The following is a 55407-nucleotide window of genomic DNA, read 5'->3' as shown; positions in this document are numbered from 1 at the left end:
TGCCCGAGGTGGCCCCCGAGTTCGTGCCCGACGGCACCGCGGAGCAGAACCTGCCGTACTTCACCGAGGTGCTGCGGGAGTTCTCCGAGAGCGCTCACCCGGTGCAGGGCGTGCCCGTGGTCGACGCGGTCGCAGATGCGGGTTTCGATCGCGCCGCGATGCAGGTCAGCTTCGACGAGAGCATGACCGGCCTCGAGGCCGACAACATCTTCGTCTCCGTGCGTATCGGCGCCGACTGCCTCATCGGGCAGATCGTGACCGCCGACCGGACTTTCGTGGCTCAGAACGAGCCCGCGGTCGGTCCGGATGGCGACGTCTGCCTGATCGGGACCACGCGGCCGATCGACTGGTAGCCGCGCCGGACGGAGCCCGAGCCGGATTCGGGGTCTGAACCGGCACTGCGGACTCGGACGAAGCGGCGATCGGAGCCGTCGGAGGCGGGCGGTAGAGTAGTGGGGATCCGTTTCCATCCTTTCGAAGCAAGGAGTTCGGGGCGCCCCTGCGCCCGAGAGTGCATATGGCTGAGTACATTTACCAGATGGTCCGCGCGCGCAAGGCGCACGGCGACAAGGTGATCCTCGACGACGTGACCATGGCATTCCTGCCCGGTGCGAAGATCGGCGTGGTCGGCCCGAACGGCGCCGGCAAGTCGACGATCCTCAAGATCATGGCCGGCCTCGACACCCCCTCGAACGGCGAGGCGATCCTCACGCCGGGATACTCGGTCGGCATCCTCATGCAGGAGCCCGAGCTCGACGAGGAGAAGACGGTCCTCGAGAACGTGCAGCAGGGCGTGGCCGAGATCAAGGGCAAGCTCGACCGCTTCAACGAGATCTCCGCCGAGATGGCCGACCCCGACGCCGACTACGACACGCTGCTGCCCGAGATGGGCGAGCTGCAGGAGGCGATCGACCACGTCGACGGCTGGGACCTCGACAACCAGCTGGAGCAGGCGATGGACGCGCTGCGCTGCCCGCCCTCCGACGCGATCGTCAAGAACCTGTCCGGCGGCGAGAAGCGCCGCGTCGCGCTCTGCAAGCTGCTGCTCGAGAAGCCCGACCTGCTGCTGCTCGACGAGCCCACCAACCACCTCGACGCCGAGAGCGTGCTGTGGCTCGAGCAGCACCTCGCCAAGTACCCGGGCGCGGTCATGGCCGTCACCCACGACCGGTACTTCCTCGACCACGTCGCCACCTGGATCTGCGAGGTCGACCGCGGTCGCCTGTACCCCTACGAGGGCAACTACTCCACCTACCTGGAGCAGAAGGCCGCGCGCCTCGAGGTGCAGGGCAAGAAGGATCAGAAGCTGCAGAAGCGCCTCAAGGAGGAGCTCGAGTGGGTGCGGTCCAACGCGAAGGGCCGCCAGGCCAAGTCGAAGGCGCGTCTCGCCCGCTACGAGGAGATGGCGGCCGAGGCCGAGCGCACGCGCAAGCTCGACTTCGAGGAGATCCAGATCCCGGCCGGTCCGCGCCTGGGCAATCTGGTGCTCGAGGCCACGGATCTGCAGAAGGGCTTCGACGGCCGCACGCTGATCGACGGGCTCAGCTTCTCGCTGCCCCGCAACGGCATCGTCGGCATCATCGGCCCCAACGGCGTCGGCAAGACCACGCTGTTCAAGACGATCGTGGGCATCGAGCCGCTCGACGGCGGCGAGCTGAAGATCGGCGAGACCGTGCAGCTCAGCTACGTCGACCAGACCCGCGGCGGCATCGACCCCAAGAAGACGGTGTGGGAGGTCGTCTCCGACGGGCTCGACTACATCCAGGTCGGCAAGACGGAGATCCCGTCGCGCGCCTACGTCTCGACCTTCGGCTTCAAGGGACCGGATCAGCAGAAGCCCGCCGGCGTGCTCTCGGGCGGTGAGCGCAACCGCCTGAATCTGGCGCTCACGCTCAAGCAGGGCGGCAACCTGCTGCTGCTCGACGAGCCGACCAACGACCTCGACGTCGAGACCCTGACGAGCCTCGAGAACGCGCTGCTCGAGTTCCCCGGCTGCGCCGTGGTCATCACGCACGACCGGTGGTTCCTCGACCGCATCGCGACGCACATCCTCGCCTACGAGGGCACGGAGGAGAACCCGGCGAACTGGTACTGGTTCGAGGGCAACTTCGAGGCCTACGAGGCGAACAAGATCGAGCGCCTCGGCCCGGACGCGGCGAAGCCGTCGCGCGTCACCTACCGCAAGCTGACCCGCGGCTGACATCGAAGGCCCGGTCTCCTCTCGGGGAACCGGGCCTTCGCCGTCCCGTCCGACCGGAGAGAGGAGTCCGCGGCATGGCACGCGTGCACATCGACATGGAATTGCGCTGGGGTGACCAGGACGCTTACGGCCACATCAACAACGTGGCCTACGCACGGTATCTCGAGGAGGCGCGCGTGCGCGCCTTCGAGCTCGGCTCGGCGCGCGAGCGCACCGGCATGGAGCACCACTTCCGCGGCGACGGCCCCATATCGCTGAAGACCCTGGTGGCGAATCAGCAGATCGAGTTCCTGCGCGTGCTGGAGTACGGAGCGCAGCCGATCACCATCGAGCTGTGGATCGGCAGGCTCGGCGGCTCGAGCCTCGAGCTCCACTACGAGGTCGTCGACGGTTCGCAGCCCGAGCGCACGGTGTCCGCCCGCGCCATCACGACGGTCGTCGTGGTGGACGGGCGGACGCTGCGCCCGACGCGGCTGACCGGCGCGGGGCGCGCCTCGGTCGAGCCCTGGACCGACGAGCCCCTGCAGCTACGCCGCGGGTAGACCTCGTAACGATCTCGCACGGCCGGCGACGCGCGATCGTTCGCCGCCCGAATGCGGTCCTGTCCCGGCTATTCGCTCTCGGGCAGCCGGATCGTCGTCTCCTGGGACACGCTCGCCACGAGCGCGCCCTCCCGGTCGTAGAAGCGCCCGTGCGTCAGGCCGCGGCCGCCCTGCGCGGTGGGGGACTCGAGCTCGTAGAGCAGCCACTCGTCCACCCGGAAGGGACGGTGGAACCACATGGCGTGGTCGAGGCTCGCGCCGCGCATCCCGGGCGTCGCCCAGGGCACGCCGTGCCGGCGCAGCACCGGCTCGAGCAGCAGGTAGTCGCTCGCGAAGGCGAGTGCTGCGGCGTGCAGCAGCGGCGTCGCGTCGAAGGTGTCGCGGCTGCGCAGCCACACCTGCTGCCGGTTGCTGCGCTCGGCGACGTCGAGGATGATGTCGGACTCGACGTAGCGGAAGTCGAACGGCCGGTTCAGCACCCACGACGCCCGTCCGCCCCCGCCGGAGCTCGCCAGGTGGCCGTACCGCTCCCACACGCTGGGCAGGGACTCGGGGGCGGGCACCGAAGCGAGATCGGCGGGTTCCTGGTGCTCCAGCCCGGCGTCCTGCTCCTGGTACGACGAGATCATCGACATCAGCACCTGCCCGCTCTGGTAGGCCTGCACCCGTCGGGTGGAGAAGGAGCGCCCGTCGTGCAGGCGATCCACCTCGAAGGTCATGCGATCCTCGCTGTCGCCCGGCCGCAGGAAGTAGCCGTGCATCGAGTGGATGATGCGATCCTCGGGCACCGTCGTGCCTGCCGCGGCGATCGCCTGCCCGAGCACCTGGCCGCCGAACGAGCGCCCGTGCGGGGTGGGGAACGCGGGGCCGGTGAGGATGTCCTCGCGAGTGCGCGCGCCCGAGTCGAGCACCGAGAGCATGGCGAGGAGATCGGGCGAAGCGGTCATGGGTCCTCCTGGGTCGGCTCCATTGCGTGGACGATGATCCCAGTCTATGACCGGGGGCGTGCCGGATCGGTTCCCCGTCCGTTCGCTAGGCTGGGGCGATGGCTGCCACCTTGTCGCTCGCGGATCACGCGACCCGGGACGATCTGCGCATCTTCCTCGAGCGTCTGCAGCGCGCGGGCCAGGAGGAGGTGCGCCTCACCACGCGAGGAGCGGCGCTCGCGGTCTACGGCTGCACGCAGGCACCGCGCGGGATCACCGACGCGGTGCCCGTGGTGCTGGTGATGCGGGCGTTCGCGCTCGCCGCGGAGCCGCCCGAGACGGTGGACGAGACGGTGCAGGGGCGAGCACTGCTCGACCGCATCGCGCGTCTCGGGATCGTCGGGTTGGCGCTGGAGGTGCCCGAGGTGACGAGCATGGCGGCCTGGGCCGGCGTGCTGCCGCCGGTCGCCGGCTGGGAGGCCGCCGGGGTCGTCGACGCGTCATCGCTCACGGCGGTCGCGGCCGAGGGGATCGAGCGGGTCGCGTCGCTGCTGCCGGAGGATCCGGGCGACGCCGTGGTGCAGCGCGTGCGGGCCTCGGTCTGGGGCGCCGAGATCGCGCCGGGGCTGCCCGCCGCCGCCGCGTTCGCCGCCGAGGCGATGGGACTGCTGCACGACGAGGATCCCGTGCGCCTCTCCCGCTCCCTGACCTGGACCCGGCTCACCACCGCGCGCGGGCACGTGCTCGTGCGCTCGCTGCTGGGATAGGCGCGGCGGGTGCCGGCCGGGCGCGGCGGCACCCGGATAGTATCTGGGAAAGGCCTCCCGTGAACACCGAACACCGGAGCGCCCCCTGCAGAAAGGCATTCCGTGTCCTCCACCACTTCAGCGCCCGCGAAGGGCGCTCGGCTCGCTCTGCTCATCGGCGGCCTCGCAGCCGTCGGCTTCGGCATCGCCGTGCTCGTCTGGCCGACGAAGGCGGCCGTCGCGCTCGCCGGCGTGATCGCCGTGTACGCCGTCATCGCCGGAGTCGTCTATGCCGGCACGGGCATCTTCTCCAAGGAGCTGGGCGCGGGCGGCCGCGTCGGCCACGTCCTGCTCGGGGTGCTGTACATCGTCGCGGGCGCCTACGCGTTCGGGTCGCTGCAGCGGTCGGCGGCGTTCCTCGCGCTGTTCCTGACGATCATGGTCGGCGTGATGTGGATCATCGAGGGATTCACCTCGCTGTTCACCCTCGGCCAGTCGGGCTCGAAAGCGCTCACCATCGTGTTCGCGGTCGTCTCCGTCTTCGCGGGCTTCACGCTGCTGAGCAGTCCGTTCTGGGGAGCCGTGTTCCTGTGGTGGTTCCTCGGGGTCGCGCTGGTCGTGCTCGGCGCGCTGAACGTCGTGCGCGCGCTGACCGGGAAGCGGGCCTGAGCATGGCGACCGAGCAGTTCTCGGGCCCCGTCGACTACCTCGTCTTCGGATTCGACGAGGGGGCCGATCTCGGTCCCGGACTGCAGGCCGTCCTCGAGCGGGTGGGCCAGGGCGTGGTCGAGATCCTCGACATCGAGATCGTCGCACGAGACGTGTCGGGGGAGCCGGTGAAGCGGTCGTTCGACGAGCTCCGCGCCACCACCGGCGTGGACCTCTCGGTGTTCGACGGGGTCGAGTCCGGCATCCTCGATGCCGAGGATCTCTCCCGGATCGCGTCCGAGATCGAGCCCGGTCGTCTGGCGGTCGCGGTCGTCTACGAGGACCGTTCGCTGGCGGTCGCCGCGGAGGCCTGGGCAGCCGCCGGCGGGGTGGAGCTGTTCTCCGGCGGCGTCGACATCGCAGAACTCGAACGCGCTCTCGCAGAGGGGAGCCCCGCATGAGCCTCCTCCGCACCGCCGTGCGCGCCTCGGTCGCCACACGGGTCATCGGCAGCACGCACCGGCGACAGCAGCAGCGCTGGGCTGCTCAGGATGCCGCCGCGGCGGCGGCCGGATCTGCTCCTCCGGCTGCTCCTGCTGCTGCGCCCGTTCCTGCCGCCGCGGTCGCCGAGCCTCCTGCGGCGTCGGCGCCTGCCGCCGGTGCCGGTACGGCCTCCGTGATCGAGCAGCTGACCCAGCTCGGCCGGCTCCGCGACTCCGGTGTGCTCACCGAGGCCGAGTTCGAAACGCAGAAGCAACGAGTGCTGGCGGCGGGGTGACCCGGCCGGCGGGCGCGGAGGGAGGAATCGCGGGCATGACGGATCATCGTCGCGCCGATCGGCGCTCGCGCGGCGCCTTCGCGCCGGATCCCCGCGCAGACAGGAGCCGTCGCCCGAGCTTCTCGACGCTCATGAGCTCGACGGCCGGCGTCTACGGACTCGTCGTCGTCGCGGGCATGATCGTGGTCAGCCGCAACCTCGACGGCGACGGCGCCCAGGCGCTGCTCACGGTCGTGCTCACGCTGCTGGTGTTCTTCGCCGCCCACGTGTACTCCGACACGGTCGCGCAGCTCTCCGAGTCGGACAGCACCTTCGCGGCCGCTCTCGCCCACGGCGTGCGCGCGTCGCTGGGGCTGTTCGTGGTGGGCTCGGTGCCGGTCGCGTTCCTGCTGCTCGGCGTGGTCGGGGTGCTCGGGCAGGCCGATGCGGTCTGGCTCGCGCTCACGGTCGACATGATCCTGCTCGGCGTGATCGGCTGGTACATCGCGGCGGCGCGCAATCCTCGCTTCGCGGCCCGCCTCGGCGGGGCGGTGGTCACGGCTGCCCTGGGCGCCATCATGATCGCCCTCAAGGCGCTGATCCACCACTGACGGGATCGGCCGCTGTCGTTGTCGGGATCGGCCGACGCGATTGTCGGATACTCACCGAAGCCCGCCTCGGCTCTTTGGAGTGGTGAGCCGCTCAGGAGCCCAGGAATGTCGGCGGTTCGCGGTGGAACGGGGGCATGTCCGCATCCTTCGACGCCGAGAGCCCGCACCGGGCCGCACTACGGGTCGTGGTGTCGCGGCTGGAAGCGGTGGAGGTCGAGCTGCGCGCCGCGGAGGCCGAGCGGCTGCGACCGCTGGCGGAAGCGCTGGATCTGGCCGCCGCCGAGAACGAGCGTCGCATTTCGGCCACCCCGTCCGGTGCGCGCGGAGAGCCGGCGTATCGCGCCGTGCATGCCGAGATCGCGTCCGCGCTGCATCGGAGCGAGGGGCGACCGAGCGGTTGACGGATCATGCCCGTACACGCACCGCGTGCTATCCGCGCGCGTTCGAGGTCTACCGCGACGGCGGGATCTCGGAGCAGCACACCCCTGTGATCGCCGATGCCGGTCGAGTGGTGGGGAGCGGCGACGCGCCTGACTCGGTGCTGCGGTTCCCGCCCGCCGCCCAGCAGGATCGGCGATCCTCGGCTAGGATGGTGAGGTCAACTAGAGGAGTGTGTACATGGCCAACCCCAACGGCATCATCGACCCGCCCATCGACGATCTGCTCGAGAAGGTCGATTCGAAGTACGCCCTGGTGATCTTCGCTTCGCAGCGCGCCCGCCAGATCAACGATTACTACACGGATCTGCACGACGGCAATCTGTTCGACAACGTCGGCCCGCTGGTCGACTCGTCGGTCGACGACAAGCCGCTGTCGATCGCGCTGCACGAGATCGTCGAGGGCAAGCTGACCATGACCCGGCGCGCCGCGGTGTCGAGCGACGCCGAGGAAGCGGCCGCGGTCGGAGCGTAATCTTCCGCTGCACTCGCAGCTCCGTCGGTGGCGTCGGATACCCTGAATGGGGTCCGGCGCCACCGGCGTTTTCCGCCCGGCGTTCTTCGCCCGAGCCGCACCCATCTCGTCCGCCCGCTTCCCATCATCAAGGAGCCCACGTGCCGCTGCGCCAGTTCACCTCGGAGTCCGTGACCGAGGGCCACCCGGACAAGATCTGCGACCGCATCTCGGACTCGATCCTCGACGCCATGCTCGAGCAGGATCCCGGCGCCCGCGTGGCCGTCGAGACCCTCGTGACGACGGGCCTCGTGCACGTCGCCGGCGAGGTCTCCACGACGGGCTACGTCGAGATCCCGCAGATCGTGCGCGACGCCGTGCGCGACATCGGCTACACCAGCTCCGAGATGGGCTTCGACGCGGCCTCCTGCGGCGTCTCGGTGTCGATCGGGCAGCAGTCGCCCGACATCGCGGGCGGCGTCGACTCCTCGCTCGAGGTGCGCAGCGGCGAGATCGGCGAGGACGACGGCCTCAGCCGGCAGGGCGCCGGCGATCAGGGCATCATGTTCGGCTACGCGACCGACGAGACCCCCGAACTGCACCCGCTGCCCAGCTGGATCGCGCATCGCCTCGCCGAGCGCCTCACCGAGGTGCGCAAGACGGGCGTGCTGCCCGAGCTGCGCCCCGACGGCAAGACCCAGGTGACCATCGGCTACGCCGGGGACCGCGCGGCGAGCATCGAAGCGGTCGTCGTCTCCACGCAGCACCACGGCGACATCTCGCAGGGGGCGCTGCGCGCCGCGGTCGAGCGCGCGGCCATCCGGCCGGTGCTCGAACAGGTGGAGCTGCACAGCGCCGATGCCCGGCTCTTCATCAACCCGGCCGGCCCGTTCGTGATCGGCGGCCCCATGGGCGACGCGGGCCTCACCGGCCGCAAGATCATCATCGACACCTACGGCGGCGCCAGTCGACACGGCGGCGGCGCGTTCAGCGGGAAGGACCCCTCGAAGGTCGACCGCTCGGCCGCCTACGCGATGCGCTGGGTCGCCAAGCACGTCGTGCGCGCCGGCCTCGCTCGCCGCGCCGAGCTCCAGGTGGCCTACGCGATCGGCCGCGCGCACCCGGTCGGCCTCTACGTCGAGACCTTCGGCACCGAGACCGTGCCGCTCGAGCGCATCGAGCGCGCGGTGCGCGAGGTCTTCGACCTGCGCCCGCTCGCCATCATCCGCGACCTCGACCTGCTGCGCCCCGTCTACGCGCAGACCAGCGCCTACGGCCACTTCGGGCGCGAGCTGCCCGACTTCACGTGGGAGGCCACTCCGCGCACCGCCGAGCTGCGGGCCGCCGCCGGCCTCTAGGAGCGCCGTGTCCACGGGCGGTGCGCGCGGCAGCGCGTTCGAGCGGGCGGAGGCGGCGAACGGCCGCCCCGTCGCGCGCGTGCTGCTCGACTCCGCACTGCCCCAGCTCGACCACCTCTTCGACTACGCGATCCCGCCCGAACTGGCCGATGAGGTGCGGATCGGTCAGCGCGTGCGCGTGCCCTTCCGCTCGCAGGAGCGCCGGAGCTTCGGCTACATCATCGAGTTCGCCGAGCGCAGCGACTTCGGAGGCGAGCTCTCGGCCATCGCCGACATCGTCACCCGGGTTCCGCTGCTCGCCCCCGAGGTGTGGCGCCTGGCGCGGGCCGTCGCCGACCGCGCCGGCGGCTCGGCCGGAGACATCCTGCGCCTCGCGATCCCGACGCGGCAGGTGCGGGTCGAGAAGCAGCACCTCGCGGCACAGGCCGCGGAGGCCGGGCAGGCTGCGCCGGTGTCGCAGGGAGAGGCCGCCGGGACAGAGGGGGGCGGCGAGCCCGCCGCGGAGAGCTCCGCGGAGGAGCGCGCCGTCGCCGAGCGGCTCGTCGCGGGTGCGCGCCTCGCGCTCACGGCCTCGCACGGGCCGGAGCGGCTGCACACGGGGGAGTGGGTCGGCGGCTGGGCGGCGCGTCTCGCGCGGCTCGCGATCGCGGTGCACGCGCTCGGGCGCAGCGCGATCCTCATCGCCCCCGACTATCGCGACCTCGACCAGCTGCGCGACGCGCTGGCCGCGCTCGGGCACCCCGACATCGTGCGCGTCGACTCGCGGCAGTCCAACGCCGAGCGCTATGCCGGCTTCCTGCGCGCGCTCGACGCCGAGCCGCGCATCGTGCTCGGCAACCGCTCCGCCGTCTACGCGCCGGCGCACCGGCTCGGCGCGATCATCGTCTGGGATGACGGGGATCCCGTGCTGGCCGAGCCCCTCACGCCCTACGTGCACGCGCGCGACGCTGCGCTCGTGCGCGCGTCGTCGAGCTCCGAGACGTCGCCCGAGGAGCCGGCAGGCCTCTTCTTCGCCGGGCACGCGCGCAGCGCCGAGGTGCAGCGCCTCGTCGACATCGGCTACGTGCGCGCCCAGCAGAACCCGCCCAGGCGGTCCCGCATCGTGCACGCCGACGCCTCCATGACCCCCGACGCCTTCGCGGGACGGGTGCCCGAGTTCGCGGCCCGTACCATCCGCGAGGGGCTGCGGCGCGGACCGGTGCTGGTGCAGGTCGCCACGCCCGGATACGCGCCGGTCGCGGTGTGCGGCGAGTGCGGCGACCTGGCCCGGTGCCGGGTCTGCAGCGGACCGGTCGGCTTCCGCACCGTAGGGCGCGCCTCCTGCCGCTGGTGCGGGGAGTACGCGACGAACTGGCGCTGCGGCACGTGCGACGGCACGCGGCTCGAGGAGCGCGGAATGGGGTCGGCGCGCACGGTCGAGCAGTTCGAGCGGCAGTTCGAGGGCGCCCGCGTGATCCTGAGCGACGGCGAGCACCCCCGCGAGCGCGTGGACGCCCGGCCGGCGCTCGTCGTGGCCACCCGCGGCGCCGAGCCGCTCGCGGCCGGGGGCTACCGCGCCGTGGTGCTGCTCGACGCCGAGCGGCTGCTCAGCCTCGAGACCCTGCGCGCCGGGGAGGACTGCCTGCGGTGGTGGGAGAACGCGGCGGCCCTCGCCGCTCCCGACGGCATCTGCCTCATGGCCTCCGGGGGCGGCCCGGTGGTGCGCGCCTTCGTGACGGGCCGCGAGGAGGAGTGGCTGCGCGGAGAGCTGCGGGATCGCCACGCCCTGCGCTACCCGCCCGCCGTGCGCGTGGCGAGCGTGAGCGGCGGCCCCGACGAGGTGGAGCGGGCGCTGCAGCAGCTCTCGGGCCTCGCCGGGGTCGACCACCTCGGGCCGACCCCGATCCCGCCCGGCGGACCGGCCAAGACCCCCGCGGGGCTCGTGCGGGCGATCGTGCGCTTCGACTACGCCCAGGGCGACGAGGTCGCGAGCCGCCTGCGCGGGGCGCTCGTGGCCGACGCCGCGGGATCCTCGTCGCGCACCCGCGGCCGCGCACCGGGGCGAGCGAGGCCCGAGGCGCTGCGGCTGCGATTCGACGACCGCGGGGTTTTCGACGGGTAGGCGCGCGGCCGCGCAGATCGCCCGGATGGGGGTCAGTCGTTCCGCAGGCGCGCGGCGACGAAGTCGACGTCCTTGTCGCCGCGGCCGGAGAGGTTCGCGATCAGGATCGCGTCCTCGGGCAGCGTCGGGGCGAGCTTCGCGATGTGCGCGATCGCGTGCGACGACTCGAGCGCGGGGATGATCCCCTCGGCGCGGGTCAGGTGCTGGAACGCGGCGAGGGCCTCCTCATCGGTGATCGACACGTACTCGGCGCGGCCGATCTGCTCGAGGTGGGCGTGCTGGGGACCGACGCCCGGGTAGTCGATGCCCGAGCCGATCGAGTGCACGGGAGCCGGCTCGCCGTCTGGCGCCAGCAGCACCTTGGTGCGCATGCCGTGGATGTCGCCGATCACCCCGCGCGTCATGGTCGCGGCGTGGCGCTCCGTGTCGAGGCCCTCGCCGGCGGGCTCCACTCCGATGATGCGCACCGATTCGTCCTCGAGGAACGCGTCGAAGAGCCCCATCGCGTTCGACCCGCCGCCCACGCACGCCACGAGCGCGTCGGGCAGGCGGCCCTCGGCCTCGAGGATCTGCGCGCGGGCCTCCTGCCCGACGACCGACTGGAAGTCGCGCACCATGGTGGGGAAGGGGTGCGGGCCGACCACCGAGCCGATCGCGAAGAGGTACTCGTCGGGGGACGCGGCGTAGACCTCGAACGCGGAGTCCACGGCCTCCTTGAGCGAGCGGCCGCCGCGCTCCACCGGCACCACCTTCGCACCGAGCAGCTCCATGCGCACCACGTTGGGATGCTGCTTCTCCACGTCGATCGCACCCATGTGGATCTCGCACTCGAGCCCCACCAGAGCGGCGGCCGTCGCGAGTGCGACGCCGTGCTGGCCCGCGCCGGTCTCGGCGATGACCTTCTGCTTGCCCAAGCGCTTCGCGAGCAGCGCCTCGCCGAGCGTGTGATTGATCTTGTGCGCGCCGGTGTGATTGAGGTCCTCGCGCTTCAGATAGACCTTCGCGCCCCCGAGATCGCGGGTGAGATTCTCGGCGAAGTAGAGGAGCGAGGGGCGGCCGACGTACTTCGTGAGCAGGGCCTGCAGCTCCTCGGCGAAGGCGGGATCCCGTCGCGCCTCCTCATAGGCGGCGGCCACCTCGGCCATCGGCTCCACGAGGAACGGCGGCAGCACCGCGCCGCCGAACTCGCCGAAGTAGCCGCGCTCGTCGGCGCGATAGATGGAGCCCGACCGGGCCTGGGCGTCATTCATGATGTGGTTCCTTTGCTTCATCGCGCCACTCGAAGACGAAAAAAACACCGCCTCCGAGAGGCGGTGCCGGATATGCATACGCTGACGGGCCGCCCTCAGGCGGTCCACCACTGATTCAGGGAATGCATGCGGCGATCATAGCAGGAGCCGCCCGTGCGGGGCAGACCCGCCGGCCTGCGACAATGGACGGATGCGGATCGTCTTTGCCGGAACCCCCGAGTTCGCCGTCCCCAGCCTGCGCTCCCTGGTGCGCGCCGGGCACGAGGTGGTCGGGGTGCTCACCCGAGCCGACGCGCCGCTCGGGCGCAGGCGCGTGCTCACGCCGTCGCCCGTGGCGACCGCTGCGGAGGAGCTCGGGATCCCCGTGCACCGGGCCAACCGCCTCGACGACGCCGCGACCGAGTGGGTGCGCTCCCTCGCCCCCGAACTCGGTGTGATCGTCGCCTACGGCGGGCTCGTGCGGCAGCCCCTGCTCGGACTGCCGGAGCACGGCTGGATCAACCTGCACTTCTCCGATCTGCCGCGGTGGCGGGGCGCCGCGCCGGTGCAGCGGGCCCTCCAGGCCGGCGAGCAGCGACTCGGGGTCACGGTGTTCCGGCTCGTGGAGGCGCTCGACGCCGGCGACGTGCTGAGCCGCGACAGGCGGGACTTCGCGCCGGGAACGCCCGCCGGTGTCGCGCTGACGGAGCTCGCCGACTCCGGCACCGGCGCGCTGCTCGCCGCGGTCGAGGCGCTCGCCGCCGACCCGGACGCGGGGGAGCCGCAGCTGGGCGAGGCCACCTACGCGCACAAGCTCTCCCGCGAGGACGGGCGCCTCGATCTCGCGCGGCCCACCTCGGAGGTGCTCGCGCACTGGGCGGGCGTCACCCCCGAGCCCGGCGCCTTCGTACAGCACGAGGAGCAGCCGCTCAAGCTGCTCGAGGTGCGGCTCGCCGACGCGGAGGCCGGCGCTTCCGGAGCGGTGACCCTGCACGGCGGCTCCGCGATCCTGCACCTCGCCGACGGCGCCCTGGCACTCGTGCGCGTGCAGCCCGCTGGGAAGCCGGCGATGGACGGCGCCGCCTGGCTGCGCGGCCGCGGCGGGGAAGCGGTGGTGCGATGAGCGGCGGGGAACGGGACGGCCGCCGAGGGCGCTCCCAGGGCCGCCCGGCCGGGCGGAGCGGGCGCGGCGTCCGCGCGCCCCGCGTCGAGGTCTCTCCCGCGCGCCTCGTCGCCTACGATGTACTGCGCGACGTCGAGGATCGCGATGCGTACGCGAATCTCGCGCTTCCCGCCCGGATCCGCGAGGCGCGCCTCGACGGGCGGGACGCCGGGCTCGCCACCGAACTCGCGGCCGGGGCCCTGCGCGGTCGCGGCCGCTACGACCGCATCATCGAGCTCGCGGCGGGGCGCGGCGCCGCCGCGATCGACGCCCGCACGCTGAACGTGCTGCGCCTCGGAGCCCATCAGCTGCTGGGCATGCGCACCGCGGCGCACGCGGCCGTGAACGAGAGCGTCGAACTGCAGCGCCGGGTGGCGAACCCGAACGCCGCGGGCTTCGTGAACGGCGTGCTGCGCGCGATCGGCCGGTCCTCGAACGAGGAGTGGGACCGGCGGATCGCGGAGGAGGCGCGCACCCCCGATGAAGCCCTCGCGAGCCGCACCTCGCACCCCGCCTGGGTGCTGCGCGCGCCGCGGGACGCCCTGCGCCCCGAGGGGCGGGAGGCCGAGCTCGAGTCGCTGCTCGCCGCCGACAACGCGCCCCCGCGCGTGAGCCTCGCCGTGCTGCCCGGAGCGGGGCTCGACGCGGGTGCGGCGGCCGGTGCGGCCGGCGGCGCGGGCCTCGAGGCGGCCGGTCCCTCGCCGATCGGACTGGAGCTGGCCGGAGGCGATCCGGCGCGCGCCGTCGCCGCGCTCGCCGCGCCCGAGGGCCTGGTGCGCGTGCAGGACCAGGGATCGCAGCTCGCGGCGCTCGTGCTGACGCGGGCCCGGGCGGTCGCGCCGGGCGAGCGCTGGCTCGACCTCTGCGCCGGCCCCGGCGGCAAGACCGCGGTGCTCGGGGCGGAAGCCCGGCTCGGCGGCGCGGCGGTGCGCGCCAACGAGGTGTCGGAGCACCGGGCGGAGCTCGTGCGGCGCTCCGTCACCGGTGTGGCGGACGCCGTCGAGATCGTCTCCCACGACGGGCGCGACCCGGCGGCCTACGGGGAGCGGGATGCGCGGTACGACCGGATCCTGGTCGACGCCCCGTGCTCGGGTCTCGGCGCACTGCGGCGTCGGCCGGAGGCCCGGTGGCGCAAGCAGCCGTCGGATCTGCCCGCCCTGACCGCCCTGCAGGGCGAACTGCTCGACGCGGCGGTCGCGCGGCTCGCGCCCGGGGGCGTGCTCGCCTACGTCACCTGCTCGCCCCACCTCGCCGAGACCCGCGTCGCGGTCGACCGGCTGCTGCAGCGACACGCGGAGCTCCGCGAACTCGACGCGAAGGCCGTGCTGCACGGGATCGCGCGGGAGGAGCTCGATCTCGCCGGGGAGGCGCCGAGCGCGCAGCTGTGGCCGCACCGCCACGGCACCGACGCGATGTTCATCGCGCTGCTCGAGCGGGGGAGCTGAGCGGGCCGAGCCTGGCGCGATGTCGGGGGTGCGCTCTACGCTTCTTGCATGAGCACCGACGCATCGCCGAGCGGCCCCGGCACCGGGGACGCGCGCTCGCACCCGCGCCCCGTGCCGCCCGAGGGCGGCATGCGCACGTTCCTGCACGTGCTCGTCAACACCGCCGTCGCGAACCTGACGACCAATTTCCTGTGGTTCGCGGTCGTGTTCTGGGTCTACCTGGAGACGCGGAGCATCCTCGCGACCGGCGTGCTCGGCGGCGCCTACATGATGCTGCTCGCCCTGAGCTCCATGTGGTTCGGCTCCCTCGTCGATCGGCTGCGCAAGCAGCGCGTCATGCTGATCTCGGCGTGGTCGTCGCTCGTCGCCTTCGTCATCGGCTGCGTCCTCTTCTTCACGATCCCGTCGCACGCGCTGCTGGACCTCGGCGGGCCCTGGTTCTGGGTGTTCACGCTCATCCTGCTCGCCGGGTGCGTCGTGGAGCTGATGCGCAACCTCGCGCTCGCGACCACGGTGACCCTGCTGGTGCCCGTGGAGCGGCACGCGAATGCCAACGGGCTCGTGGGCACCGTGCAGGGGATCGCCTTCATCGCCACGAGCGTCTTCAGCGGTCTGTCGGTCGGGTTCCTGGGCATGGGGCCGACCATGCTGATCGCGACGGTCTTCGTCGCCGTGCCGATCGTCCACCTGCATCTGCTGCGCATCCCCGAGCCCGAGATCGTGCACGACCCCACACGCAGCGCCGTCGACTTCAGGGGCGGCATGGCGGCGATGCTGGCCGTCCCGGGGCTGTTCGCCCTCGTCATCTTCACCATGCTCAACAACCTCTCCGGCGGCGTCTTCATGGCGCTGCTCGACCCGTACGGCCTGAACATGTTCCCCGTGGAGATCTGGGGGCTGGTGTTCGGGCTCGCCTCGACGGGTTTCATCGTGGGCGGCGCGGTCGTCGCGAAGTGGGGTCTCGGCGCGAATCCGATCCGGACCATGCTGATCCTCGTCGGCCTGCTCGGCATCCTCGGGGCGCTCTTCACGGTGCGGGAGCTGCCCTGGCTGTTCATCACCGGCATCTGGCTGTTCATGGCGATGATGCCCGCCATCGAGGCGGCGGAGCAGACGGTCATCCAGCGGGTCGTGCCCTACGAGAAGCAGGGGCGCGTGTTCGGCCTCGCCATGACCTTCGAGGCCGCGGCGGCGCCGATCACCTCGTTCCTGATCGCGCCCATCGCGGAGTTCTGGGTGGTGCCCTACATGGAGCAGCCCGAGGGGCAGGCCGCCTGGGGGTGGCTGCTCGGCGAGGGCGAGAGCCGCGGTATCGCGCTCATCTTCCTGTGGTCCGGGATCGCGATGATCGTGCTCGCCGTCGGCGCGATGTTCACCCGCTCGTACCGGCGGCTCTCGCGCAGCTTCGCCGAGAGCGCGGGATCGGCGCCCGCGGAGACGCCCGCCGCGGGCGGCGCCTGACGGTCGCGGACGAACCGCCCCGGCATCCCGGATCTACTCCCAGACGACCTCGGGGTCCGCCTCCGCGAAGTCGACGTAGGGACGTCGCAGCTCGCCTCCGAAGAGCAGCTCACCGCTGATGCGCTCGCCGTTGCGGTCCGCCTCGATGGTGGTCGTGATGCGGATGTAGTCGAGGGAGCTGACCAGCGAGGGCACCTCGTAGCTCGAGGTCGTCTCGAGACCGTCGAGTGCGGCGTCGCCCTCGGGGGTGAGGGTGCGCTGCGCCGTGTCGGGCACCGGGACCGATCCGTCGCTCAGCTCCTCCGAGACGTCCAGGCCGCAGGGGGTGGTGAGGGCGGTCATCGCGATGCACTCCTCGAGCGACGCCCGCACGAGATCGCGGAAGGTCTCGGTCGCCTCGGGGGTGAGCACCGGGCGCAGCTCGTACATCGGCGAGAGGTCGTCGTCGGTGGCGAACAGGAACACGTCCTCGTCGCTGCTCAGCTGGAACGCCTCCATCTCGAGATCGAACTCGTAGGCGCCCGGGAAGACGCTCACGTAGTCGTCGCCGGGGTCGACGCCGTTCAGGGTCAAGCCCAGCCCGTCGAAAGTCGTCACGGATACGCGCAGCAGACCGTCCGCGAGCTCCCAGCCGCTCGGGTACGACTCCCAGACGCGGAAGTCGCGCTGCACGGTCCGTTCGCCGAGATCGAAGGTCGCGGTGACCACGGCTTCGTAATCGTCCTGCGAAACGGCCTCCTCGTCGACCTCGATGCTGGTGATCGGGGCGAGCTCGTTCGACCGCGCGAGCACCTCGTCGGAGAGGAGGCGATCGGACGAGGTACCGCTCGCGAGAGTGCGGGCCGTCTCGGCGTCGCCGTCGGCCAGCGCCTGCAGGTACTCCTCGACCGCCTCCGCGGGGGTGGCCGCCGAGCCGCCGGCCTCGGGCGCCGAGCCGCCGCCGCCCGGCCCGCGGCTGACGAGCGAGCCGACCGCGAAGACGCCGCCGATCATCAGCAGGAGGAGTACGACGGCGCCCGCGACGATGCCGATGATGGCGCCCGTGGGGAGGCCGCCCTTGCGCTGCGGAGGCTGCGGCTGCTGGGGAGGCTGCTGAGCCGGATACCCCGGTTGGGCCGCGTAGCCCGGCTGATCCGCCTGCGCCTGAAGGGCAGCGGGGTCCTGGGGCTGCGGGATGATGCCCTGCGGGGGCTCGTATCCCCGCGCGGGAGGCGCGTATCCCTGCGGTGCGGAGAACCCCTGCGGAGGCTGCGCCTCCTGCGACGGGGGCGGGAACCCCTGGGGCGGTTCGTATCCCTGCGGGGGCTGGAAGCCCTGCGGCGGTGCGTACCCCTGCGGCGGCGCGTACCCCTGCGGGGGCTGGAAGCTCTGCGGCGGTTCGAAGCCCTGCGGCGGCTGGAAGTCGGCGGGCTGCTGGATCCCCACGGGGGGAGCGAGGCCGGGAGAGGGTGCGAGCCCGGGGGGAGCCTCCGAGGTGGGCTCCGGCTCGGTCAGTTCCGGCTCGGCCGGTGCGATCTGCTCGGGCTCCACCGGCTCCGGCGCCTGCGGAGCGGGATCGGGCTGCTGCGGGTTCTCGGGCGAATCGCTCATGCCCTCCAGCCTATGCGCTCGCGCACGCGGCGGATCGGCGGTGCGCGGGATCGGCGTGCGGCCGCGGGCCGGGGACGCCGTAGGCTGGTGGGGTGACCGTGCAGCGCATCAACCCGAGCATCCTGTCCGCCGACTTCGTGAACCTGCAGTCCGAACTCGAGGCGATCGCCACGGCGGACCTCGTGCACGTGGACGTCATGGACAACCACTTCGTGCCGAACCTCACCATGGGCCCGCCGATCGTCGAGCGCATCCAGGCGGTCTCGCCGGTGCCGCTCGACGTGCACCTCATGATCTCCGACGCCGACCGCTGGGCCCCGGGCTACGCCGAGCTGGGCGCCTACTCCGTGACCTTCCACGCGGAGGCGGCCGCCGATCCGGTGGCGCTCGCGCGCCGCCTGCGCGAGATCGGCGCCCGCGCCGGCATCGCGCTCAAGCCCGGCACCGACCCCGAGCCGTATCTCGAACTGCTCCCGGAGTTCGATCAGGTGCTCGTGATGACCGTGGAGCCCGGCTTCGGCGGGCAGTCCTTCATGCCCGACATGATGCCGAAGCTGCGCCGCTTCGCCGAGGCGAAGGCCCGGCTGGGCCTGGACGTCTGGCTGCAGGTGGACGGGGGGATCTCGAAGGACACGATCGGGATCGCCGCAGAGGCCGGGGCCGACACCTTCGTCGCGGGATCAGCGGTCTACGGAGGTGTGCCCGAGGACCGCATCGCCGAGCTGCGGGTCGCCGCTGCCGCGCACCGGCACTGAGCTCAACCGGGAAGAGTCGCGGAGCATGCCGGATCCTCCCCCTGAGCGGTGAGAGGGTCTCGCTCGCTCCCGGCGAACGGAGGAGGCCAGGGAAGCCGGAACCACTTGGTGCGCAAGAGTTCTTCGTGTAGGTTCGCGGGTGGAGTAGGGGCCGAGCAAGTGGCCATCTGAAGGAGGATCTCGATGCAGAGTTCCATCCCGCCCCTATTCGTTCTTCCGGCGGCGGCGCTCATGCTGCCCGGCCTCCTGGGAGTCGCGCTGCCGGAGACCCCAGCGGTGCCACCTCCGATCGATGAGGTCTTCCCGGACGTCGTGGATTCGGCCGATATGACGGCGTGAGCCTGCTCGACGGGGAACTCGCTGCGGATGGCGAGCCCGCAGCGGGGGGAGCCCGGCATTGCAGTGCTGTACGCCTGGCCGTCGAACGAGGAGCTGGCCGCGCTCGCCGTGGGCGAGCGCCTGAACATGGATGTCGTCGCGAAGGCCGAAGTCTCGCCCGAAGGCGAGTTCGAGTTGCGACTGGCGGACGGTGCCGGCCTCTCGGAGTACAGCTCCGAGTCCGGCGACCTCAATCTGCTGCTGAGCGCCGAGTTCGACGGAAGCGTCTACGAGTACAACGTCGGATTGGACCCCGTAGCGGTGGAGAACGCCGAACCGGGAGAGGCGGCGGTCGAGAGCGTGGCGCCCGAGCCGGTTGCCGATGTCGAAGCGACGTCCGGCCGAGCATACGCGGAGAAGGGCTGCTCGACGAAGAAGGTCGCCGAGCTCGGGAGCAAGTGGGTGACCGTCGCGAGTATCTACTCATCGAACACGGGCACCGAGATAACCCACAGCTACCGTGAGGGCCAGGCCACGACCATGGGCGTCGCGGTGGCTCTGAGCGGGGCGAACGCCGGGTATGAGGTTTCCGGCACCACGACGGTGAGTTCGACCGGCACGATCGGGTTCGGAACCAGCACGGGCAAGACCGCCGAGCATCTGCAGACACTGTTCCAGCACGGCAAGTTCACCAGCTACTGCTCCGTGGGGAAGGGCGGCACGAGGTCGAAGACCTACATGCGCGCGTACAACTGGATCGGGGGAGCCAGGTCGTACCCGGCCTCCATGCCGACCGCGAGGTACTGCGTACCGTACAAGAAGAACGGTTCCTATGTGCGCGACAGCGGTGATCAAACCACCCGAACACATGCAGTGAGCATCGTCGGCGTGAAGTTGCCTGCTACGACGGCTTGGAGCAAGTCGGGTAAGACCACCTACCGTTTCAAGTCCAAAGGCGGCAAGCTCTGTGGTGCGAAGAGCCATGCGAACGATCGCTCGAAGAGCCCGGGGAGCATCGTTGCGAAATAGGAGGACCGGAGCGTTGCTCGCCGCGTTCTGCGCAATTTCGTTGAGCGCCTGTGCAGTCTCCGATGGCCCGCTTGTCGGTCCTCGAACGTCCCCTGGTGAGGAGAGCACCTGCGGTCCGAGCGAGGGCGTGGAGGTGAATGTTTTCGGCGTCATTCTGCACAACACTGGTGGGGCGCCAGTGCGCCTCACCGCGGTTGAGGCGACTCGGAGCAACGCGGAGGTCGACTTTCTCGTCGATACCGAAGGTCCTCAGACGAACTCCTACGTGGGGTTGTTCTCCCTCCCGGTCGATCCCGATCCAGGCGCCAGCTGGATCACGCAGGAAGAGGGCGAAGCCTTGCTCGCGGAGTCGGTGCCGCCGGAGGAAGCGGAGATCGGTCCCGGCGCTGAGGCGAATCTGCTGATTCTCACCTACCCTCCGCAGAATGGCGAAGCGGTGCGGGTGAATGAGATCGTCGTGAAGTACCGTGCGGGGGCGACGAACTATCGAGAAGTGATCAGCTCCGAGTATGTTCTGGCTCCGGGCGCCACCTGCGAGGCCGAGCATTCGGACTGAGCGTGAAGGCGAGCGCGACGAACAGGGGCGGGGTGCGTTGGGCGAGCATCGGCAAATCAGCAGCGCTCGCCATCATGCTGTCTGTCGTGATAGCTGGTGGAGGCTGCTCCACCCCGGCACAGCATCTTCCCGTCGAGCGTCTGGCAGACGAGCGTCCGACAACCGAGTATCCCGCGGCCGAGAATCCCACGGTCGCCCTGATCAACCGGTCTGCGGGCAGCGAGGACGTGCGGAACAGTCTCTTCTGCGGCGGAGTGCTGGTGGCGCCTCGAGAAGTGGTGACCGTGGCGCACTGCGTGCGCGACGGCGCCCCGCCGGACGTCCTCGTCGGTGTCGACGATGTCTGCGGCGCCGTCGACCCGGCTCGACGCGCGCCGGTCGAGAGCATCGTGCTCGGCACGGGCGCCTTCCGTGAGCTGGCCTCCCTGCGATTGGCGAGTCCCGTGGCCTCAACCTGGTCGGTGACCGCAGCGCCCCGCGTGGATCCGGTTCCGTCGGAGTCCGCGGGGAAGAACGTTCGGTGGGCCTTCGGATGGGGCGCGAAGTGCAGGGAGGGCATCGTCCTTGCTCAATGAAGCGGCTGGCACTGGAGGAGGCGTCGGGACCCGGCTGCGATGCGGATGCCGAGGCGGCGGACGTGCAGGACTTCTCCGGCGAGCTGCTGTGCCTGCGACCGGTGCGGCACGGCCTCAACACCTGTCAGGGCGACAGCGGCGGAGGGGTCTACACGCGGATCGGAGGGACCCTGGTGCTGTCCGGGATGACTCTGGGCGGTTCGGGCTGCGGCGCAGAGGACAGCGGGTTGTACATCGGAGCCGGATTGATCGGGAAGTTCGCGGAGGCCCAGCGGGGGCCGACGGACACGGTAAGGTAGACACGTGAAATCGTTCGATGAGCTGTTCGCCGAGCTCGGTGAGAAGGCCGCTTCGCGCCCCGAGGGCAGCGACACCGTCGCGCGCCTCGACGCCGGCGTGCACGCGATCGGCAAGAAGATCGTCGAGGAGGCCGCCGAGGTGTGGATGGCCGCCGAGCACGAGAGCGACGAGGCGTGCGCCGAGGAGATCAGCCAGCTGCTGTACCACCTGCAGGTGCTCATGCTGGCGAAGGGCCTGACGCTCCAGGACGTCTACGCGCATCTCTAGCGTCGGCCGGTGGTCCGATCCCGGGTCCCCACTCGCCGACGCTTCCTCGCTGACCTCATCACCCTGGCCGGCGCACCGTCGGCCGACACGGAAGGATTCCACCACCATCATGCTGCGCATCGCCGTTCCCAATAAGGGATCGCTCTCCGAGATCGCCGCCGAGATGCTCGCCGAGGCGGGCTACTCGGGACGCCGGGACAGCCGCAAGCTCGTGCACACCGACACCCGCAACGGCGTCGAGTTCTTCTACCTGCGGCCCCGAGACATCGCGACCTACGTCGGATCGGGCGCGCTGCACGTCGGCATCACCGGCCGGGACCTGCTGCTCGACTCGGGATCCGACGCCGTCGAGATCGCGGCGCTCGACTTCGCCGACTCGACCTTCCGCTTCGCGGCGCCCGCGGGCGGGGACATCTCGGACATCGCCCACCTCGCCGGCAAGCGCGTCGCCACCAGCTACCCGAAGCTCGTCGACGACTTCCTCCGCGAGCGCGGCGTCGAGGCGACCCTCGTGCAGCTCGACGGGGCCGTGGAGTCGGCGGTGCAGCTCGGCGTGGCCGACGCCGTCGCCGACGTGGTCTCCACCGGCGCGACCCTGCGCGCGGCGGGCCTGGAGATCTTCGGCCCGGTGATCCTCGAGTCCACCGCCCTGCTCATCGGCGGGCCGACCGAGCACCCGGGCAGCGAGCGCCTGCTCCGCCGCCTCCGGGGTGTGCTCGTGGCGCGCAAGTACGCGATCCTCGAGTACGACCTGCCGGTGGCGCAGATCGAGGCCGCGACCGCGATCGCGAGCGGCATCGAGTCCCCGACGGTCTCCCCGCTGAAGGAGGACGGCTGGGTCGCGGTGCGCGTGATGGTGCTGCGCGACGACGCGAACGACGTGATGGACCGGTTGTACGAGGTCGGCGCGAAGGGCATCTTCGTGACGCAGGTGCACGCGGCCCGCTTCTGACAGGAGTTCCGATCATGGCAATCGCGACACGCGTGATCCCCTGCCTCGACGTCGCCGCCGGGCGCGTGGTGAAGGGCGTCAACTTCCTCAACCTGCGCGACGCGGGGGATCCCGTCGAGCTCGCGGCGCGCTACGCGGAGCAGGGTGCGGACGAACTGACCTTCCTCGACGTGACGGCGACGGTCGACGACCGGTCGACGACGTACGAGGTGGTGCAGCGCACCGCCGAGCAGGTGTTCATCCCCCTCACCGTGGGCGGCGGCGTGCGCGGCGCGGAGGACGTGGCGCGCCTGCTGGGCGTCGGCGCCGACAAGGTCGGCATCAACAGCGGTGCGATCGCCCGCCCCGACGTGATCGGCGAGATCGCGGATCGCTTCGGCTCGCAGGTGCTCGTGCTCTCGCTCGACGTGAAGCGCTCGCCGCGCACCCCGTCGGGCTTCGTGGTGACCACGCACGGCGGCAAGCGGGAGACCGACCTCGACGCGCTCGAGTGGTGCCGCGAGGCCGTGGAGCGGGGCGCGGGCGAGCTGCTGGTGAACTCGATGGACGCCGACGGCACGCTCGCCGGCTTCGACCTCGAGCTCACCCGCGCCGTGCGCGAACTCGCCGACGTGCCCGTGATCGCCTCCGGGGGCGCGGGGCGGCTGGAGCACTTCGCCCCGGCGGTCGAGGCCGGCGCGGACGCGGTGCTCGCGGCGTCGGTGTTCCACGACGGCACGTTCACGATCGGCGAGGTGAAGCGCGCGCTCGCCGACGCCGGCCATATCGTGCGCCTGACGGGAGCAGCGACGTGACGAACATCGATCCGGTGCCCGAGGGCCTGGTCTTCAACGCCGAGGGGCTGCTGCCCGCCATCATCCAGGACGACGAGTCGGGCGAGGTGCTGATGCTCGCGTGGATGGATCACGAGGCGGTGCGCCGCACCCTCACCTCGGGCCGTGTGACCTTCTGGTCGCGCTCGCGGCGCGAGTACTGGCGCAAGGGCGACACGTCCGGGCACCGGCAGTACGTGCGCTCGGTCGCGCTCGACTGCGACGGCGACACACTGCTCGTGCGCGTGATCCAGCTCGGAGCGGCCTGCCACACCGGCACCCGAACCTGCTTCACCGACCGGGAGGTCGCAGCGCTCGTCGGGGATCCGGACTCCGCGGAGGAGTGACCGCGGTAGGCTGAGACGGTGACACTGACGACCTCGCGCGCCGCCTTCGACACCGCGCGCACCTCTCACGCCGTGATCCCCGTCTGCCGCGAGATCTTCGCGGATGCCGACACCCCCGTCGGCATCTACCGCAAGGTCGCGGCCTCCCGCCCGGGCACCTTCCTGCTCGAGTCGGCGGAGCAGGGCGGCGTCTGGACCCGGTTCAGCTTCGTCGGCGCCGGCAGCTTCGGCGTGCTGGGGGAGCGGGCCGGGCGGGCCCGATGGACGCCGGGCGCCGCGGTCGCCGCGGTCTCGGAGGAGCGGCTGCTACCGGGTGGCGTCGGCGCCCTCGCGCCGGTCGAGGCGCTGCGGGCGGTCTACGAGCGCTGGCGCGCCCCGCAGGTCGAGGGCCTGCCGCCGCTCGCGAGCGGGTTCGTCGGCTACCTCGGATGGGAGACGGTGCGGCAGTTCGAGCGGCTCGAGAACGGTCCGGTCGACGGGCCGGGGCTGCCCACGCAGGGCCTGAGCTTCGTCTCCGAGCTCGTGGTGATCGATCATCGCGAGGGCAGCGTGGTGCTGCTCGCCAACGTGCTGAACGACGGCGTGCTGGAGGGGGGCGTCGTCTCCGAGGACGCGGACGCGCAGTGGGCCGATGCCCAGGCGCGTCTCGACGCCCTGCAGGCGGCGCTCGCCGCGCCCTCGCCGTCTCCGCTCGGCGCCCTCGACCGCGATGCGCTGCCGGACCCCGCCCGCCTCACCAGCACCCCCGAGTTCATGGCCGCCGTCGAGCGCGCCAAGCGCTACATCGTCGACGGCGACATCTTCCAGGTGGTGCCCTCGCAGCGCTTCGACCAGGAGTGCACGGCCGACCCGCTCGACGTCTACCGGGTGCTGCGCCACCTCAACCCCAGCCCCTACCTCTATCTGCTGCAGCTCGAGGGCCACGACGGCGAGCCCTTCGCGGTGGTGGGGTCGAGTCCCGAGGCGCTCGTCACCGTGCAGGAGAGCGGCCACGTCTTGACGCACCCGATCGCGGGCTCCCGTCCCCGCGGGGCGACCACGGAGGAGGATCAGCAGCACGAGCGGGACCTGCTCGCCGACGAGAAGGAGCGGGCCGAGCACCTCATGCTCGTGGACCTCGCGCGCAACGACCTGCTGCGGGTCTGCGAGCCGGCGTCGGTCGAGGTGACGGAGTTCATGCGCATCGAGCGCTTCAGCCACATCATGCACATCGTCTCCACGGTCGAGGGGCGCACGCGCCCGGGCCGCAACCCCGTCGACGTGTTCCGCGCGACCTTCCCCGCGGGCACCCTCTCGGGGGCGCCCAAGCCGCGCGCTCTCGAGATCATCGACGAGCTCGAACCGGTGCAGCGCGGGGTCTACGGCGGGGTCGTGGGCTACTTCGGCCTCGGCGGCGCGGCGGATCTCGCGATCGCGATCCGCACCGCCACCATCACCGGCGGGATCGCGATGGTGCAGGCGGGCGCGGGCATCGTCGCGGACTCGGTGCCGGAGACCGAGGACGCGGAGTGCCGCAGCAAGGCGGCGGCGCCGCTGCGGGCCATCGCGATCGCGAACACCCTGCACCGGCTCGGCGCCGGTGAGCCGGCGGACGTCGTCGTCGCGAGCGGTGCCGGCGATGCGCGCTAAGCCCGCGGTCCTCGGCGGCATCGCACTCTCGGGGGCGGCGGCGCTGGCCGCCGGATCGCAGACCTGGGTCTCCTTCATGCTCGACGGCACGCACCGCGTCGAGACCATCACCGGGCACGCGGCGAACGCTGCGCTGACGCCGGTGTCCGTGGCCCTCATCGCCGCCGCGCTGGCGCTGACCATCGCCGGCAGGGTGTTCCGGCGCGTGCTGGGAGCGCTCGTTGCGCTGCTCGGGGCGGGACTGATCGCGCTGACGAGCGGTGTGCTCGCCGATCCGCTCGCCGCGGCGGGGGGCCGGATCACGGAGCTCACCGGGATCGCGGGCGGGGCCGCGGGCTCCGAGGTGCTGTGGAGCGACGTCTCCGCCTGGGGGTGGGTGAGCCTGCTCGCCGGTGCGCTCGCGGTCGCCCTGGGAGCGATCGTGCTGCTCTTCAGCGGACGCTGGGGCGCGGCCGGCCGCAAATACGACTCCGCGCCGAAGGCCGCCGGTGCGCCGGGCGGCGCCCCCGATCGCATCTCCGATTGGGACTCTCTGAGCGAGGGAACCGACCCCAGCGACGATATCCGGTAGGCTTGAGGCGTTCAAATCTGTTCAGAGGAGATTCATGAGTACCCAGCACGGAGACCCCGGTCACGGTGATTCGCCCGCCGCATGGACGGCGGTCGTGGTGATGCTGCTCGGCATCGCAGCCGGCACCGTCTTCTTCTTCCTGCACAACGCGACGATGGTGTGGGTGTGCGCCGGCATCGTCGCCGTCGGTGCCCTGCTGGGGTGGATCCTCGCCAAGGCCGGCTTCGGCGTGAACGGCCCGAAGTTCAGCCCCAAGTCGCACGACTGAAGTGCTCGAGCAACTGCTGGCGGGTTCCCTCGAAGACGCGAGGGCCCGCAGAGAGCTCCGATCGTACGCGCGGCTCGAGGCGGAGGCGCTGGAGCGCCCCGCGGCCCTCGACGCGCTCGAAGCGCTGGCCCCCGCCGATCACATGAAGGTGATCGCCGAGGTGAAGCGCGCGAGCCCCTCGCGCGGCGACCTCGCCGACATCCCGGAGCCGCAGGCCCTCGCGGCCCAGTACGAGGCCGGCGGCGTGAGCGCGGTGAGCGTGCTCACCGAGGAGCGCAGGTTCAAGGGGTCCCTCGCCGACCTCGAAGCCGTGCGCAAGGCCGTGAGCATCCCGGTGCTGCGCAAGGACTTCATCGGCGAGGAGTACCAGGTGCTCGAGGCGCGGGCGGCGGGAGCCGACCTCGTGCTGCTGATCGTCGCGGCGCTGCCGCAGGATCGGCTCGAACTCCTCCACGGGATGATCCGCGAGCTGGGCATGACCCCGCTGGTCGAGGCGCACTCGGCCGATGAGGTGGCGCGCGCCGTCGACCTCGGGGCCCAGCTGATCGGCGTCAACGCACGCGATCTGCGCACCTTCGAGCTCGACCGCGAGCTGTTCGGCCGCGTCGCCGATCAGATCCCGGCCGGCGTGATCCGCGTCGCCGAATCCGCGGTGCTGGACGTCGCCGATGTGCAGCGCTATCGCGAGGCCGGGGCCGACGCGGTGCTCGTGGGCGAGGCGCTCGTGACCAACGATCCCATCGCGACGCTCGCGTCCTACCTGAGCGTCTGAATGCGGCCCGGCGCTCACCCCGGGGCCGCCCCGAACCGTGAACCGCTCGGCCCGCCACACGAACCACGATAGGCAGAGATGACAGACTCGCTCCGCGACCAGCACGGCCCCTTCTTCGGCGACTACGGCGGAAGGTACATGCCCGAGTCGCTCATCGCGGCGATCGACGAGCTGACCGTCGCCTACGAGGCGGCGCAGGCCGATCCCGCATTCCGCGCCGAACTCGCGGAACTGCTGAGCTCCTACGCCGGGCGTCCGTCGCCGATCACCGAGGTGCCGCGCTTCGCCGAGCACGCCGGCGGGGCGAGGATCTTCCTGAAGCGCGAGGACCTCAACCACACCGGGTCGCACAAGATCAACAACGTGCTCGGGCAGGCGCTGCTCACCCGGCGACTCGGCAAGCGGCGCGTGATCGCCGAGACCGGTGCCGGTCAGCACGGCGTGGCCACGGCCACCGCGGCTGCGCTCTTCGGCCTCGAGTGCACGATCTACATGGGCGAGGTCGACACCGAGCGCCAGGCGCTCAACGTGGCGCGGATGCGCCTCCTCGGAGCCGAGGTCGTGCCGGTCAGGACCGGCTCGCGCACGCTCAAGGATGCGATCAACGAGGCCTACCGCGACTGGGTGGCCACCGTCGACCACACCAACTACATCTTCGGCACGGCCGCCGGGCCGCACCCGTTCCCAGCCATGGTGCGCGACTTCCAGAAGGTCATCTCCGAGGAGGCCCGGGCCCAGCTGCTCGAGCGCACCGGGCGACTTCCCGACGCCGTCGTGGCCTGCGTGGGCGGCGGATCCAACGCGATCGGCATGTTCGACGCCTTCCTCGACGACGCCGGCGTGCGGCTCTACGGCGTGGAGGCCGCGGGCGAGGGCGTCGACACCGAGCGCCAGGCCGCCTCGATCGAGCGCGGTCGCCCCGGCATTCTGCACGGGTCCAAGACGTACGTGCTGCAGGACGAGGACGGCCAGACCATCGAGTCGCACTCCATCTCCGCGGGGCTCGACTACCCGGGCGTCGGCCCCGAGCACGCGTGGCTCGCTGATATCGGGCGCGCCGAGTACATCCCCGCCACCGACGACGAGGCGATGCAGGCGCTGCGGCTCCTCAGCCGCACCGAGGGCATCATCCCCGCGATAGAGTCGGCGCACGCGCTGGCCGGCGCGCTCCGGATCGCGCGCGAGCTCGGCCCCGAGGGCGTCGTGGCCGTCAGCCTCTCCGGCCGCGGCGACAAGGACATGGCGACCGCGGGCCGGTACTTCGGGCTGCTCGACGAGGCGCACGACGGCGAGGAAGCGGGGCTCGGGGAATGAACACGCACGAATCCCAGGTCGCGACTGCGATCCGCGAGGCCAAGCGCGAGCGCAGAGGGGCGCTCGTGGGCTACCTGCCCGTCGGTTTCCCCGACCTCGACACGAGCGTCGAGGCGGCGATCGCGATGGCCCGCAGCGGCGCCGACGTACTGGAGCTCGGGCTGCCCTACTCCGATCCGGTGATGGACGGCGCGGTGATCCAGGAGGCCACGCAGACGGCGCTCGCCGGAGGCTTCCGGGTGGCCCACGTCTTCGAGGCGGTGCGCCGCGTGCGCGAGGCCGTCGACGTGCCGGTGCTCGTCATGACCTACTGGAACCCCGTGCTGCAGTACGGGGTGGAGCGCTTCGCCCGCGAGCTCGCCGAGGCCGGCGGCGCGGGCCTCATCACCCCGGACATCACCCCCGACGCGGCGGCCGACTGGATCGAGGCCGGTGAGCGCGCCGGTCTCGACCGCGTGTTCCTCGCGGCCCCCAGCTCGAGCGACGAGCGTCTGCGCCTCGTGGCCGAGGCGACCACCGGCTTCGTCTACACCGTCTCGACCATGGGGATCACGGGGGAGCGGGCGCAGCTCGACGCCGCGGCCCGCGGCCTCACCGAGCGGCTGCGCGCGCAGGGCGCGGACCTCGCCTGCGTCGGCATCGGGATCTCGACCGCCGAGCAGGTGGCCGCGGCCCTCGACTACGCGGACGGGGCGATCGTGGGCACGGCGTTCGTGCGCGCGCTGCGCGACGGCGGCGTGGATCGCCTGGCCGAGGTCGTGCGTTCGATCGCGGCGGGCACGCGGCGCGATGCCGACGACGCCGCGACCGGCGCCGCGCTGTAGGATTGACCCGACCGCGGGCCAGCCCCGCGCCACCGACGATTTAGGACCCCGCGGCAGAGCGTCGCAGGCGAAAGAGGAGTGAATGATTCTCCCGTTGAGCATCCCGAGCCCCGATCTGCAGTTCATCCAGATCGGGCCGCTGCGCATCTACTTCTACGCGCTCTGCATCATCACCGGCATCATCATCGCCGCCATCTGGACCGGGCGCCGGCTCGGCCAGCGCGGCGGTGAGCGCGGCGCCGTGTTCGACTTCGTGGTGTGGGCGCTCGTGATGGGCATCGTGGGAGCCCGGCTGTACCACGTGGTGACGCACTGGGGCGACTACTTCGGGCCGGGCACCAACCCGCTCGACGTCTTCGCGTTCTGGAAGGGCGGCATCGCCATCTTCGGCGCCCTGCTCGGCGGCGCGGTCGGCGTGCTCATCGCCTCCCGGATCACGGGCATCCGCTTCTGGTCGTTCGCCGATGCGCTCGTCCCCGGCATGCTCATCGCACAGGCCGTCGGGCGCCTCGGCAACTGGTTCAACCACGAGCTCTTCGGCGGCCCCACGACGCTCCCCTGGGGGCTCGAGATCGAGTCGAGCAACCCGGCCTTCCCGATCGGCCTCCCCGACGGCACGCTGTTCCACCCCACCTTCCTCTACGAGGCGCTGTGGAACGTGCTCGGCGTGATCGTGCTGCTGGCGATCGAGCGCCGCTGGCGTCCGCGCTGGGGCACCTTCTTCGCCATGTACCTCGTCTGGTACGGGATCGGCCGCACCTTCACGGAGTCGCTGCGCGTGGATCCGAGCCTGCTCTTCCTCGGCATCCGCACGAACGTGCTCGCCGCGTTCCTCGCCGTGGTGCTGGGCGTCGTGATCTACATCGTGCAGCGCCGGCGCCACGTCGGCCTGGAGGCCTCGGTGTACCTGCCCGGTCGCCACAACCCGAACGACGCGGTGCTCATCGAGACCGCCGATCCCGAGCGGTTCTACCACGTGATCGATCGCGGTGACGCGGCGGCCGCCGACGAGGAATCGGCGGAGCAGCCGGAGGCCGAGCGCTCCGAGCCCACCCCGGCCAACTAGCGGACGAAGGAGTCGACACCGATATGCGCCACGCCAAGATCGTCGCAACGTGGGGGCCCGCGGTCTCCAGCTACGACCACACCCTCGACCTGATCCGAGCCGGGGTGAACGTGGCGCGGCTCAACATGTCCCACGGCACCTACAACGTGCACGAGGGCATCTACCGCAACATCCGCCGTGCCGAGGCCGAGGTGGGCCGGCCCATCGCGGTGCTCGCCGATCTGCAGGGCCCGAAGATCCGGCTCGGCAAGTTCGAGGGCGGGCCCTACGATCTCGAGGTGGGCGACGAGTTCGCCATCACGACGCGGGACGTCGTCGGCGACCGGCATCTGGCGGGCACCACCCACCGGGGGCTGCCGGGTGACGTGAAGCCCGGCGATCCGCTGCTCATCGACGACGGCAAGGTCGCGCTGCGGGCGGTGCGCGTCACCGAGGACACGGTGCACACCGTGGTCGAGGTGCCCGGCGCCGTCTCCAACAACAAGGGCATCAACCTGCCGGGCGTCGCGGTGAACGTGCCCGCACTGTCGGAGAAGGACGAGCAGGATCTGCGCTGGGCGCTGCAGCTCGGCGTCGACTACATCGCGCTGTCGTTCGTGCGCGACGCCGCGGACATCACGCGGGTGCACGAGATCATGGACGAGGAGGGCATCCGCCTCCCGGTCATCGCCAAGATCGAGAAGCCCCAGGCGGTCGAGCACCTCGAGGAGATCATCGCGGCCTTCGACGGCATCATGGTCGCGCGAGGCGATCTCGGCGTCGAGCTGCCCCTCGAGCGCGTGCCTCTCGTGCAGACCGAGGCCATCGCGCTCGCGCGGCAGAACGCGAAGCCCGTCATCGTCGCGACGCAGGTGTTCGAGTCGATGATCGAGAACCCGCGCCCCACGCGCGCCGAGGCCTCCGACTGCGCCAACGCGGTGCTCGACGGTGCGGACGCGGTGATGCTCTCGGGCGAGACCAGCGTGGGGGCGTACCCGGTGCAGGCGGTCACCACGATGGCGCGCATCATCGAGGCGACCGAGGAGCACGCGCTCGACCGCATCGATCCGCTGGGAACCGCTCCGCGCACGCAGGGCGGGGCCCTCACGCTCGCGGCGTCGGAGGTCGCGGACTTCATCGGCGCGAAGTACATCTGCGTGTTCACGGAGTCGGGCGACACGGTGCGGCGCATGTCGCGTCTGCGCCGCCCGATCCCGATCATCGGCTTCACCCCCGACCCCGACACCCGTCGGCGCATGGAGCTGACGTGGGGTGCCCGCAGCTACGAGGTGCAGCGGGTCGACTCGACCGACGAGATGTTCGTGCAGGTCGACGAGGTGCTGCTCGACCACTCGCGGGTGGAGATCGGCGACAAGGTGCTCATCATCGCGGGATCGCCCCCCGGAGTGGTCGGAACGACGAACACGCTGCGGATCCACCGGATCGGCGAGGCCACCGGGCGGCTGCCCGAGGCCGGCCCCCGCAAGCACACCGTCGGGCGCGGCAAGGTCTTCGTCTAACCGGCGCCGATGACGCGGGAGAGCACGCGGGGCCCGCGCCGCACGGTCCGGAGCATCCAGTTCCTGCGAGCGCTGGCGGCGCTCGGCGTGGTGTACTACCACGCGGTCGACGCGGGGGGCGTGTTCGCGCTGCCCAGCACGGGGGCGTGGGGCGTCGACGTGTTCTTCGTCATCAGCGGCTTCATCATCGGCACGGTCACCGTGCAGAACAGCACGCACTTCTTCAGGCGCCGCGTGTTCCGCGTGGTCCCGCTGTACTGGATCGCGACCCTCGCGTGGGCGGCGGCGGTGCTGCTCATGCCGTGGCGCGCCAACTCCACCGAGGTCGATCTTCCCGGGCTGCTCAAGTCGCTGTTCTTCGTGCCCTACCAGATGCCGCTGCGCGAGGGGCCGATCCTGCAACTCGGATGGACGCTCAACTACGAGATGTTCTTCTACCTCGCGGTCGCGGCGATGCTGTGGACGCTGCGCGGCGCGCGGCGCGCGCTGTGGGCCGCGGTCGTGCTGCTCGGAGCGCTCGTGGTCAGCGGATTCGTCTGGCCCGCGTCGGATCCGTCGCTCGCCTTCTACCAGAGCACCCTGCTGCTCGAGTTCCTCTCGGGGGTGCTGCTCTCCTTCGTCTATCGGAGGTTCGCCGGGGCCGGGCTGCGGCGTGCGGCTCCGCCGGTTCGCGCGGCGGTCTCCGGCCTCGGGGTCGCCGCCTCACTCGCCGCGCTCCTCGTGCTGGTGCTGCAGGACCTGTGGGTGATCCCGCGCCTCGGGGAGCTGCGGGCCGTGTACTACGGCGTGCCCGCCGTGGTGCTGGTCGCCGCGGCGCTGCTGCTCGAGCCCCTCATCAGGGACGGGCGTCTCACGCGCGCGATGCTCGAGATCGGCGACGCCAGCTACGCGATGTACCTGTTCCATCCGTTCGTCACGGTCGCGCTCTCGCAGGTCGTCCTCGGAGGCGTGATCGCGGTGGCCGGCGTGCCGCTGCGCATCGTGCTGCTGATCGTGACGCTGGGCGCGGTGATCCTGAGCAGCATCGCCATCGATCGCTGGGTGGACCGCCCCATCCAGCGCGCGCTGAAACGAGGGCTCCTCCGCCCGAAACGGCGGGGCGAGCCGATCGACCGGCGGGACTACGAGTCGTCCTCGTCATCTTCGACGTAGATCTCGGTGGAGCCGTCGAGGATCGGGTGGTCGAGCGTGGTGCCCCAGGGGACCCGTCTGACCGTGCCCTGTCCGTTGGCGGCCTCGGTGGCGCTCGCGTCGTGGATCGTATGCGAACTGTGCTTGATATCGGGCATCGTCGCCTCCTCGCATCGGTGGCTTCTATTCTAGCCGCAGATGTGATATAAGGCGTGCCTGTTTCCTGTCCGGTGGGGCCGAGGAGGCCCCCGTGGCCCGAGGGAGCGCGGTGGGCCCGGGGCCAGGCGACCCGGGGGAGTGCGTCGAGGAAGTGCCGGATGCGGGACTCGAACCCGCACACCTTTCGGCAGCGCATTTTGAGTGCGCCGTGTCTGCCAATTCCACCAATCCGGCGTGTGCTGCGTGGCGCCTCCCGAGGAGGACAGAGACCAGACTAGCGCACGCTCCGACGGCTCCGGCGGCCGCGGTGCAGGCGATTCCGAGGCGGCGGGAAGCGGGGATGCCGTAAGCTGGTGGAGTGAATGACCAGAGCACTGCACCGAGCGCCCCGCGACGCGTCGTTGTCGCGGAGGACGAGTCCCTGATCCGCCTCGACATCGTAGAGACCCTGCGCGACAGCGGGTACGACGTGGTCGGTGAAGCGGGTGACGGCGAGGAGGCGGTCCGCCTCGTGGAGGAGCTGCGCCCCGATCTCGTCGTGATGGACGTGAAGATGCCGAAGCTCGACGGCATCTCCGCCGCGGAGCGCATCAACAAGGACCACATCGCCCCCGTCGTGCTGCTCACGGCCTTCAGCCAGCGCGAGCTCGTCGAGCGCGCGAGCGAGGCCGGCGCGCTCGCCTACGTCGTCAAGCCGTTCACCCCGGCCGACCTCATCCCCGCCATCGAGATCGCGCTCTCGCGCTTCCAGCAGATCGTGGCGCTCGAGAACGAGGTCGCCGATCTGGCCGAGCGCTTCGAGACGCGCAAGCTCGTCGATCGCGCGAAGGGGATCCTCAACGACAAGATGGGGCTCAGCGAGCCCGAGGCGTTCCGCTGGATCCAGAAGGCGTCGATGGATCGCCGCCTCACGATGCAGGACGTCGCGAAGACCATCATCGATCAGCTCGGCCCGAAGAAGTGACGGACGAGTCCCGTTGACGCACGGATGCCCCCGGCCGACGGCCGGGGGCATCCGTGCTCTCAGGAGATGCGCTTGTAGAAGTTCGTGATGCGCACCGTCGAGCAGCGGCGGCCCTGCTCGTCGCTGATGATGATCTCGTGCACGGCGACCGACCGCCCCAGCTTGATGGGGGTGCAGACTCCGGTGACGGTGCCCGACGTGGCGGAGCCCGTGTGCGTGGCGTTGATGTCGACGCCCACCCCGACGTGGCCCTCCGGGGCGACGAAGTTCGCGTGCATCGAGCCGAGCGTCTCGCCGAGCACCACGTAGGCGCCGCCGTGCAGCAGCCCGATCGGCTGCGTGTTGCCCTCGACCGGCATGGTGGCGACGGCGCGCTCGAGGGTGAACTCGGTCATCTCGATCCCCATCCGGTCGGCGAGGGCGCCGAGACCTCGCGCGCGGATGTAGTCCATGCCGCGGGCTGCTGAGTCGGTGAGCGGAGGCGTGGGGTCCGTCATGATGCGTGCTGGTTCCTTGTCCGTGGCGGCTTGTAGGCTTGGCGTGTGTCGAATCCTCAGCCTACCCTCATGATCATCGACGGCCACTCGCTGGCGTTCCGGGCGTTCTACGCGCTGCCCGTCGACAGCTTCCAGACCCAGACCGGCCAGCACACGAACGCGATCCACGGCTTCATCGCCATGCTCATCAACCTGCTCGGCAACGAGAGCCCCGACGCGCTCGCGGTGGCCTTCGACATCTCCCGCCACTCCTTCCGCACGGAGGAGTACCCGGAGTACAAGGGCACCCGCGGTGAGACGCCGCCCGAGTTCAAGGGGCAGGTGCCGCTGCTGCAGGAGGCGCTGCACGCCATGGGCATCCGCACGCTCGAGAAGGAGAACTTCGAGGCGGACGACATCCTCGCGACACTCGCGACCCGCGGCGCCGATGCCGGCTACCGGGTGCTGGTGGTGAGCGGGGACCGGGACACCATCCAGCTGGTCGACGAGCGCATCACGCTGCTCTACCCCTCGAAGCAGGGGGTGAGCGAGCTCACCCGCTACGACACCGCGAAGGTGCTGGAGCGCTACGGGATCCGGCCCGAGCAGTATCCGGAGATCGCCGCCCTCGTCGGGGAGACGAGCGACAACCTGCCCGGCATCCCCCGCGTGGGCGAGAAGACCGCGGTGAAGTGGATCACTCAGTTCGGGTCTCTGGAGGAGATCCTCCGCAGGCAGGACGAGATCGGCGGCAAGGTCGGGGAGAGCCTGCGCGAGAACGCGCACCTCGCCGAGCGCAACCGCCGGCTGAACCGGCTCGTGCGCGACGTCGATCTCGACGTGACGCTCGACGAGCTGAAGCGCGGCGAGATCGACATGGCCGCCGTGCAGCAGGTCTTCGCGAAGCTCGAGTTCCGCACACTGCTGCAGCGCGTCGGCAAGCTCGCCGGCGCCGAGGTGCCGTCGGGCGGAGCGACCTCGGCCTCCCTCGTGCCGGAGCGGCCGGAGGCGAAGAACCTCATCGACGAGGAGCTCGGCGACTGGCTGGACAAGGCGGAGGGCCCGGCCGTGCTGATCCGCGAGAGCGAGGCCGGATTCGAGGTGGGCGTCTCGACCCCCGATTCGTCGGTGCTGTTCCACTGGCAGCCGGGCGGACGCGACTACGCCCTCTTCGAGCGGTGGCTCGCGTCGCCGGCCCCGAAGGTGTTCTTCGACTCCAAGCAGCAGATCGCGGCCGCGCACCGCGCGGGGGCGAGCATCGGCGGCATCGCCGGAGACCTGCTGCTCGCGGCCTGGCTGCTGCGCCCCGCGACGGCCGAGAAGAGCATCGCGGAGGCGGCGTTCCGGTTCCTCGGCGAGCAGGTGCCCGAGGGCGACCCGAACCAGCTCGTGCCGGACGAGGGCAGCGTGGCCGATACGGCGACGCTCGCCTGGTACGTGGTGCGTTCCCACGCCGCGGCGGTGGAGCGATTCCAGTCGCGCACGATCGAGATCTACCGCGACATCGAGCTGCCCCTCGTGCCGGTGCTCGCCGCGCTCGAGGAGCGCGGGGTGCAGATCGACCTCCCGCTGCTCGAGGCCCACAACGCGGAGCTCAAGGCGCGCGTCGCCGAGCTCGAGCAGCAGGCGTTCGCGGCGATCGGGCGCGAGGTCAACCTCTCGTCGCCGAAGCAGCTGCAGGAGGTGCTCTTCGACGAGCTCGACATGCCGAAGACGCGCAAGACGAAGAGCGGCTACACGACCGACGCCGCGGCGCTCGCCGATTTGCAGGCGAAGAATCCGCACCCCTTCCTCGACGCGCTGCTCGCGCATCGCGACGCGAACAAGCTGCGTCAGATGGTCGAGACGCTCATCAAGGCCGTGCAGGAGGACGGCCGGATCCACACGACCTTCGTGCAGACCGGTGCCAGCACCGGCAGGCTCGCCTCGACCGATCCGAACCTGCAGAACATCCCGGTGCGCTCCGAGGAGGGGCGCCGCATCCGCGAGGGCTTCATCCACGCGCCCGACTACGAGACCCTCATGACGGCCGACTACTCGCAGATCGAGATGCGCATCATGGCGCACCTCTCCGGCGACGCGGGGCTCATCCAGGCGTTCAACGCGGGTGAGGATCTGCACCGCTTCGTCGGCGCGCGCATCTTCGGAGTGCCGCCCACGGAGGTCACGAACGAGATGCGCGCCAAGGTGAAGGCCATGTCGTACGGGCTCGCGTACGGCCTGTCGGCCTTCGGCCTCTCGAAGCAGCTCGGCATCACCGGCGCCGAGGCGAAGCAGCTCATGGTCGACTACTTCGAGCGCTTCGGCGGGGTGCGGGACTACCTGCGCTCCGTCGTTGATCAGGCCAAGCGCGACACCTTCACCGAGACCATCTTCGGCCGTCGCCGGCCGTTCCCGGACCTGGCCAGCCCGAACCGGATCCTGCGCGAGAACGCCGAGCGGGCCGCGCTCAACTCGCCGATCCAGGGCTCGGCCGCCGACATCATCAAGCGTGCGATGATCCAGGTCGAGCGCCGCATGCGCGAGGCCGACCTGCGCTCGCGGATGCTGCTGCAGATCCACGACGAGCTCATGTTCGAGGTCGCCGAGGGGGAGTGGGACACACTCGAGGCGATCGTGCGCGAGGAGATGGCAGGCGCCGCCGAGCTGTCTGTTCCGCTCGAGGTGCAGGTGGGGCGCGGCGCGAACTGGAACGCCGCCGCCCACTGAGTTCCGTGCCGCACGATCCCGGGCGTGTCGGCGCTTGTCGGCAGCGCGGGGCCGGGGTAAGCTTGAGTGTCACATCTGTGGCGACTCAACCATGTCCAAATGTGGACGCGCCTCGCGGATCGTCGGATCCGGCCGGTTGTCCGGTGCGCGCTCACCTGATTCCTGTCCATTCTGGAGACAAATTTCATGACGAACGCAACGACCGAGAGCAAGCAGGTCGCGATCAACGACATCGGCTCGGCCGACGACTTCCTTGCAGCGGTCGAATCGACCCTGAAGTTCTTCAACGACGGAGACCTCATCGAGGGCACCGTGGTGAAGATCGACCGCGACGAGGTGCTCCTCGACGTGGGTTACAAGACCGAGGGTGTCATCCCCTCGCGCGAGCTGTCCATCAAGCACGACGTGAACCCCGATGAGGTCGTTCAGGTCGGCGATCCCGTCGAGGCGCTCGTGCTCCAGAAGGAGGACAAGGAAGGTCGCCTCATCCTGTCCAAGAAGCGCGCGCAGTACGAGCGCGCGTGGGGCGACGTGGAGCGCATCAAGGAGAACGAGGGTGTCGTCACCGGCACCGTCATCGAGGTCGTCAAGGGCGGCCTGATCGTCGACATCGGGCTCCGCGGCTTCCTCCCCGCCTCGCTCATCGAGCTGCGCCGCGTGCGCGACCTGACCCCGTACCTGGGCCAGGAGATCGAGGCCAAGATCCTCGAGCTGGACAAGAACCGCAACAACGTGGTGCTCTCGCGTCGCGCGCTCCTCGAGGAGACGCAGTCGGCGACCCGCTCCTCGTTCCTCGCCGAGCTCAAGCCCGGCCAGGTGCGCAAGGGCGTCATCTCGTCGATCGTCAACTTCGGCGCGTTCGTCGACCTGGGCGGCGTGGACGGCCTCGTGCACGTCTCCGAGCTGTCGTGGAAGCACATCGAGCACGCCTCCGACGTGGTCGAGGTCGGCCAGGAGGTCACCGTCGAGGTGCTCTCCGTCGAGCTGGACCGCGAGCGCGTCTCGCTGTCGCTCAAGGCGACCCAGGAGGACCCGTGGCAGGTCTTCGCCCGCACCCACGCGATCGGCCAGATCGCCCCGGGCGTCGTCACCAAGCTCGTGCCCTTCGGCGCCTTCGTGCGCGTGGCGGACGGCATCGAGGGCCTCGTGCACATCTCGGAGCTGTCGGGTCAGCACGTCGAGCTCGCCGAGCAGGTCGTGCAGGCCGGCCAGGAGGTCTTCGTCAAGATCATCGACATCGATCTCGATCGTCGTCGCATCTCGCTCAGCCTCAAGCAGGCCAACGAGGGCGTGGACCCCGAGGGTACCGAGTTCGATCCGGCGCTCTACGGCATGACGACCGAGTACGACGAGAACGGCGAGTACAAGTACCCCGAGGGCTTCGATCCCGAGACCCAGGAGTGGAAGGAAGGCTTCGAGGCCCAGCGCGAGAAGTGGGAGCAGGAGTACGCTGCGGCCCAGGATCGCTGGGAGGCCCACAAGAAGCAGGTCGCCGCTTCGCTCAACGAGGTCGTCGCGGCCCCGGCTGCGGACAACTCCTCGTCGAGCTTCTCGAGCGACTCGGCCTCGACCGGCGCTCTCGCCGACGACGCCGCGCTCGCGGCGCTGAAGGCGCAGCTCGAGGGCAACTGAGCCCGTTCGCCCGTGCATCGGACGAGTGTCCGATGCACGGGCGAGTGCCCGACCGAAGGCCCGGCTCCCGCTTTGCGGGGCCGGGCCTTCGGCGTTGCCCGGGAGCGGCCCGGCGGGGACCGCTAGCCGACGGTCGCGGCGTCGTCTCGCCGGGCGGCGCGCGCGGCGAGGACCCTCCTGAGCCGGCGGATCAGCACGACGACCACGGTGACGAGCAGCGCGAGCGCCAGCACGGGCACCACGACCGCGAGGATCGTCAGCGCCACCGCGCCCAGATCCTCCAGCGTGCTCGACACGGCCGCACCCGCGCCCGCCGTGAGCGTGTTGATCACGGGCCTCGCCAGCGCCTTCAGCGCGTGCGGCACGAGGGCGATCAGCACGCCCAGCACGAACGGCCAGAACTGCGCCGAGGCCACGAACTCCGCGGGGTCCGCCACCGCGAAGGTGCCGCTCGAGGATCCGGCCGAGAACACGATGCCGCCCGACGCGGGTCTCACGACGGTCTGCAGCACGTCGTTCACGCTGTCGAGAGCGGGGAACTTGTCGACCAGCACCTCGACGAGCAGCAGCACGCCGAGCACGCCGAGCGCCCACTCGTTCTCGAGCCAGGCCCACGCCGCGGGCAGCTGCACCAGATCGGTGAATCGCGACAGCAGGCCGAGGCCGAGCAGCGGGATGTAGGCGTTGAGGCCCGCCGACGCCGCGAGCGTCATGCCGGTGATGATTTCGAGCATGAGCACCTCCTGTCACCAGCCTATGCTCCCTGGGTAGGGTAGCTCCTATGAAACCGGCCGGGTCTCCCGGCCGCGTTTCCGCAGATACGGGGAGGATGAGATCTGTGAAACTGATCGGGCTGACGGGCGGGATCGCCTCGGGGAAGTCCACCATCGGGCGACGCCTGGAGCAGTTGGGAGCGGTGCGCGTCGACGCGGACGAGCTGGCGCGAGAGGCCGTCGCCCCGGGATCGCCCGGTCTGGCGCGTGTGCTCGACCGCTTCGGGCGCGGACTGCGGCGCGCCGACGGCACGCTGGACCGCGCGGCGCTGGGGGCTATCGTGTTCGGCGACGCCGAGGCGCTCGCGGCGCTGAACGGCATCGTGCATCCGGAGGTGCGTCGGCTGTTCGACGCCCGCGCGGAGGCGGCCCGGGAGCGGGACCCGGGCGCCGTGGTGGTCTACGAGGTGCCGCTGCTCGTCGAGGCGGCGCGTGATCAGGGCTGGGATCTGGTGGTGACGGCCGAGGCCCCCGCCGAGCAGCGTGTCGAGCGCATGGTCGAACTGCGGGGGATGAGCGAGAGCGACGCGCGCAGCCGGATCGGCAATCAGGCGAGCGACGCCGAGCGGCGCGCGGTCGCGGATGTGGTCATCGACACGTCGGGGACCCGGGCCGAGACCCTCGCGCAGGTCGACGCCCTGTGGCGCCGCATCACATCCGGCTGAACTCGGAGAGCCAGTCGAGCTGCAGCTGGGCGATGAATGCGATGGCCAGGTAGCAGAACAGCACGATGACCCAGGTCCAGGAGTAGAGGCGCTGGAAGACGGATCGTGCCGACTGGCTCAGTGCGACGTCGCCGACGGCGTAGGGGCGGAAGAACGACACCCACCACAGCGGGATCATGACGCTCCAGACCACCATGCACCAGGGGCAGAGCGTGCCGAGCACAAAGACGCTCTGCGAGAACAGCCAGCAGATGAAGACAAAGCCGCCCAGCAGCCCGATCTGGTACAGCGACCAGAACCAGCGGGAGAACCGTGCGCCGGCGAGCAGCGCGACGCCGACGGCGATGGGCGCGACGAAGGCGGAGACGCCGATGATCGTGTTGCTGAACCCGAACAGGGAACCCTGCCAGGAGCCCATGTTGGGGCCGCAGGTGACGAGGATGCTGACGTTGCAGTTGGGCACGTAGTCGGAGTTCGTCAGCGTCTTGATGTACTCCGTGAGCAGCTCGAACGAGGCGAACCAGCCGATCGCTCCCGCGACGATGGAGAAGACGGCGAAAGCGGTCGGTCGCGAGGGCGAACGGAGTTCAGAAGTCATGGCCCGATCCTACTCACGGTGTCTTCGAGCAACCCGTGACATAATGGAGTGCGGCGCGAGTGGCCGAGAAGGCATCTCGCGCGCACAGTCTTTTGGGGGCCGGAAGGTCGCCACCGGTCGAGGACCGACCGAGCGCGGGTGATCGCATCCGCGGAGAACAGGATTCGCGGATCATTCCGCATACATACGAGGTTCCCGGGGAGAACTCGCTTCGCTCCGGGTAAGAGGAGACACCAGGAATGGTGAAGAGCACAACAGAAGACCACTACGAAGACGCCACCGGGGCAGCCGACGCTGCCGAGGTGGACGGGGGAGCGCCCGACGAGGCCGCTGCGGCGGACGCGACCGCGACCGGGGCCCGCGCGGCGGACGCCGTGACGGCCGCGGATGCGCCGGCCGAGGCCGCGGAGCCGGCTCCTGAGGAGCCGATTGCCGCGGAGCCTGCCGCGGAACCCGAGGCCTCGACAGCCGTCCCGTTCGCGGAGATGAGCCCGGAGGAGCGCTTCCGCGCGACCACGCGCCTGATGTTCCTCGCGCCGGATGTGCCGCCGGTGCAGCCCCGGCCCCGCCGCGGCGACTGGCGCTTCGGCGATCCCCGCCAGGGCGAGCAGCGGCAGGGCGATCCGCGTCTCGGCGAGCAGCGTCTCGGCGATCCGCGCCGTGGCGAGTCCCGCGGCGGTGAGCTGCGGCAGCTCGACGAGCTGCTCGACCAGCAGTTCTCGCGCGACGAGGACTCGGGCGAGCGGGAGTCGGGATCGCGGCGCACGCGCCGCCGCTCGGGCGGTGGCGAGGGCTCGTCGGACGACGATGCGCCCCGGCGCCAGCCGCGCCAGGCGCCGGTGATCACGGAGCCCCAGAAGGTGAAGGGCTCGACCCGTCTCGAGGCGAAGAAGCAGCGCCGCCGCGACGGCCGCGATTCCGGTCGCCGCCGCATGGTGATCACGGAGTCGGAGTTCCTGGCCCGCCGCGAGGCGGTCGATCGCGAGATGATCGTGCGGACGACGGCTGATCGCGTGCAGATCGGCGTGCTCGAGGACAAGGTGCTCGTGGAGCACTACGTGGCGCGGTCGAGCGAGTCGTCGCTCATCGGCAACGTCTACCTGGGCCGCGTGCAGAACGTGCTGCCGAGCATGGAGGCGGCATTCGTCGATATCGGGCGCGGGCGCAACGCCGTGCTGTACTCGGGCGAGGTCGACTGGTCCGAGTTCGAGGGCGGCAACGCCGCGCGCAAGATCGAGAACGCGCTGAAGCCCGGCGATCAGGTGCTGGTGCAGGTCACCAAGGATCCCGTCGGGCACAAGGGCGCCCGGCTCACGAGCCAGATCTCGCTTCCCGGCCGCTTCCTGGTCTACGTGCCGGGGGGAGCCATGAACGGGATCTCCCGCAAGCTGCCCGACACCGAGCGCGCGCGACTGAAGAAGATCCTCAAGGAGGTGCTGCCCACCGGTGCGGGCGTCATCGTGCGCACCGCGGCGGAGGGGGCCAGCGAGGATCAGCTCACCCATGACGTGCAGCGGCTCACGCGGCAGTGGGAGTCGATCCAGAAACGGGTCGAGAAGGGCGGCGGCCCCGTGCTGCTCCACTCGGAGCCCGACATGCTCATCAAGATCGTGCGAGACGTCTTCAACGAGGACTTCCACCGGCTGCTGATCGCCGGTGACGAGACCTACGACACGATCGAGCACTACCTCTCGCAGGTGGCGCCCGACCTGCTGCAGCGCGTGGAGCGTCACGACAGCGGTCGCGACATCTTCGACGAATACCGCATCACCGAGCAGATCGCCAAGGCGCTCGACCGCAAGGTGTGGCTGCCCTCGGGCGGCTCGCTGGTCATCGACCGCACCGAGGCGATGACGGTGATCGACGTCAACACGGGCAAGTTCGTCGGGTCCGGCGGCAATCTCGAGGAGACGGTCACCAAGAACAACCTGGAGGCCGCCGAGGAGATCGTGCGCCAGCTGCGCCTGCGCGACATCGGCGGCATCATCGTGGTCGACTTCATCGACATGGTGCTCGAGTCGAACCGGGATCTTGTGCTGCGGAGACTGATCGAGTGCCTCAGCCGCGATCGCACCAAGCACCAGGTGGCGGAGGTGACCTCGCTCGGCCTCGTGCAGATGACCCGGAAGAAGCTCGGCCTGGGCCTCCTCGAGTCGTTCAGCGAGCCCTGCGAGGTGTGCGCCGGGCGCGGGATCATCGTGCACCACGAGCCCGTGACCAAGCACCGCAGCGAGGGCTCCTCCCGCGGCGCCAAGCGCGGCAAGGGCGCGCAGCCCCAGCACGACTCCAAGGCGCAGACCCACTCCATCACCGACGGTGCGAAGAACATGCTCGCCCAGGTGGCGGCGTCGACGATCCAGGGGGCGAAGTCCTCCGAGCCCGACGCCGGCGCGGAGACCCCGGCCGGCGCGCCGGCGGTCGGCGGACGGGTCCGCTCCCGGCGGGCCGAGGAGCGCACGGAGACCGCGGCTGAGCCGCAGGCCGAACCGCAGCCGCAGGCCGCGCTGGGCTCCCTGCTCGACTCGGTGCTCGAGGCGCTGCCCGAGGCGCCCGCCACGGGCAACGGCCGTTCGCGCAGCCGACGGGTCTCCACGGCCCCGATCCGGGGCGGCGCCGAGCAGTCGCAGGAGCGCGCGGCGAGCCGCGCGGCCGTCTCCGAGGACACCGCCGAAGTGGCGAAGCGGGCTCAGCTGGCACTCGCGCAAGCGCTGGAGGAGACGGCTCGCCGTCGCGAGGCGGAGCGCGAGTGACACGCGGGAACGCCCATTTGACCATACTCGGTGATTCACGATATTATTGAGCGTTGGTGCCACCCTCGTGGGTGGTGAACACCTCAGACTTCGAAGGCGGCGGGGCCGCACTTCGACACGAAAGACGATCCTCAAGAAAAGGGTGACAAGTGGTTTACGCAGTAGTGCGCGCAAGCGGCCGGCAGGAGAAGGTCGAGGTCGGTTCGATCCTCACCGTCAATCGTGTGGCGGGTGACGCCAAGGGCAAGCTGGAGCTTCCCGCGGTGCTGCTCGTCGACGGCGACAAGGTGACCACCGACGCCGCGGCCCTGGCCAAGGTGAAGGTGACCGCCGAGGTGCTCAACGATCTCCGCGGCCCGAAGATCGTGATCCAGCGCTACAAGAACAAGACCGGTTACAAGAGCCGCCAGGGTCACCGTCAGGACCTGACCCGCATCAAGGTCACCGGCATCAAGTAACCCTTTTCGGATCACTGAAGGAGTAGAGACTCATGGCACATAAGAAGGGCGCCAGCTCCACCCGCAACGGTCGCGACTCGAACGCGCAGCGCCTCGGCGTGAAGCGCTTCGGCGGCCAGCAGGTCAACGCAGGCGAGATCATCGTGCGTCAGCGCGGAACCCACTTCCACCCCGGCGCCAATGTGGGCCGCGGCGGCGACGACACGCTGTTCGCGCTGTCGGCGGGAGCGGTCGAGTTCGGTGTGAAGGGCGGCCGCAAGGTCGTCAACATCGTGGCTGCTGCGTAACACTCGGCATCAACGGCGAGGCGGGCTTCGGCTCGCCTTTTGCCGTATCCGGACGAAAAACACTTCGAGGAGACGCACCGCATGGTGACATTCGTGGATCAGGTGCAGGTGCACCTGCAGGCGGGACGCGGCGGCAACGGCTGCGTGTCGATCCGGCGCGAGAAGTTCAAGCCGCTCGCCGGCCCCGACGGGGGCGCGGGCGGGCACGGGGGCGACATCGTGATCCTCGCCGATCCGCAGGTCACCACCCTGCTCGAGTACCATCGCCGGCCCCACCGCAGCGCCGAGAACGGCGGGTACGGCGCCGGCGACTACCGCTCGGGCACGAACGGTCCCGAGCTGGTGCTGCCGGTGCCGGTGGGCACGGTCGTGAAGGACGAGACGGGGGAGACCCTCGTCGATCTCACGGAGCCGGGCACGCGCTTCCTCGCGGCGAAGGGCGGCCTCGGCGGCCTCGGCAACCACGCGCTCGCCAGCTCGAAGCGCAAGGCGCCGGGCTTCGCGCTGCTCGGCACCGAGGGGTGGAGCGGCACGCTCACCCTCGAGCTGAAGACGATCGCCGACGTGGCGTTCGTCGGTTATCCCTCGGCCGGCAAGTCGAGCCTCATCGCCGCGATGAGCGCGGCGAAGCCGAAGATCGCCGACTACCCCTTCACCACGCTGCACCCCAATCTGGGAGTCGTGCAGGTCGCAGACCACCGCTTCACCGTGGCCGATGTGCCGGGCCTCATCGAGGGCGCCAGCGAGGGCAAAGGCCTCGGACTCGACTTCCTGCGCCACGTCGAGCGCTGCAGCGCGCTGCTGCACGTGCTCGACTGCGCCACGCTCGAGCCCGGACGAGACCCGCTCTCGGACCTCGAGGTGATCCGCGGCGAGCTCGCGGCCTATCCGGTGCCGGAGGGGCAGACGCCCCTGCTCGAGCGGCCGCAGCTCATCGCGCTCAACAAGATCGACGTGCCCGAGGCGCGCGAGCTGGCGGATTTCGTGCGCCCCGACCTCGAGGCGCGGGGATACCGCGTGTTCGAGATCTCCACGGTGTCGCACGAGGGGCTGCGCGAGCTGGGCTTCGCCCTCGCCGAGCTGGTGGAGGAGGCGCGGGCGCGCGAGCTCGCCGAGACGACGGACCATCCCCGCATCGTGCTGCAGCCCAAGGCCGTCGACGACGGCGGATTCCGCGTGGTGCCGGAAGGCGGCAGCTACGGCACGATCTACCGGATCCTCGGTGCGAAGCCCGAGCGCTGGGTGGAGCAGACGGACTTCACGAACGACGAGGCGGTGGGTTACCTGGCCGATCGCCTGCAGAAGCTCGGGGTCGAGGACGCGCTGGTGAAGGCCGGTGCCACCGCCGGATCGACCGTGGTGATCGGGCCGGGCTCGGGTGTGGTCTTCGACTGGGAGCCGACGGTCACGAGCGCGGCCGAGGTGCAGATGGGCGCCCGCGGCACCGATCTGCGCGTCGAGCAGAACGAGCGCCGCACCAACAAGGATCGCCGCGCCACCTACCACGAGCGCATGGACGCGAAGGCGGAGGCGCGCGCCGAGCTGGAGCGCGAGCGCGAGGCCGGACTGTGGGGAGACGAGTCTTGAGCGAGGGCTCGAGCGCCGGGAGCATCGGCGCGGAGCTGCTCGCGGCGCGGCGCGTCGTGGTGAAGGTCGGCTCCTCGTCGGTCAGCGGCGACAACGCAGGGCAGATCCCGACCCTCGTGTCCTGCCTCGCGCGTCTCGCGGAGGCCGGCGCCGAGGTGATCCTCGTCTCGAGCGGCGCCATCGCCACGGGCGTGCCCTTCCTGCGCCTCGACGAGCGGCCCGACGACCTCGCCACGCAGCAGGCGGCGGCGGCGGTGGGCCAGAACATCCTGGTCAACCGCTACCAGCGCGCCCTGAGCAGCCACGAGATCATCGCGGGCCAGGTGCTGCTCACCGCGCACGACATCGAGAACCCCACCCACCGCGGCAACGCGCGGCGCGCCATCGAGCGCCTGCTGCAGCTGGGGATCCTCCCCATCATCAACGAGAACGACACGGTGGCCACCCACGAGATCCGCTTCGGCGACAACGACCGGCTCGCAGCGCTCGTCGCGCGGCTGATCGGAGCCGATCGCCTCGTGCTGCTCTCGGACGTCGACGCGCTCTACACCGCGCCGCCCGTGATCGCGGGCGCCGAGCGCATCGCGCACGTGCCCTACGGCGATCCGCTCGAGGGGATCGAGATCGGGGAGGCGCAGTCGGGCTGGGGCACCGGCGGGGCGGCCACCAAGGTGCAGGCGGCGCGGCTGGCGGCCGACGCGGGCGCCGCGGTGCTGCTGACGGAGACCAAGCTGCTCTCCGCGGTGCTCGACGGCGCCGACCACGGCACGCGGTTCGACCCCGCACCGGTAGGCTAGATCCCATGTCGCACACCGATCCCCTCCTCGTCAGGCTCGAGCTCGCCCGCGCTGCGTCGAAGCGGCTCGCGACCGTCACCACCACGCAGAAGAACGCCGCCCTCGAGGCCATCGCGGCGGCGCTCGAGGACGGCGTCGACGAGGTCGTCGAGGCGAACGCGAAGGACCTCGCCCGCGGCGCCGAGAACGGCATCGGCGAGGGGCTGCTGGATCGTCTGCGCCTCGACGAGGCCCGCCTGCAGGGTCTCGCGGCCGCCGTGCGCGAGGTCATCGCCCTGCCCGATCCCGTGGGGCAGGTGGTGCGCGGTTCGACGCTCGCCAACGGCATCGCGATCAGCCAGGTGCGCGTGCCGTTCGGCGTGGTCGGCGCGATCTACGAGGCGCGCCCCAATGTGACCGTCGACATCGCGGCGCTGGCGCTGAAGAGCGGCAACGGCGCCGTGCTGCGCGGCGGCAGCGCGGCCGAGCACTCGAACCGGGTGCTGGTCTCGCTGATCCAGCGCGCCATCTCGAGCGTCGGGCTCGACGGCGACGCGGTGCAGACCATCGACGAGTTCGGACGCGAGGGGGCCGCGCGCCTCATGCGCGCCCGCGGCTACATCGACGTGCTCATCCCCCGGGGCAGTGCCGGCCTCATCTCCACGGTCGTGCAGGAGTCCACGGTGCCGGTGATCGAGACGGGGTCCGGGATCGTGCACGTGTACGTCGACGCCACCGCCGACGAGGAGATGGCGGTGGCGGTCGTCAAGAACGCGAAGACCCACCGCCCGAGCGTGTGCAACGCGGCCGAAACCCTGCTCGTGCACCGCGACGCCGCCGAGCGCATGCTGCCGCGCCTGGCGGGAGAGCTCATCGGCGCGGGCGTCGAACTGAGCGGCGACGATGCGACGCGCTCCTCGGTGGAGGGTGTGCTCGCCGCCGACGAGCAGACCTGGGCGACCGAGCACCACTCGCTCGAGATGGGCGTGCGGGTGGTCGGGTCGCTCGACGAGGCGCTCGCGCACATCGAGCGCTACTCGACGCGCCACACGGAGGCGATCGTCACGCAGGACTACGCGAACGCCGAGCGCTTCCTCGCGGAGGTGGACTCCGCGGTGGTGATGGTGAACGCCTCCACGCGCTTCACCGACGGAGGGGAGTTCGGCTTCGGCGCGGAGGTGGGGATCTCCACGCAGAAGCTGCACGCCCGCGGCCCCATGGGCCTGCCCGAGCTCACGAGCACCAAGTGGCTCGTGCGCGGCGCTGGCCAGATCCGCTGATCAAACCCACTACACTGGTACTGTCTTTCCATCCGTCACGAATGCAGGGGTCTCAATGTCACTTCTCGCCACGATCGCCGTCGCCGCCGAAGAGGGGCACCACGTCGTCAACGAGCTGCCCTTCCCGGCCCCGGTCTTCGGCGTGATCACCTTCGTGGCCTTCACCGCGCTCGCGATCGTCACCTTCGCGTTCCGCGACGTCGCCAACCGTCACGCGGCCAAGGCCGAGGCCTACGCCCGCGAGCACGGCGCCGACGCGCACCACTAGGACACGACCGGACGGTGACAGCACAGCGTCGCATCGGGGTGATGGGCGGCACCTTCGATCCCATCCATCACGGTCACCTGGTCGCGGCGAGCGAGGTCGCCCAGAGCTTCGACCTCGACGAGGTCATCTTCGTGCCCACCGGGCGGCCGTGGCAGAAGCAGCACGTCTCTCCCAGCGAGCACCGCTACCTCATGACCGTCATCGCGACGGCGTCGAACCCGCGCTTCACGGTGAGCCGCGTCGACGTGGATCGCGAGGGCCCGACCTACACGGTCGACCCGCTCCGCGATCTGCGCGAGCAGCTGCCCGACGCCGAACTGTTCTTCATCTCGGGGGCCGACGCGGTCGAGCAGATCGTGAGCTGGAAGGACGTCGACCAGCTGTGGGAGCTGGCGCACTTCATCGCCGTGACGCGCCCCGGACACGAGCTGTCGCTTTCTGGTTTATCTGACGAACACGTAAGCTTGTTAGAGGTTCCCGCCCTGGCGATCTCGTCGACGGACTGCCGCGCGCGGGTGGGCCGGGGGTATCCGGTGTGGTATCTCGTGCCGGACGGTGTGGTGCAGTACATTGCGAAGCACGGGTTGTACACCGAGGAAGCGACAGAGTAAATGAGTGAGCAGGACGAACAACGACCGCTGACCCGGCGCGAGCGCCGGCTGCGGGAGATGGCCGAGACCGGCGCGCTGGACATCTCGGAGGCGTCGGAGGCAACGGAGCCGCCGGCCGATCCGGAGCCCGCAGCGGCGCCGTCCGAGGCCGACGCCGAGATCGAGATCTCTCCCTTCAACGAGGACGGCACTCCCCGCAGCCGCCGCGAGATGCGGCAGCTGCGCGAGCAGGCGCTCGCGGAGCGCGCGGCGCAAGCGGAGTCCGCGGCGGTCGCGGAGGAGTCCGAGGCCGATGCTGCGGACGTGGGGCCTCGGGCGGACGAGACGACCGAGGCCGACGATGCGTCCGTGACGGTCGAGACCGCCGCGGCGGCCGAGGCGCCCGCGGAAGAGGCCGCTGAGGCTGAGGTTGAGCCTGAAGTTGAGACGCAGTCTGAAGTTGAGGCTGAGGTTGAGACGCAGGTCGAGGTCGTGCGTGCAAGCGAGACGCCGGTCGAGGCCGAGGGCGAGGCCGAACCGGCTCCCGAGGCGGCGGAATCGGAGCCCGATGTCGAGCCCATTGCTGAGGCGGAGCCGGAGCCGGAGGCGGTGGAATCGGAGCCGGAGGCCGCCGCGGAGGCGGCGCCCGAGCCCGCTGCGGAGCCCGTCGCCCCCGAGGCCGGGGTCGCCCCGCCGGCGGACGAGCCCGACTTCGACTCGCTGATCGCGCCCCCGACCGAGCCCTTCACCGTTGCGGAGCTGCGCGAGGCCGAGCAGCCGAGCACCGACGCGGAGGCCGATGGGGCGGCGGATGAGGAGCCGCCCGCCGACGAGACCCCCGAGGCGCCCTCGAAGCCCAAGCGCCGTTTCTGGCAGCGCAACAAGGACGCCGGCGAGCCGGAGGCCCCCGAGTCCGTGACCGCCGAGGCGACCGCGGCGGACATCGATCCCGACGCCGCGGATCCCGCGGCCGCGGCCGATGAGGAGGCCCCTGAGGAGGCCGCCGTCGAGCCGGTCGACGAAGCCCCCGTCGAGGTCGAGCCGGTGGTCACCGCCGTCATCCCGGAGGTCTTCGATCGCGATGCCGTCGCGGAGAGAGCTGCAGAGCCCGAGGCTCCGGAAGCGCCTGCGACCCCGGAGGCCGCGGAGAACGCACAGCCGGGGGAGAGTCCCGAGCAGAAGACGAGCTACTCGTTCCCGGACATCGCGCCCCCGGAGGAGTGGCGCTCGGTGTTCGACGACCCCAGCGCGCGCGTCGTCCCGGATCAGGCGGGCAAGCCCGCCGACGGGGACTTCGACGAGCTCATCTCGCGTGCAGTCGCCCAGGAGGGTTCGACCGGGGGCACCGGCGGTGCCGCACTGATCCTCCCGTCGATGCCCGAGGACACCGGCGGCCTGACCGGCCCGCTCGGCGGCACCGGCGAGCTCTACGTGACCGGGTCGCTCAAGCTGCCCAAGTCGCTGGGCGAGACCGGTGGGCACGCCGCGCTGCACGACTCGATCGAGATGGATCCCATCACCGGGGTCGAGGCCGACGAGACCCAGACCACGGGGCAGGGCCCCGCGCCGGTGTCCGCGCGTCACGCGGTGAGCGCGCGCGCCGCTTCGGGGATGCCCGTGGTCGCGAAGCCGGCGAAGGAGCGCAGCAAGCTCCCGCTGGTGCTCTCGCTCACGGGCGGCGGCCTGCTGATCGCGGTCATCGCGCTGGGTGCGTGGGGCGCGAGCAACGGCCTGTTCGGATAGCGCTCGCGGTGAACACGTACGAATGCGGGCCGCGGTCCGATGATTGGAAGAACGGAACTGGAAGCTGAAGTGACTCAGAATCGCGATGTGCTGACCGACCTCGGGATCGCGGTGCGCGCGGCTGACGAGAAGGGCGCGACCGGGCCGGTCGCGCTGCGGGTGTCCGAGCAGTTCGGTCTCGCCGACGTGTTCCTCATCGTGAGCGGCAGCGTCGAGCGCAACGTGCAGGCCATCTCCGACGGTGTCGAGGACGCGCTCAACACGGCCGGCGTGCGCACGGTGCGCCGCGAGGGCCGTGAGAGCGGCCGCTGGGTGCTGCTCGACTTCGGCGACCTGATCGTGCACGTCTTCCACCAGGAGGAGCGCGACTTCTACCAGCTCGAGAAGCTGTGGCAGGACTGCCCCCTCATCGACCTGGCCTCTCTCCCCGAGGACGAGGCGCCGGCGGCCCCGGCGGTCGACTGACCGCAGCCCGCCCGTCCCGCCCGCCCCTCGTGCCGGGCGACCCGAGCGGGATCCGCGGAGCGGGCGTAGGCTGGGGCCCATGAACGCTCCCGGTGGATCCACGCCCCTCGAACCGCTCGACGACTCCGCGTTCCGGCGGGTCCTCGTGGTGGTCGCGCATCCCGACGACCCCGAGTACGGCACCTCCGCCGCGGCGGCCGAGTGGACCTCGCGGGGGATCGAGGTGGGGTATCTGCTGCTCACCTCGGGCGAGGCGGGCATGCAGCGTCCGCCGGAGGAGGCGGGTCCGCTGCGCGCCGAGGAGCAGCGGCGCGCCTGCGAGGCCGTGGGCGTGCGCCACCTCACGATCCTCGACTTCCCGGACGGCATGCTGGAGTACGGGCTCGAGCTCCGGCGCGCCATCGCCCGCGAGATCCGGCGCTTCCGGCCCGACGTCGTGATCAGCGGCTCCGGGGAGCTGCTCGTGCCGTGGGGCATCGATCACGCCGATCACCGCGCGGCCGGTCTCGCCGCGGTCGACGCGGTGCGCGACGCCGACAACCGATGGGTGTTCCCGGAACTGCTGCGGGACGAGGACCTCGGGCCGTGGGGCGCGACCTGGCTGCTGCTGACGGGCTCCCGGCCCACCGGCTACGTCGAGATCGGCGACGACGCCGAGCGTCGCGCGATCGCCTCGCTCGCCGCGCACGAGGCCTATCTCGCGGACCTGCCGTGGCATCCGGCTCCCGAGGTCGCGATCCCCGACATGCTGCGGGGACAGGGAGAGGCCGCGGGGGTGCCGCGTGCCGTGGCCTTCGCAGTGCACCCGCTCCGGGCTCCCGAGTAGCCGGCGGAGCGCCGGGGTTCCACCGCCCCGCCGTGCAGCCGCCCCGCCGCGCCGTCGCCCCGCCTATGCCCAGCCCTGGGCGGTCGCCACGAGCGTGATCTCGTCCACGACCGTGCCCGCGGGCTGCCGCAGGATGCAGGCGATGACCGTCGCGTAGTCCTCGGGAAGCATGTGCCCGTCCTCGGGTCCGCCGCGGTCCGCGCCGGTCTCCCCGGTCCGGTCGCGCAGACCGGCCCGCGCGTATCCCGTGGAGAGATGCGCCGTTCGAACGCCCCGGGGGCCGAGTTCGGCCCGCAGATGCGAGGCGAACGCGCGGGTCGCAGCGGAGCCGGTGCCGAAGACGGTGGCGCCGCGGAAACCGGATTCGTCGGGGACGGAGCCGAGGACGATCACGTCGGCGGCACCGGAGAGATCCGCCTCGAGCTCCAGCGCGGGGAGGAGGCCGTGCACGAGCCTGATGGTGGCGATGAGGTTCGTCCGGATGAGAAGATCCCAGGCGAGCGCCGGGGTGTCCTCGAACGCGGCGATCGTGGTGAGGCCGGCGCTCGCGATGATGCCGGACAGCCGCGGCTGGTCGGCGACGATTCGCGCGATCAGGGATTCCATGGCGGCGGTGTCGGTCAGATCGACCCGCAGCACGGTCGGGCCTCGCACCGCGAGATCCGCGGGGATCTCCGAACGATCGATCACGATGAGCCGCGCGCCGTGATCCAGCAGGAGGTGCGCCGTGGCGAGTCCGATGCCCGCCGCTCCGCCGGTGAGCACGTAGGTCCTGCCGGCGAGCATCAGACCGTCTCCTCGACCGGACTCTGCTCCGAGCCGCGAGGCTCCGCGCCGCGAGGCTCCGCGCCCTGAGGCTCTGCGCGGTCCGCAGGAGCGGAACGGGCGGCTCGCGAGGGCTCGCGTCCGGGGAGGGTCGCCTCGAGCTCGGCGATGAGCGCCGAGGCCTCGAGCGGTCCGGAGTAGACGAGGCCGTTCACGAAGAACGTGGGGCGACGCGTCAGCCCGAGCGTCTCCGCGTCGAGGTAGTCCTCGGAGACCCGGCCGCGCCACTCGTTGCGGCGGAGGTCGGCCTCGAGACGGGAGAGGTTGGCACCGACGTTGACCGCTGCCCGCAGGATCTGCCGGTCGTCGAGCGGGTCGTGCTCGCTCATGCGATTCAGCTCGCTGCGCATCGTCCAGAAGAGCGCCGGCGACTGCGCGGCGACCGCCTCCAGCGCCTCCGGCGTCTGCTCGGGCGTGCCGTCGCCCTCCGGCCTGAGATGGCGGAAGACGAAGACGAGACCGCCCTCGTAGTGGTCCCGCACCTGGGTCACGACGTCCTCGGCCGGGAGATCGTCGAGCGCGCCGAACGTTCCGTATTCGACGAGGGAGTACCGGGCGCCCGGCGAACCGAGCAGGTGATCGCGTCGCGGATCGATCGGGCGGGAGAGCTCGGCCCGGACCGGGGCGCGGGCGGCGTCGTAGCGCGCGGTGAGCAGCAGAGCACCGGATCCCAGCAGGGCCGCGAGGAGCGAGCCGGCGATGACCCCGATCCTGGCGTCCGACTGCGCACCGGGATCTTCGATCGCCAGGTCGACGATGAACAGGGAGATGGTGAACCCGATCCCGGTGAGCAGCGCTCCGGACGCGATGTGCCGCGTCCGCAGCGCGGCCGGAAGCTCGCCGAGTCGCAGCAGACGGGCGAAGACCGGGGCGAGCATCACGCCGAGGAACTTCCCCGCGATGAGGCTGATGACGATGCCCCAGGTGAGGGTGGAGGTGAAGGCGTGATGCAGGGACTCGCCGGTGATCAGCACTCCCGCGTTCGCGAGCGCGAACACGGGGACGACGGCGAAGGTGACGGTGCGGGCCAGGCTGAGCTGGAACCGGTCGTTCACGGAGACCGAGCTGAGGATCCCCTCGGCGGCCGCCTTCCCCTTGGCGGCGTTCGGAGAGCGCCGGAAGCGCTGGGTGAGCTCCTCGGTGCGGCTGACGCTCTCCCGTTGCGGGGGGAAGACGGGCAGCAGCAGCGCGAGTACGACACCGGCGATCGTCGCGTGCACTCCGGACTGGAGCACCGCGAGCCAGAGGAGGAGCCCGAGCGCGATGTAGACGCCGCCGCGCCAGACCCGGCGGCGCTGCGCCGCGAACACGATCGCGCCGATCCCGAGCGCGACGGCGGCCCAGGCTGGGTCGAGCGATTCCGTGTACACGAACGCGATCACGAGCAGCGCCCCGATGTCATCGACCACCGCGAGCGCGAGCAGGAACACCCGCAGCTGCGCCGGGACCCGCGGTCCGAACGCGGCGAGGATGCCGAGGACGAACGCGGTGTCCGTCGAGATGACGACGCCCCAGGCGCCGATGTGCTCCCCGCCGAGGTTGATGAGCGCGAAGATCAGAGCCGGCAGGACCAGTCCCAGGACGGCGGCGAGGAGCGGCAGGCTCGCGTGCCGCCAGTTGCGCAGCTCGCCGAGTGCGAAGTCCTTCTTCACCTCGAGGCTGACGAGGAAGAAGAACAGTGCCATGAGGCCGTCGTTCACCCAGTGCTGCAGGCTCATCTCCACACGCGCATCTCCCGCGTTGACGCCGATGCCGGTGTGCCAGAAGGCCTCGTAGCTCTTGTGCGCGAGATTCGCCCACAGGAGCGCCGCGCCGGTGGCGAGCAGCAGCACGACCGCTCCCGAGGACTGCGAGGCGAGGAATCGCCGTGCACCGGTGCTGAGCGGCCGCATCGTTCACCCTCCCGCGGTCCGGATCGTGACCTCGGCGAGGTTCACACGGCGGGGCAGAGCGGCCATGAAGCTCACGAGTGCGGCGGTTCGCTCCGGCCCGGCCGATTCGCCGTCCCAGACGCGGATCCCGGTGCCGGGGCCGCGGGCCTCGGGGTCGTGCGGATCGGGCCCACCCGTCGCCTCGATGAACTGCGGCGCGACATGGTGCACCCGCACGCCCTGCGGTCCGAGTTCGGCGCGCAGGTGCTGGGAGAGCTGCTCGATCGCCGCGGCGAGCGACGAGAACACGGCGTAGGACTGGGAACGCCGGAGGCCGGGGGCCGACCCGATCAGCACGAGGTCCGCGGATCGGCCCGCAGATCCCGCGGCGAGCAGGCCGTCCATGAAGGTCTGCACGGTGTGCAGCGCTCCCTGCATGTTCGTGCGGATCATCGCGTTCCACTCGGCCGGCACGGCGGCGCGGAACGGCGCGGTGCGGAGGATCCCCGCGGCCACCACCAGGAGATCGGGATCGCGCCCGAAGCGATCCCGGATGGTGTTGCGCGTCTCGACGAGGTCGAAGGGTTCGGTGACGTCGGCCCGGACGCTCGTCGTCAGGCCCGGTGCTCCGAGCGCGTGCTCGAGGCGCTCGAGGTGTCGTGCGTTGCGGGCGAGCAGGGCGGTGCGGATCCCGTCGCCGACGAGGCGACGGGCGACGGCCGATCCGATCACCCCGGTGGCCCCGGTGACGAGCGCGGTGCGCTCCGCATGTTCTTCCAGCGACATCGCCTCTCCCGCCCTCGTCGAATCGGCCTGTCGATCTCAGTGTAGGAAGGGCGTGTTACGGCACGACGGCGCCGGGGTTTCGGGTCGTCGTCCGGGCGGAGCCGCGTGCGCACGCAAAAAAGAATCCCGCTCCGGAGAGCGGGATTCTCGTGGTGGACGCAATGGAACGCTGCGGGAACAGGCGACGGCGGGTCGAGAGGCTGGTTTCCGCGTGGAATCAAGGCACTCTCGGGGATGCCGACCTCGCCGGGGAGCCGGACGACCCAC

The 55407-nt window shown here is 71.0% G+C and carries 59 protein-coding genes and 1 tRNA gene (1 of these 60 only partly in view); 49 read left to right on the top strand and 11 right to left on the bottom strand.

From position 1 onward, the window contains the following. The 3 genes from ACWKZU_RS05965 to ACWKZU_RS05955 all read left to right on the top strand — a co-directional run. Window positions 1–353: the 3' portion of a DUF6993 domain-containing protein gene (locus ACWKZU_RS05965; protein WP_449281482.1), read on the top strand. The gene continues 133 nt to the left of window position 1, outside the view; the window shows 353 of its 486 coding nt (coding positions 134–486); the start codon falls outside the window, past its left edge; the stop codon is at window positions 351–353. A 164-nt stretch (window positions 354–517) separates the two neighbouring features. After that, complete coding sequence (ettA, locus tag ACWKZU_RS05960) at window positions 518–2200, top strand: energy-dependent translational throttle protein EttA (protein ID WP_449281481.1); 1683 nt, start codon at window positions 518–520, stop codon at window positions 2198–2200. 74 nt (window positions 2201–2274) lie between these two features. Then, entirely contained in the window at window positions 2275–2742 is a 468-nt protein-coding gene (locus tag ACWKZU_RS05955) for an acyl-CoA thioesterase (RefSeq protein ID WP_449281480.1), read from the top strand. Window positions 2743–2810: 68 nt separating this feature from the next. Here ACWKZU_RS05955 and ACWKZU_RS05950 read toward each other — a convergent pair whose 3' ends face one another. Beyond that, window positions 2811–3689 carry an acyl-CoA thioesterase gene (locus ACWKZU_RS05950; RefSeq protein WP_449281479.1) on the bottom strand — a complete coding sequence of 293 codons (879 nt, stop codon included), beginning with the start codon at window positions 3687–3689 and terminating at the stop codon, window positions 2811–2813. Between the two features lie 98 nt (window positions 3690–3787). Here ACWKZU_RS05950 and ACWKZU_RS05945 point away from each other — a divergent pair, with 98 nt between their 5' ends. The 9 genes from ACWKZU_RS05945 to ACWKZU_RS05905 all read left to right on the top strand — a co-directional run bounded on the left by ACWKZU_RS05945 (window position 3788) and on the right by ACWKZU_RS05905 (window position 10780). Next, window positions 3788–4435, top strand: a complete 648-nt coding sequence (locus ACWKZU_RS05945; protein ID WP_449281478.1) for a hypothetical protein — start codon at window positions 3788–3790, stop codon at window positions 4433–4435. 102 nt (window positions 4436–4537) lie between these two features. Next, window positions 4538–5083 carry an HdeD family acid-resistance protein gene (locus tag ACWKZU_RS05940; protein ID WP_449281477.1) on the top strand — a complete coding sequence of 182 codons (546 nt, stop codon included), beginning with the start codon at window positions 4538–4540 and terminating at the stop codon, window positions 5081–5083. Window positions 5084–5085: 2 nt separating this feature from the next. After that, window positions 5086–5523 (top strand): hypothetical protein, encoded by a 438-nt coding sequence (locus ACWKZU_RS05935; RefSeq protein WP_449281476.1) that lies wholly within the window; start codon window positions 5086–5088, stop codon window positions 5521–5523. Beyond that, a complete protein-coding gene (locus ACWKZU_RS05930) occupies window positions 5520–5840 on the top strand; it encodes an SHOCT domain-containing protein (protein WP_449281475.1) in 321 nt (106 codons plus the stop codon). The genes ACWKZU_RS05935 and ACWKZU_RS05930 overlap by 4 nt, the downstream gene beginning before the upstream one ends. Before the next feature lie 35 nt (window positions 5841–5875). Continuing rightward, complete coding sequence (locus tag ACWKZU_RS05925; protein WP_449281474.1) at window positions 5876–6430, top strand: hypothetical protein; 555 nt, start codon at window positions 5876–5878, stop codon at window positions 6428–6430. Window positions 6431–6564: 134 nt separating this feature from the next. Further along, on the top strand, window positions 6565–6831 hold the full coding sequence (locus ACWKZU_RS05920) for a hypothetical protein (RefSeq protein WP_449281473.1): 267 nt from the start codon (window positions 6565–6567) through the stop codon (window positions 6829–6831). A gap of 217 nt (window positions 6832–7048) precedes the next feature. Beyond that, a complete protein-coding gene (gene rpoZ / locus ACWKZU_RS05915; RefSeq protein WP_449281472.1) occupies window positions 7049–7342 on the top strand; it encodes a DNA-directed RNA polymerase subunit omega in 294 nt (97 codons plus the stop codon). A 140-nt stretch (window positions 7343–7482) separates the two neighbouring features. After that, the gene (metK, locus tag ACWKZU_RS05910; RefSeq protein ID WP_449281471.1) at window positions 7483–8679 is read left to right on the top strand and encodes a methionine adenosyltransferase; all 1197 of its coding nucleotides are present in this window, start codon (window positions 7483–7485) and stop codon (window positions 8677–8679) included. 7 nt (window positions 8680–8686) lie between these two features. Beyond that, window positions 8687–10780 carry a primosomal protein N' family DNA-binding protein gene (locus ACWKZU_RS05905; protein WP_449281470.1) on the top strand — a complete coding sequence of 698 codons (2094 nt, stop codon included), beginning with the start codon at window positions 8687–8689 and terminating at the stop codon, window positions 10778–10780. 32 nt (window positions 10781–10812) lie between these two features. Here the strand turns inward: ACWKZU_RS05905 and trpB (ACWKZU_RS05900) are convergent, their stop codons facing one another. Further along, complete coding sequence (trpB, locus tag ACWKZU_RS05900) at window positions 10813–12030, bottom strand: tryptophan synthase subunit beta (protein ID WP_449281469.1); 1218 nt, start codon at window positions 12028–12030, stop codon at window positions 10813–10815. A 190-nt stretch (window positions 12031–12220) separates the two neighbouring features. Between trpB (ACWKZU_RS05900) and ACWKZU_RS05895 the strand changes: the two genes are divergently transcribed. The 3 genes from ACWKZU_RS05895 (at window position 12221) to ACWKZU_RS05885 (ending at window position 16077) form a co-directional block, all read left to right on the top strand. Then, window positions 12221–13132: a methionyl-tRNA formyltransferase gene (locus ACWKZU_RS05895; RefSeq protein WP_449281468.1), complete on the top strand. Its 912-nt coding sequence runs from the start codon at window positions 12221–12223 to the stop codon at window positions 13130–13132. After that, on the top strand, window positions 13129–14616 hold the full coding sequence (locus tag ACWKZU_RS05890) for an RsmB/NOP family class I SAM-dependent RNA methyltransferase (RefSeq protein WP_449281467.1): 1488 nt from the start codon (window positions 13129–13131) through the stop codon (window positions 14614–14616). The genes ACWKZU_RS05895 and ACWKZU_RS05890 overlap by 4 nt, the downstream gene beginning before the upstream one ends. Before the next feature lie 129 nt (window positions 14617–14745). After that, window positions 14746–16077: an MFS transporter gene (locus ACWKZU_RS05885; protein ID WP_449281513.1), complete on the top strand. Its 1332-nt coding sequence runs from the start codon at window positions 14746–14748 to the stop codon at window positions 16075–16077. Between the two features lie 33 nt (window positions 16078–16110). On the opposite strand, the gene ACWKZU_RS05880 is transcribed toward ACWKZU_RS05885, so the two are convergent. Beyond that, entirely contained in the window at window positions 16111–17667 is a 1557-nt protein-coding gene (locus ACWKZU_RS05880; RefSeq protein ID WP_449281466.1) for a hypothetical protein, read from the bottom strand. Window positions 17668–17759: 92 nt separating this feature from the next. On the opposite strand from ACWKZU_RS05880, the gene rpe reads away from it, so the two are divergent. The 19 genes from rpe to ACWKZU_RS05785 all read left to right on the top strand — a co-directional run bounded on the left by rpe (window position 17760) and on the right by ACWKZU_RS05785 (window position 32673). Continuing rightward, the gene (gene rpe / locus ACWKZU_RS05875) at window positions 17760–18422 is read left to right on the top strand and encodes a ribulose-phosphate 3-epimerase (RefSeq protein ID WP_449281465.1); all 663 of its coding nucleotides are present in this window, start codon (window positions 17760–17762) and stop codon (window positions 18420–18422) included. 183 nt (window positions 18423–18605) lie between these two features. Further along, complete coding sequence (locus ACWKZU_RS05870; RefSeq protein ID WP_449281464.1) at window positions 18606–18761, top strand: hypothetical protein; 156 nt, start codon at window positions 18606–18608, stop codon at window positions 18759–18761. A gap of 27 nt (window positions 18762–18788) precedes the next feature. Next, window positions 18789–19769 carry a hypothetical protein gene (locus tag ACWKZU_RS05865; protein ID WP_449281463.1) on the top strand — a complete coding sequence of 327 codons (981 nt, stop codon included), beginning with the start codon at window positions 18789–18791 and terminating at the stop codon, window positions 19767–19769. 133 nt (window positions 19770–19902) lie between these two features. Next, complete coding sequence (locus ACWKZU_RS05860) at window positions 19903–20325, top strand: hypothetical protein (RefSeq protein ID WP_449281462.1); 423 nt, start codon at window positions 19903–19905, stop codon at window positions 20323–20325. 2 nt (window positions 20326–20327) lie between these two features. Next, entirely contained in the window at window positions 20328–20900 is a 573-nt protein-coding gene (locus ACWKZU_RS05855) for a trypsin-like serine protease (protein ID WP_449281461.1), read from the top strand. After that, window positions 20897–21199, top strand: a complete 303-nt coding sequence (locus ACWKZU_RS05850) for a trypsin-like serine protease (RefSeq protein ID WP_449281460.1) — start codon at window positions 20897–20899, stop codon at window positions 21197–21199. Before ACWKZU_RS05855 ends, ACWKZU_RS05850 begins: the two co-directional genes overlap by 4 nt. Before the next feature lie 4 nt (window positions 21200–21203). Next, window positions 21204–21467: a phosphoribosyl-ATP diphosphatase gene (locus ACWKZU_RS05845; RefSeq protein ID WP_449281459.1), complete on the top strand. Its 264-nt coding sequence runs from the start codon at window positions 21204–21206 to the stop codon at window positions 21465–21467. 109 nt (window positions 21468–21576) lie between these two features. Further along, window positions 21577–22419, top strand: coding sequence for an ATP phosphoribosyltransferase (gene hisG / locus ACWKZU_RS05840; RefSeq protein ID WP_449281458.1), 843 nt, complete (start codon window positions 21577–21579; stop codon window positions 22417–22419). Window positions 22420–22433: 14 nt separating this feature from the next. Beyond that, the gene (gene hisF / locus ACWKZU_RS05835; RefSeq protein ID WP_449281457.1) at window positions 22434–23213 is read left to right on the top strand and encodes an imidazole glycerol phosphate synthase subunit HisF; all 780 of its coding nucleotides are present in this window, start codon (window positions 22434–22436) and stop codon (window positions 23211–23213) included. Continuing rightward, complete coding sequence (hisI, locus tag ACWKZU_RS05830; protein ID WP_449281456.1) at window positions 23210–23578, top strand: phosphoribosyl-AMP cyclohydrolase; 369 nt, start codon at window positions 23210–23212, stop codon at window positions 23576–23578. The genes hisF and hisI overlap by 4 nt, the downstream gene beginning before the upstream one ends. Window positions 23579–23596: 18 nt before the next feature. Next, window positions 23597–25207 (top strand): anthranilate synthase component I, encoded by a 1611-nt coding sequence (locus ACWKZU_RS05825; protein WP_449281455.1) that lies wholly within the window; start codon window positions 23597–23599, stop codon window positions 25205–25207. Beyond that, on the top strand, window positions 25197–25778 hold the full coding sequence (locus tag ACWKZU_RS05820) for a Trp biosynthesis-associated membrane protein (RefSeq protein WP_449281454.1): 582 nt from the start codon (window positions 25197–25199) through the stop codon (window positions 25776–25778). The genes ACWKZU_RS05825 and ACWKZU_RS05820 overlap by 11 nt, the downstream gene beginning before the upstream one ends. 34 nt (window positions 25779–25812) lie before the next feature. Further along, entirely contained in the window at window positions 25813–26046 is a 234-nt protein-coding gene (locus ACWKZU_RS05815) for a DUF6704 family protein (protein WP_130111069.1), read from the top strand. Window position 26047: 1 nt separating this feature from the next. Then, a complete protein-coding gene (trpC, locus tag ACWKZU_RS05810) occupies window positions 26048–26818 on the top strand; it encodes an indole-3-glycerol phosphate synthase TrpC (RefSeq protein WP_449281453.1) in 771 nt (256 codons plus the stop codon). A 78-nt stretch (window positions 26819–26896) separates the two neighbouring features. Next, the gene (gene trpB / locus ACWKZU_RS05805) at window positions 26897–28132 is read left to right on the top strand and encodes a tryptophan synthase subunit beta (RefSeq protein ID WP_449281452.1); all 1236 of its coding nucleotides are present in this window, start codon (window positions 26897–26899) and stop codon (window positions 28130–28132) included. Continuing rightward, the gene (gene trpA, locus ACWKZU_RS05800) at window positions 28129–28956 is read left to right on the top strand and encodes a tryptophan synthase subunit alpha (protein ID WP_449281451.1); all 828 of its coding nucleotides are present in this window, start codon (window positions 28129–28131) and stop codon (window positions 28954–28956) included. The genes trpB (ACWKZU_RS05805) and trpA overlap by 4 nt, the downstream gene beginning before the upstream one ends. Before the next feature lie 82 nt (window positions 28957–29038). Beyond that, window positions 29039–30022 (top strand): prolipoprotein diacylglyceryl transferase, encoded by a 984-nt coding sequence (gene lgt, locus ACWKZU_RS05795; protein ID WP_449281450.1) that lies wholly within the window; start codon window positions 29039–29041, stop codon window positions 30020–30022. Between the two features lie 23 nt (window positions 30023–30045). Next, on the top strand, window positions 30046–31521 hold the full coding sequence (gene pyk / locus ACWKZU_RS05790) for a pyruvate kinase (RefSeq protein ID WP_449281449.1): 1476 nt from the start codon (window positions 30046–30048) through the stop codon (window positions 31519–31521). 9 nt (window positions 31522–31530) lie between these two features. After that, window positions 31531–32673: an acyltransferase family protein gene (locus ACWKZU_RS05785; RefSeq protein ID WP_449281448.1), complete on the top strand. Its 1143-nt coding sequence runs from the start codon at window positions 31531–31533 to the stop codon at window positions 32671–32673. Here ACWKZU_RS05785 and ACWKZU_RS05780 read toward each other — a convergent pair. Beyond that, window positions 32643–32810: a hypothetical protein gene (locus ACWKZU_RS05780; RefSeq protein WP_449281447.1), complete on the bottom strand. Its 168-nt coding sequence runs from the start codon at window positions 32808–32810 to the stop codon at window positions 32643–32645. The two genes, ACWKZU_RS05785 and ACWKZU_RS05780, sit on opposite strands and share 31 nt — an antisense overlap. A gap of 153 nt (window positions 32811–32963) precedes the next feature. Beyond that, a tRNA-Leu gene (locus ACWKZU_RS05775) sits at window positions 32964–33045 on the bottom strand. 124 nt (window positions 33046–33169) lie between these two features. Here ACWKZU_RS05775 and ACWKZU_RS05770 point away from each other — a divergent pair. After that, on the top strand, window positions 33170–33775 hold the full coding sequence (locus ACWKZU_RS05770; RefSeq protein ID WP_449281446.1) for an ANTAR domain-containing response regulator: 606 nt from the start codon (window positions 33170–33172) through the stop codon (window positions 33773–33775). Between the two features lie 59 nt (window positions 33776–33834). Here ACWKZU_RS05770 and ACWKZU_RS05765 read toward each other — a convergent pair whose 3' ends face one another. Then, a complete protein-coding gene (locus ACWKZU_RS05765) occupies window positions 33835–34272 on the bottom strand; it encodes a hotdog fold thioesterase (RefSeq protein WP_449281445.1) in 438 nt (145 codons plus the stop codon). A 69-nt stretch (window positions 34273–34341) separates the two neighbouring features. Here ACWKZU_RS05765 and polA point away from each other — a divergent pair, with 69 nt between their 5' ends. Then, entirely contained in the window at window positions 34342–36960 is a 2619-nt protein-coding gene (polA, locus tag ACWKZU_RS05760; RefSeq protein WP_449281512.1) for a DNA polymerase I, read from the top strand. Between the two features lie 186 nt (window positions 36961–37146). After that, window positions 37147–38592 carry a 30S ribosomal protein S1 gene (gene rpsA, locus ACWKZU_RS05755; RefSeq protein WP_449281444.1) on the top strand — a complete coding sequence of 482 codons (1446 nt, stop codon included), beginning with the start codon at window positions 37147–37149 and terminating at the stop codon, window positions 38590–38592. A gap of 122 nt (window positions 38593–38714) precedes the next feature. On the opposite strand, the gene ACWKZU_RS05750 is transcribed toward rpsA, so the two are convergent. Next, window positions 38715–39326, bottom strand: coding sequence for a DUF4126 domain-containing protein (locus tag ACWKZU_RS05750; RefSeq protein WP_449281443.1), 612 nt, complete (start codon window positions 39324–39326; stop codon window positions 38715–38717). A gap of 104 nt (window positions 39327–39430) precedes the next feature. Between ACWKZU_RS05750 and coaE the strand changes: the two genes are divergently transcribed. Continuing rightward, the gene (coaE, locus tag ACWKZU_RS05745) at window positions 39431–40030 is read left to right on the top strand and encodes a dephospho-CoA kinase (protein ID WP_449281442.1); all 600 of its coding nucleotides are present in this window, start codon (window positions 39431–39433) and stop codon (window positions 40028–40030) included. Here coaE and ACWKZU_RS05740 read toward each other — a convergent pair. After that, on the bottom strand, window positions 40017–40628 hold the full coding sequence (locus ACWKZU_RS05740) for a vitamin K epoxide reductase family protein (protein ID WP_449281441.1): 612 nt from the start codon (window positions 40626–40628) through the stop codon (window positions 40017–40019). The two genes, coaE and ACWKZU_RS05740, sit on opposite strands and share 14 nt — an antisense overlap. A gap of 239 nt (window positions 40629–40867) precedes the next feature. Here ACWKZU_RS05740 and ACWKZU_RS05735 point away from each other — a divergent pair, with 239 nt between their 5' ends. From ACWKZU_RS05735 to ACWKZU_RS05685, 11 genes are all read left to right on the top strand, one after another. Continuing rightward, window positions 40868–43378: an Rne/Rng family ribonuclease gene (locus ACWKZU_RS05735; RefSeq protein ID WP_449281440.1), complete on the top strand. Its 2511-nt coding sequence runs from the start codon at window positions 40868–40870 to the stop codon at window positions 43376–43378. 149 nt (window positions 43379–43527) lie between these two features. Next, window positions 43528–43836, top strand: a complete 309-nt coding sequence (gene rplU / locus ACWKZU_RS05730; protein WP_053383771.1) for a 50S ribosomal protein L21 — start codon at window positions 43528–43530, stop codon at window positions 43834–43836. Window positions 43837–43868: 32 nt separating this feature from the next. Beyond that, window positions 43869–44123, top strand: a complete 255-nt coding sequence (rpmA, locus tag ACWKZU_RS05725) for a 50S ribosomal protein L27 (protein ID WP_053383772.1) — start codon at window positions 43869–43871, stop codon at window positions 44121–44123. A gap of 81 nt (window positions 44124–44204) precedes the next feature. Next, on the top strand, window positions 44205–45710 hold the full coding sequence (gene obgE / locus ACWKZU_RS05720; protein ID WP_449281439.1) for a GTPase ObgE: 1506 nt from the start codon (window positions 44205–44207) through the stop codon (window positions 45708–45710). Beyond that, window positions 45707–46507 carry a glutamate 5-kinase gene (proB, locus tag ACWKZU_RS05715; protein ID WP_449281438.1) on the top strand — a complete coding sequence of 267 codons (801 nt, stop codon included), beginning with the start codon at window positions 45707–45709 and terminating at the stop codon, window positions 46505–46507. The genes obgE and proB overlap by 4 nt, the downstream gene beginning before the upstream one ends. A 5-nt stretch (window positions 46508–46512) precedes the next feature. Continuing rightward, window positions 46513–47766 (top strand): glutamate-5-semialdehyde dehydrogenase, encoded by a 1254-nt coding sequence (locus ACWKZU_RS05710; RefSeq protein WP_449281437.1) that lies wholly within the window; start codon window positions 46513–46515, stop codon window positions 47764–47766. 55 nt (window positions 47767–47821) lie between these two features. After that, window positions 47822–48034, top strand: coding sequence for a hypothetical protein (locus tag ACWKZU_RS05705; protein WP_449281436.1), 213 nt, complete (start codon window positions 47822–47824; stop codon window positions 48032–48034). A gap of 14 nt (window positions 48035–48048) precedes the next feature. Then, window positions 48049–48645: a nicotinate-nucleotide adenylyltransferase gene (gene nadD, locus ACWKZU_RS05700; protein WP_449281435.1), complete on the top strand. Its 597-nt coding sequence runs from the start codon at window positions 48049–48051 to the stop codon at window positions 48643–48645. Further along, window positions 48646–50367, top strand: a complete 1722-nt coding sequence (locus ACWKZU_RS05695; protein ID WP_449281434.1) for a hypothetical protein — start codon at window positions 48646–48648, stop codon at window positions 50365–50367. 69 nt (window positions 50368–50436) lie between these two features. Further along, window positions 50437–50832 carry a ribosome silencing factor gene (gene rsfS / locus ACWKZU_RS05690; RefSeq protein WP_449281433.1) on the top strand — a complete coding sequence of 132 codons (396 nt, stop codon included), beginning with the start codon at window positions 50437–50439 and terminating at the stop codon, window positions 50830–50832. Between the two features lie 79 nt (window positions 50833–50911). Continuing rightward, window positions 50912–51658, top strand: a complete 747-nt coding sequence (locus ACWKZU_RS05685) for a PIG-L deacetylase family protein (protein ID WP_449281432.1) — start codon at window positions 50912–50914, stop codon at window positions 51656–51658. A gap of 63 nt (window positions 51659–51721) precedes the next feature. On the opposite strand, the gene ACWKZU_RS05680 is transcribed toward ACWKZU_RS05685, so the two are convergent. The 3 genes from ACWKZU_RS05680 to ACWKZU_RS05670 are packed head-to-tail and all read right to left on the bottom strand — an operon-like array spanning window position 51722 to window position 55140. Further along, window positions 51722–52444, bottom strand: coding sequence for an SDR family oxidoreductase (locus ACWKZU_RS05680; RefSeq protein WP_449281431.1), 723 nt, complete (start codon window positions 52442–52444; stop codon window positions 51722–51724). Continuing rightward, window positions 52444–54375, bottom strand: a complete 1932-nt coding sequence (gene nhaA / locus ACWKZU_RS05675) for a Na+/H+ antiporter NhaA (RefSeq protein ID WP_449281430.1) — start codon at window positions 54373–54375, stop codon at window positions 52444–52446. The genes ACWKZU_RS05680 and nhaA overlap by 1 nt, the downstream gene beginning before the upstream one ends. A gap of 3 nt (window positions 54376–54378) precedes the next feature. After that, window positions 54379–55140: an SDR family oxidoreductase gene (locus ACWKZU_RS05670; RefSeq protein WP_449281429.1), complete on the bottom strand. Its 762-nt coding sequence runs from the start codon at window positions 55138–55140 to the stop codon at window positions 54379–54381. Window positions 55141–55407 lie beyond the last annotated feature (267 nt).

This window comes from Leucobacter sp. (assembly GCF_053528595.1).
This window is presented reverse-complemented; position numbering and strand designations above follow the sequence as displayed.

Bases quoted from the DNA above. Each gene is read 5' to 3' on its own strand.
- ettA (WP_449281481.1), top strand. From the start codon at position 518: ATGGCTGAGTACATTTACCAGATGGTCCGCGCGCGCAAGGCGCACGGC.
- ACWKZU_RS05955 (WP_449281480.1), top strand. From the start codon at position 2,275: ATGGCACGCGTGCACATCGACATGGAATTGCGCTGGGGTGACCAGGAC.
- ACWKZU_RS05950 (WP_449281479.1), bottom strand. From the start codon at position 3,689: ATGACCGCTTCGCCCGATCTCCTCGCCATGCTCTCGGTGCTCGACTCG.
- ACWKZU_RS05945 (WP_449281478.1), top strand. From the start codon at position 3,788: ATGGCTGCCACCTTGTCGCTCGCGGATCACGCGACCCGGGACGATCTG.
- ACWKZU_RS05935 (WP_449281476.1), top strand. From the start codon at position 5,086: ATGGCGACCGAGCAGTTCTCGGGCCCCGTCGACTACCTCGTCTTCGGA.
- ACWKZU_RS05930 (WP_449281475.1), top strand. From the start codon at position 5,520: ATGAGCCTCCTCCGCACCGCCGTGCGCGCCTCGGTCGCCACACGGGTC.
- ACWKZU_RS05925 (WP_449281474.1), top strand. From the start codon at position 5,876: ATGACGGATCATCGTCGCGCCGATCGGCGCTCGCGCGGCGCCTTCGCG.
- ACWKZU_RS05920 (WP_449281473.1), top strand. From the start codon at position 6,565: ATGTCCGCATCCTTCGACGCCGAGAGCCCGCACCGGGCCGCACTACGG.
- rpoZ (WP_449281472.1), top strand. From the start codon at position 7,049: ATGGCCAACCCCAACGGCATCATCGACCCGCCCATCGACGATCTGCTC.
- trpB (WP_449281469.1), bottom strand. From the start codon at position 12,030: ATGAATGACGCCCAGGCCCGGTCGGGCTCCATCTATCGCGCCGACGAG.
- ACWKZU_RS05895 (WP_449281468.1), top strand. From the start codon at position 12,221: ATGCGGATCGTCTTTGCCGGAACCCCCGAGTTCGCCGTCCCCAGCCTG.
- ACWKZU_RS05890 (WP_449281467.1), top strand. From the start codon at position 13,129: ATGAGCGGCGGGGAACGGGACGGCCGCCGAGGGCGCTCCCAGGGCCGC.
- ACWKZU_RS05885 (WP_449281513.1), top strand. From the start codon at position 14,746: ATGCGCACGTTCCTGCACGTGCTCGTCAACACCGCCGTCGCGAACCTG.
- ACWKZU_RS05880 (WP_449281466.1), bottom strand. From the start codon at position 17,667: ATGAGCGATTCGCCCGAGAACCCGCAGCAGCCCGATCCCGCTCCGCAG.
- ACWKZU_RS05870 (WP_449281464.1), top strand. From the start codon at position 18,606: ATGCAGAGTTCCATCCCGCCCCTATTCGTTCTTCCGGCGGCGGCGCTC.
- ACWKZU_RS05865 (WP_449281463.1), top strand. From the start codon at position 18,789: ATGGCGAGCCCGCAGCGGGGGGAGCCCGGCATTGCAGTGCTGTACGCC.
- ACWKZU_RS05850 (WP_449281460.1), top strand. From the start codon at position 20,897: ATGAAGCGGCTGGCACTGGAGGAGGCGTCGGGACCCGGCTGCGATGCG.
- hisG (WP_449281458.1), top strand. From the start codon at position 21,577: ATGCTGCGCATCGCCGTTCCCAATAAGGGATCGCTCTCCGAGATCGCC.
- hisF (WP_449281457.1), top strand. From the start codon at position 22,434: ATGGCAATCGCGACACGCGTGATCCCCTGCCTCGACGTCGCCGCCGGG.
- ACWKZU_RS05820 (WP_449281454.1), top strand. From the start codon at position 25,197: ATGCGCGCTAAGCCCGCGGTCCTCGGCGGCATCGCACTCTCGGGGGCG.
- ACWKZU_RS05815 (WP_130111069.1), top strand. From the start codon at position 25,813: ATGAGTACCCAGCACGGAGACCCCGGTCACGGTGATTCGCCCGCCGCA.
- trpB (WP_449281452.1), top strand. From the start codon at position 26,897: ATGACAGACTCGCTCCGCGACCAGCACGGCCCCTTCTTCGGCGACTAC.
- trpA (WP_449281451.1), top strand. From the start codon at position 28,129: ATGAACACGCACGAATCCCAGGTCGCGACTGCGATCCGCGAGGCCAAG.
- lgt (WP_449281450.1), top strand. From the start codon at position 29,039: ATGATTCTCCCGTTGAGCATCCCGAGCCCCGATCTGCAGTTCATCCAG.
- pyk (WP_449281449.1), top strand. From the start codon at position 30,046: ATGCGCCACGCCAAGATCGTCGCAACGTGGGGGCCCGCGGTCTCCAGC.
- ACWKZU_RS05785 (WP_449281448.1), top strand. From the start codon at position 31,531: ATGACGCGGGAGAGCACGCGGGGCCCGCGCCGCACGGTCCGGAGCATC.
- ACWKZU_RS05780 (WP_449281447.1), bottom strand. From the start codon at position 32,810: ATGCCCGATATCAAGCACAGTTCGCATACGATCCACGACGCGAGCGCC.
- ACWKZU_RS05765 (WP_449281445.1), bottom strand. From the start codon at position 34,272: ATGACGGACCCCACGCCTCCGCTCACCGACTCAGCAGCCCGCGGCATG.
- polA (WP_449281512.1), top strand. From the start codon at position 34,342: ATGATCATCGACGGCCACTCGCTGGCGTTCCGGGCGTTCTACGCGCTG.
- rpsA (WP_449281444.1), top strand. From the start codon at position 37,147: ATGACGAACGCAACGACCGAGAGCAAGCAGGTCGCGATCAACGACATC.
- ACWKZU_RS05750 (WP_449281443.1), bottom strand. From the start codon at position 39,326: ATGCTCGAAATCATCACCGGCATGACGCTCGCGGCGTCGGCGGGCCTC.
- ACWKZU_RS05740 (WP_449281441.1), bottom strand. From the start codon at position 40,628: ATGACTTCTGAACTCCGTTCGCCCTCGCGACCGACCGCTTTCGCCGTC.
- ACWKZU_RS05735 (WP_449281440.1), top strand. From the start codon at position 40,868: ATGGTGAAGAGCACAACAGAAGACCACTACGAAGACGCCACCGGGGCA.
- rpmA (WP_053383772.1), top strand. From the start codon at position 43,869: ATGGCACATAAGAAGGGCGCCAGCTCCACCCGCAACGGTCGCGACTCG.
- obgE (WP_449281439.1), top strand. From the start codon at position 44,205: ATGGTGACATTCGTGGATCAGGTGCAGGTGCACCTGCAGGCGGGACGC.
- ACWKZU_RS05710 (WP_449281437.1), top strand. From the start codon at position 46,513: ATGTCGCACACCGATCCCCTCCTCGTCAGGCTCGAGCTCGCCCGCGCT.
- ACWKZU_RS05705 (WP_449281436.1), top strand. From the start codon at position 47,822: ATGTCACTTCTCGCCACGATCGCCGTCGCCGCCGAAGAGGGGCACCAC.
- ACWKZU_RS05695 (WP_449281434.1), top strand. From the start codon at position 48,646: ATGAGTGAGCAGGACGAACAACGACCGCTGACCCGGCGCGAGCGCCGG.
- ACWKZU_RS05685 (WP_449281432.1), top strand. From the start codon at position 50,912: ATGAACGCTCCCGGTGGATCCACGCCCCTCGAACCGCTCGACGACTCC.
- ACWKZU_RS05680 (WP_449281431.1), bottom strand. From the start codon at position 52,444: ATGCTCGCCGGCAGGACCTACGTGCTCACCGGCGGAGCGGCGGGCATC.
- nhaA (WP_449281430.1), bottom strand. From the start codon at position 54,375: ATGCGGCCGCTCAGCACCGGTGCACGGCGATTCCTCGCCTCGCAGTCC.
- ACWKZU_RS05670 (WP_449281429.1), bottom strand. From the start codon at position 55,140: ATGTCGCTGGAAGAACATGCGGAGCGCACCGCGCTCGTCACCGGGGCC.